This window comes from Culturomica sp., from assembly GCF_003524185.1.
In the GTDB taxonomy this organism is placed as follows: domain Bacteria; phylum Bacteroidota; class Bacteroidia; order Bacteroidales; family Marinifilaceae; genus Culturomica; species Culturomica massiliensis.
The window spans coordinates 1-57,671 of the sequence record NZ_DOED01000034.1 but is presented as its reverse complement, the minus strand read 5'-3'; the positions used below and the strand labels follow the sequence as shown (position 1 = coordinate 57,671).

Below are 57,671 nucleotides of genomic sequence, written 5' to 3'. Positions count from 1 at the left end.
TATTGTTTATCAGTTTGTTGTTTGGGGTGTGGACCTCTTTTCCACTCCTTTTTCTAGTGTGCCTATAGTTCGGTAAGGGCGGATGATATATTTTTGTCCGATGGAAAGGGAAGAGGGATAGAAGGGGTGCTGCAAACGTTATAAAGGATAAATAAACCAATTACAATAGATGATGAAAAGATTACAGATTTTGTTTGTATGTCTGCTGGCAACTTTCGGAATGAAGGCGGCAGAGTTGAAATCCCCGAATGGGAATTTAGTTTTGCATGCCGGGGTAAAGGACGGACGTCCGGTATATAGCCTCGATTATAAGCAGCGTCCGGTGGTGAAGGAAAGTTTTTTGGGATTGGAGCTGAAAAATGATAAGGATTTGATGAGCGGTTTTACCATTGCCGATACGGAAGTTTCGACTTTCGATGAAACCTGGCAACCGGTTTGGGGTGAGGTGAAGGATATCCGTAATCATTATAATGAATTGGCATTGACGTTGAAACAAGCCGGGACTGACCGGATGATGGTGATCCGTTTTCGTTTGTACGATGATGGGTTGGGATTTCGTTACGAATTTCCGCAACAGCCGGATTTGAATTATTTTGTAATTAAGGAGGAGCATACTCAGTTTGCTATGGCAGGAGACCATAAGGCATTCTGGATACCCGGCGATTATGATACGCAGGAATATAGTACGGTGACGTCCAGGTTGTCGGAGATCCGGGGTAAGATGAAGGAGGCTATTACTCCCAATGCTTCGCAAACACCGTTTTCCCCGACGGGAGTGCAGACGTCGTTGATGATGAAGAGTGACGACGGATTGTATATCAATATACATGAGGCGGCTTTGGTGGATTATTCTTGTATGCATCTGAATTTAGATGATAAGAATATGGTGTTCGAATCGTGGCTGACACCGGATGCTATCGGGGATAAAGGATATATGCAGGCTCCTTGTCAAACTCCCTGGCGTACGGTGATGGTCAGCGATGATGCGCGTGAGATTCTGGCTTCGAAGCTGATTCTGAATCTGAATGAGCCTTGTGCTTACGAGGATGTATCCTGGATTAAACCGGTGAAATATATCGGAGTGTGGTGGGAGATGATTACCGGTAAAAGTAGCTGGGCTTATGCCGATCTGCCTTCTGTAAAACTGGGAGAAACGGATTATTCTAAGGTACAGCCTAACGGAAAGCACGCGGCTAATACGGCACATGTGAAGAAGTATATCGATTTTGCTGCGGAACACGGATTCGATCAGGTACTGGTGGAAGGCTGGAATGTCGGTTGGGAAGACTGGTTCGGTAAAACGAAGGATTATGTGTTTGATTTTGTTACCCCTTATCCTGATTTTAATGTTAAGGAATTGAATGAGTATGCGGCCTCTAAAGGGGTGAAGCTAATGATGCACCACGAGACATCGGCTTCGGTGCGTAATTATGAGCGCCATATGGATACGGCTTATCAATTTATGGCGGACAACGGTTATAATGCCGTGAAGAGCGGTTATGTGGGAGATATTATCCCCCGAGGTGAATATCATTACGGACAATGGCTGGTAAATCATTATCTGTATGCTGTGAAGAAGGCTGCGGATTATAAGATTATGGTAAATGCCCACGAGGCTGTGCGTCCTACAGGTTTGAGCCGTACTTATCCGAATCTGATCGGTAACGAGTCGGCTCGCGGTACGGAATACGAGGCATTCGGCGGTAGTAATCCCGATCATACGACTATTTTGCCTTTTACCCGCTTGATGGGAGGTCCGATGGATTATACTCCCGGTATTTTTGAAATGCAGGTGAGCAAGGCAAATCCGGATAATCATTCTTTCGTACATTCGACTTTGGCCCGTCAGTTGGCTTTGTATGTGACGATGTACAGTCCGTTACAGATGGCTGCCGATATGATTGAGAATTACGAGCCTTTTATGGATGCATTCCAGTTTATCAAGGATGTAGCTGTCGATTGGGACGACAGTCGTTATCTGGAGGCGGAACCGGGTGATTATATTACAGTGGCCCGTAAGGCAAAGGGGACGAACAATTGGTTTGTGGGTTGTACGGCAGATGAGAACGGGCATGTTTCTAATCTGGATTTCAGTTACCTTGATCCGGATAAGAAGTATATTGCTACGGTTTATGCCGATGCCAAAGATGCACATTACGAGCATAATCCGCAAGCTTATACCATCCGGAAGGGGGTTGTGACGAATAGGTCGAAGCTGACCTTGAAAGCCGCTCCCGGCGGCGGATATGCCATCAGTATTATGGAGGTGACCGATCCGCAGGAGTTGAAAGGGCTGAAGAAGTTATAAAATCCGGTTTTAGAAAAATAATTAAAACAGGCTGTTTTCGGAAGGGAAACAGCCTGTTTTCGTATGGTGAAGAATTTTTCCGGGAATTTATTTTCCGATATCTTCAAGCCATTTTTTCAGTAAGGACGTCCAAGCCGGATAATATTCAAAATCGCTTCGCAATCCCCAACCGTGGCCACCGGTCGGAAAAATATACATAACGGCCGGAATATTATGTTTTTTCAAAGCTTGATAGTAAACAATACTGTTTTGTACGGATACTCCTTTGTCGTCGTCACTGTGTACCAGAAATGTTTTTGGTGTTTCTGCAGTGATTTGCAATTCGTTGGAATAATCCGTTATTTTTTCCGGAGCAGGCGTTTTTCCCAGAAGTGCTTTTTGTGAACCTTTGTGAGTCAGGCTTTCTTGCATGGAAATTACCGGATAAAACAGTATGGTAAAGTCGGGACGGCAACTGAAATGTTCCAGGCTGTCGGTGGCTTTGGTTTTGCCTTGATCGAAGTGAGTAGCTAACGTGGATGCTAAATGTCCTCCTGCAGAAAATCCGGCAATTCCCACTTTATCCGGATTTATTCCCCAGTTTTCAGCCCGGTTTCTTACCCAACGCATTGCTCTTTGTGCATCTGCCAGTGGAATACGGTCGTGCTGTGCCGGCATGCGGTATTGCAATATGATTGCCGTTATTCCTTGTTTGATCAGCCATTGGGCAAACATCCGGCCTTCATATTCCATTGAAAGGAATGAGTAACCTCCTCCGGGACAGATGATAACAGCGATTCCGTTTTGGATCTCTTTTTCCGGATGGTAAACATGCAATTTTGCGGTACTGTTGAATGTGATGTTACCGTTTGATTCTGTAATTTCTTGGTCGGCTAACCCGTTGTTTTCTTCCGGTCCGTCAGGCCAGAGTAGATATACTTCCGGCATTTCCTGTGCTTTAACGGCCAGAAAACATAAGTTCAGCAGGATCATGCAGATAAATAGTTTTATAGATTTCATGGTTGAAGGATGTTTGAGATTTTGTCAAATGTAATTATTTTTTGACAAAACGATCAAAGTTGGAAGTTATAATATTATGGGGCGTGAGGTTGCGGTGAGTGCTTTCAGTTTGTTTTCCGGATTATTTTTTTTCGATTCGTTTGATACCGAGTGTGACGATGGTGTAATTGAGGAGAACGATCCCGATCAGTCCGGCAAGGAAGTAGCGCCAGCCGAAAATGTCCAGGAGGATACCGGTTGCCCAACCGAGCAGGCTCGATCCGAGGTAGTAGGTAAGCAGGTAAATGGAGATGGTGACGGAGCGTTTCGACAGGTCGTAGTCGCTGACGATACGGTTGCAAAGGACGTGGACGACGAAGAAGTTGAAGGTGAATATGGCCAGGCCGATAGCTATTAAGAGGAAGTGAGCGACATAGAGTAAGAGTATGCTTCCGGCAGATATCAGCAGCATGGTTTTTAAGATGCAGAAAGGGGTACGCCGGCGTGTGAGGCGGACGGTGGCTATCGAACCGAACATTCCGAAGATGTACATCAGATAGATGTAGTGGATGCTGTATTCCGGAAGGTTGAACGGCTCTTTAATCAGGTAGAATCCCATGTAATTATAAAGGCTGACGAATACCCCCAGGATCAGTCCTCCGGTGAGGTAGAAGGGTACCAGGGATTTGGAGGTTATCAGTTGCAGGTTGGCGACGACTAAGGTGTGAAGGCTTTCTTTTTTAGGTGTGAAATGTGTGGATTTCGGACTGAAAATTAAAAAGAGCAGCGCAAAAACAGCACATAGCAGTCCGATACTAACGGAGGCTATTCTCCAATCGGATACGGCTCCGATCCAGGAGGCAATGAAGCGGCCTCCCATGCCTCCGAGGGCATTTCCGGCAATGTAGAGTGCCATAATTCTGGCTTTGTTCCGGTCGGATACTTCTTCTCCGATGTAGGCCATGGAAACAGAGGTTGCCCCTGCCAGCAGGAAGCCTTTGGCAGCGCTTAACAGGATCAGCAGCCAGAAGACAGGTGAGAAGGAAGCGGCTACGGAAAAAACGGATGAAGCTAGTAATCCGATGCTAATCAGTGTTTTTCGGGGAATGCGGTCGGCGATAAACATCGTCGCTATCAGTCCGAATACCATTCCAAGGGTGGAAAAAGAGACTGCCAGGCTACTTTGACTGGCACTTAGTGCGAATTCGCGTGCCAGGTCCGGTAAAAGGGGCTGGAAATAGTATAGCTGTGCAAAGCAAGAGAATCCGGAAAGAAAGACACAGGCTGAAATGATCGTGTCTTTACGATTTTCCTTATTTTCGAAAATAACTGCCTTATTCATTTCAAGTCCGTTGACTTATTTAATGTGTCGTAAACTATTTGTATACAATCACTTAAAGTGTTAAGATGTAGGATTGATTTCGAACAATTACTGATAACAGAAAAAGTCATACGAAGGTAGGCAGAAAGGGTGAAAATCGGAAGTAAAACGGTAAATATTCTACCGACGGTTGTGTGTGCTCATACCTATAAATGGTTAGTAATTTATATGGGAACAGGGCTGTTTTTTACCTATTTTGAGTGATTGTTATGTTTTTCGTTTATAAAGATATTTGTGCCGGATTAATAATGGCATAAATTTTAGAATACGTTGAGAGCATTTTTTTTGAAATTTTCCCTCTGTTTTGTTTTTTTATTATCAGCGGCATCGGCATTTTCGCAAGATCAAGCTTTGATTTCGGGTAAGATATTGTCTGCGGAAGGGGGTACCGTGGATTTTTCAACTGTTTATCTGAAAGGTAGCAGTTATGGAGGTGTTGCTAACGGAGAGGGAATTTATCACCTGAAAGCTCCTGCAGGTCGCTATACGCTTGTGGTATCTGCTGTCGGTTATAAGACGGAGGAAATACAGGTGCTGTTGGTTGCGGGCGAACGGCATAAGCAAAATGTAACGCTTATCCCGCAGGTGGAAGAACTGGAAGAAGCCGTGGTCGTTTCTAATGGGATAAGTCGTTTGAAGCGTTCGGCATTTAACGCGATAGCACTCGATACGAAGGCTTTGCAAAATTCGACACAGAATTTGAGTGAGGCCCTGGCACAAGCTCCGGGTATGAAAATCCGTGAATCGGGGGGTGTAGGTTCGGATATGCAGTTGATGATGGACGGATTCAGCGGTAAACATGTCAAGGTGTTTATTGACGGTGTCCCGCAGGAAGGTGTCGGGAGCTCGTTCGGTCTGAATAATATTCCGGTCAATTTTGCCGAGCGTATCGAGGTGTATAAGGGTGTCGTTCCAGTCGGTTTCGGAACAGATGCTATCGGCGGAGTGATCAATATTGTTACTAAAAGGAATCAGAAAAGCTGGTTTCTGGATGCCTCTTATTCTTACGGATCGTTTAATACGCATAAGTCATACGTCAATTTCGGACAGACATTCCGGAGCGGCTTTATATATGAAATCAATGCGTTCCAGAATTATTCCGATAACGATTATTATGTGGATACTCCGGTGAAGAATTTCGAGACCGGCGCAATCAATAAGAAAAAGATAGAGCATGTAAAACGCTTCCATGATAATTATCATAACGAGGCTGTTGCCGGAAAGATCGGTGTTGCGGGTAAGATCTGGGCAGATCGTTTGGTGTTCGGATTTACCTGGTCGAATATGTATAAGGATATACAAACGGGGGTACGGCAGGAAATTGTATTCGGCGGGAAATACCGTAAAGGTTATTCTCTGATGCCATCGCTGGAATACCGTAAGCGGGATTTGTTTACTAAAGGGCTGGATGTGGTTTTGACGGCCAATTACAATAAGAATGTAACTCATAATGTCGATACTTCTTCCTATGAGTTTAACTGGCGGGGAGAAATGCGTCCTCTCCGGATGCCCGGGGAACAGTCTTACCAGAATACCCGTTCGGATAATAATAACTGGAACGGGACTTTTACGGTCAATTACCGTCTCGGCAGGTCCCATGTATTTACTTTTAACCATGTGATTAATGATTTCCGGCGGTCGAACCGCTCTTTGCTGGGCAATAGTTCGGAGGCAAATGCTATCCCGAAGGAAACCCGTAAGAATATCAGTGGATTTTCTTATCGGCTGATGCCAAAGGAACATTGGAATATTTCTGTTTTCGGTAAATATTACGATCAATTTATTGCGGGTCCGATTGCTACTTCGTCCGCACAGGACAAGTATATACGGACAACAAATTCGATCGGAGCAATGGGTTACGGAGCAGCCGGTACGTACTTTATATTGAAGAGTCTGCAAGGGAAGTTGTCTTATGAAAAGGCTTACCGTTTACCTACCAATGAGGAGATGTTCGGGGATGAGGACCTCGAGACCGGAGATATTGCACTGAAACCTGAAAATAGTGATAATGTAAATTTGAATCTGAGTTATAATGAGTTGTTCGGTAAGCATTCTGTGTATGCCGAGGGCGGTTTGATTTATCGCAATACAAAGGATTACATCCAAAGGAATATATCCGGTTTGAGTGGCGGGAAGTACGGAGCTACTTATGTAAATCACGGCAAAGTGCTGACGAAAGGGTATACTGTTTCTTTTCGTTACGGTTTTGCGAACCGGATAAGTGCCGGAGGAAATTTCACGCAGATGGATGTTCGCGACAATGTGAAGACTGTCACCAGCGGGTCGAATCAGGCCAGCCTGACATATAAAGCCCGGATGCCTAATCTGCCTTACCGGTTTGCCAATTCGGACATCACTTTTTATTGGCCTGACCTGTTACGAAAAGGGAATAAACTGACGGTTACTTACGATAATTTATATATGCATCGTTTTCCGCTTTATTCGGAAGCTGTCGGCAATGAGTCTAAATTTATCGTACCGACACAATTTTCTCATAATCTGACAATTTCTTACGGTGTACAGGAGGGACGCTACAATTTTTCTTTCGAGTGCCGGAATTTTACGAATGAAAAGTTGTATGACAATTTTAGTTTGCAGAAGGCCGGCAGGGCATTTTACGGCAAGGTGAGGGTGTATCTTTCAGGGGGACGGTGAAAAAGGAAGGGACGAGGAAAGGAAGGTCGGCTTGGTAAGTTGTGGAATGTCCTGTGCTGTTATTTTGAATACGATGTTATAGTTTTAAAAACGATGTTTATATGAAAAAGAATTATTTTAACCGGAGTTTAGCCGTTATTTTGTGTTTGAGTTTAACAATATCCTGCGACGATCATGTATCGGGCGGGGATGACGGAGGTGATGGCGCATTGTCTGATTTTGTCATTGCTGCTTCTGTCGGGGATGCCAATTATTTGCTGATCAGCGATAAACTCGATGAGGGAAGTGTGTCGGCTAAAAATAACGGTTTGACCACAGAGAGCGGAACTCAATGGATTTTTTATCAGGACAAATATCTGTATCGTCTGGTATATAATCAGGGGAATGCAGGCGTAACTTCTTCGTATGTTCTGAATGAAAAAGGGAAAGCGGAAGAGCGTGACAATACGTATGAGATCAAACGGTTTACATCTTACGGTATTTATAAGAATTATATTATCACTTCTTCCACCGGTAATCTGGGTGAGAATATGTCCGATGGAAACGGTTTTCTGCCGAAGGGTTTTCTGTTGTCTTACCTGGATGTGGTCAATGAAACGTTTGCAACGAATCAAAGTGTCCTCATGGCAGAGAATTATTTGGGAAACGGCGAGTTTGTCACTTTGGCCGGTATTCTGCAAGCCGGTAATAAGATTTATTCTGCGGCGATTCCGATGGGATTGAGTAAGTACGGTGTAAAGGCGAATAACGGCGAGTATGTTAAGTATCCGGAGTTGGTGAAGACCGAATCGGGGGGAAGTGGCAGCGGTGCTTATGAGAAAGGTGAATTACAGTGGACACAGTATCCGGATGAAGCCTGGATTGCCATATATGCCGATGAGAGGTTCGAGAGTCCGAAATTAATCCGGACGGATAAGATCAGTTATGCCTGCGGACGTTACAAATCGCAATATTACCAAACGATTTGGGCAGCCGACAACGGTGATGTATATGTATTTTCACCGTCTTATGCCAAGACGATGACCGCCCAGGTACAAAAAACGGCTTTACCTGCCGGAGTGGTGCGTATTAAAGCCGGAACAGAGGAATTCGATCCGAATTACTACTGTAATCTCGAAGAACAAACCGAGGGTAGGTCATTTTTACGTTGCTGGCATATTACCGAAGATTATTTTCTGTTGCTGATGTATGACAGGCCTTTGACGGAGAGTGGGTTTACAGCCAATGAACTGGCTATTTACAAAGGAGAGTCCGGAAGGCTTACTTATGTAACAGGTATGCCTGCCAAGGATGTCATTTCCGGATTCGGTAATACACCGTTTTCTGAAAACGGTATTGCCTATATGCCTGTAACGACAATTGACGGAAGCCAGCCGGCCATTTACCGGATTGATCCGAAAACGGCTGTTGCAACAAAAGGACTTACCGTAGAATCGGAGAAGATCAGCGGGGTAGGCAAACTGACTTATTTCCGGAATTGACAATCAAATATGACCGGGGATGAGAAAGTTTTTTGCGAAAATGCATTTATGGTTATCGATACCTTTCGGTATTATCATAACGATTGTCTGCCTGACAGGTGCAATATTGGTATTTGAAACAGAAATCCTGGAGTTATGTTATCCTTCCCGTTATTTTGTCAGAGAAATCAAAGGTGAGCCGCTTTCGCCTGCTTTCCTGATTTATTCGGCACAGCAACAATTACCCGATTCTGTTAAAATAAACGGTATCCGGATTTCTTCTGATCCGAGACGGACCTATCAGTTGGTTTTGCCGGGAAAGAAAGCAGTCTGTTTTATCGATCCTTATACGGCAGAGGTAACCGGGATAGACGACGGACAGGGATTTTTCATGCAAACCATGCGCCTTCACCGCTGGTTGCTCGATTCTTATAAACGGGACGGCAGCTTTTCGCTGGGGAAAGCCGTGGTGGGATATGCAACATTGGTGTTTGTCGTTATTTTGGTGAGCGGACTTGCGGTTTGGTTTCCATGTAACAGGAAGATGCTGAAAAATCGGTTGAAAATAAAAACCAGGGCCGGTTGGCATCGTTTTTTTTATGATTTGCATGTGTCCGGGGGTTTTTATGCGGCATTGTTTTTGCTTGCCCTTGCTTTAACCGGGTTAACCTGGTCGTTCGGCTGGTATCGTGATGCTTTTTATGCAGTGTTCGGAGGCACTACCGGACGGACAGAGGTACATGTCCCGATTTCAGCCGGAGGACGAAGTACGGGACAAGAAGGGAAGACCGGAAGGGGGGTGGAAAAGAAGGACGGGGATAGAAGTTTTTCCGGCCGGGAAAGCCGTGTTGCTGTAAAAGAAACCGGATTATCCGCAGGAAAAAGAAAAGAGTCGCAAAAACCGGATTATATCTGCTGGGCGGAGGTGTTATCCGTTTTGCAAGAGCGGTATTCCTCTTTCAATTCCATTACAATTCAGGACGGTTCGGCAACTGTTGCTACCGCTGATTATGGAAATACGAGAGGAAGCGATCGTTATCTTTTTGATCCGGCAAGCGGACAAATCACAGATGTACAGTTGTATAAGGACCAGCCGAAATCCGGAAAGATAAGGGGATGGATTTATTCCGTACATACCGGTACCTGGGGTGGAATGACAACACGGATTTTGTCTTGTCTGGCTTCATTACTCGGAGCTGTTTTTGCAGTAACCGGTTATTATTTCCGGATAAAAAGAAAGATCAGAAACATGAAATGAGCCGGTCCGGATTTTACCGGATGTTCCGAAGCGGATAGAGCGGAATGGCAAGGGTGGCCGGCAAGTTGCGGCTGCCCTTGTTTTATATGTTGAATTCCGGGAAGATTGTGTCGTTTCCGGTCCGGAGTTTATTAAGGAATCCATTTGACAATGCCCGTAACCGGATGCTGTTTACGCCAGATTGTAAAGTCTGTATAATTGCGGATGCCGTCACGGATAACGGCCTGGTAATATTCGACACCTATGATTTTTTCCGTGTCCGGGGTTTCGTATTTTAACCGGAGTATGGCTTCCCTGGTTTCGGGAGTGAGGACGGCCGTGATACGTTCTGCCATTTTCTCAAAGTAGCCGTCGTATGCGGAGCCTTTCAGGATGTGGATCATGTCGATCTGCCATAGCTGTTTGTCAGAGTCCCGGTAGTAGGCGTGCCATTCGATGCATTTTTCTTCGGTGTCGAGCAGGTTGCCGTATTGAATTTGGACGATTCCGGGATTTTCTGCCAGGCGTGTCATGGCAGCGAAGCTATCGGATACGGTTAGCGGAGCGGAATAAATGTGAAAGTCTATGTCCCGGTGTTTCATGAGTAAGCCTGTTTTCAACGAACCGACGAGCCGGGGTTCGGCCCCGATCGATTGCCAGATTTCAATGAGTCTGGTATCCCGGATGATGTTGCGGGCTTTTTGTTGGTTTTGTTCGGCAATTTGAAGAATGTTTTCCATGGCAGTGTTTTTAATGGGGGGACAAAGATAGAAAATTTCCGATAGATTGACGATTGGAAGGTGGAGGTGTCTGAAGTGTAGGGATTTTTGATTTACGATTTACGATTTACGATTTACGATTTTTGATTGGGGGATGGAGGATTGATATGTATAGGGAGGTGAAAAGCGCGGTTTGGGGATTTTAAGCTTTAGACCGGCTGTAGGTTTAATTTTAGATTTTAAATTAGCAATATAAGTTGGTGTTTACAATTTTAGATTTACGGCTTTTGGTTGAATATTTGGGTAACCCGGAAAAGAGGCAAGGATGTGAATTGAATGCGGCGTTTGTTAAAGCTGTCAAATATTCATGAAAAATAGTCAGGAAAGCTGCCAGTGTGCTACCGGTGGGATATGGCATGTGATTTGTGTAGAATGTTTCCGGGCAGTCCAGCTATTCTGGGGAATAACCGATTTTAGTTTATTGTTTTGCCTCCGGTAAATTTATTCAAAGCAGGAGTGTTGGCTTGAAAAGACTTATTGTTTATAAACCGGCCTAATTCAGTTGGTTTTTAACTAAATTATAATAGGCTCCGCGTAATTTAATCAAATCATCGTGAGTTCCTTGTTCCACAATAGTTCCTTTATCCAAGAAAATAATATTATCGGCATTTTTTACCGTACTTAGCCTATGAGCAATAATAACTACTGTTCTCTTAGATAAAAAGGCAGTTAAATTACCAATGATTGTTTTTTCATTATTCGCATCTAACAAGGAAGTAGCCTCATCAAATAATACGATAGCAGGATTTTTGTAAACAGCACGCGCTATCCAGAGACGTTGTTTTTCTCCTCCGCTGAGATTGAGGCCTATTTCACCAATTTTGGTGTTGAATTTCATCGGTAAATTTTCAATGAAATCGTATAGATTAGCTATTTTTGCCGCATATATAAGCCGCTTGATATCAGGTTTCTCTTCATGTAAAGCTATGTTTTCGGCAATTGAGGCGCTGAAGATATAACCGTCTTGCATTACAATACCACATTGTTCTCTCCATGATTCCCGCCGGATATCATTTAAATTGTACCGATCGATCCTGATGGCTCCTTGCAACGGTTGGTAAAAACCCAGGATCAATTTTAACATGGTTGTTTTGCCTCCTCCACTGGGACCGACAATAGCGGTAGTTTTTCCCGCCGGGATATCAATACTTACATCTTTGAGTATATATGGATTCGATGTTCCTGGATATTTAAAATATACGTTTTCAAATCGGATACCATCGCTTATCTGATGATTTAGATGTATCATTTTCTCATCATCTTCATCTTTTTTACTATATATATCAAATACCCGTTCATAAGACAATTTAATGTCCTGAATAATTTTAGTGTAGGACATCATATCGCTTATAGGGGCAGAAAGCTGTCCTAAAACAAAACTTATCATCATCATTGTACCCATTGTCATTTGATCCTGGATCACATAATATGCTGATAAGGCTGTCAGTACGATATCCCTTAGACGTCCGATAATTGAAACGCCCTCAGATGAGTAAAAGCTCCAGTATAATATTTTTAGCTTCAGTTTATTCAGTTTGGATTCAATGATATTCCACGCTTTGATCCGGGAATGGTAAGCATTGTTGATCTTGATCTCGGACATTCCCATAATCAACTCATATACAGAATTCCGTCTTTGTGAATCTATTGAGAAGAAAGAATAGTCCAAACTTTTTCTTTTTTTCAGGAACAGCAATGAGTAAACGATAGAAAGGGTACTAAAAAGAATGAATAATAAAAATATCTTACTGTTGTAGATCATCAGGATGACTGAAAAAACGATGAGGTTTGCAAATGAAAAGACAATATCGACAATATTGTCTGTTATAAATCCGTTAATCCTTCCGAGGTCGGACAATCGTTGTATCAAATCCGACCGGAACGTTGTATCAAAAAAATTGATCGGAAGCCTGACAACTTTGTTGAAGTATTTTTGGACAAAGTCAATGTTGATTTTAAAATTTATTTTTGCCGAAAGAAGATTGGTTATTGTGTTTGATAACATAAACCCGATGAAGAAGACGAATTGAGCCAATAACATCAGCCAAACGAAATTTATATCCTTTGCCATAATACCGTCATCTATCGTTTTCTGTAACAGAATCGGCATGGCCCAATTGGTTCCAAGCACGATAAAAGTCAGTAAGATCACCCATATGAATTTTTTCTTATGAATGCTGGCCACCGATTTTATATCAGTAAAAATCTCTTTATTCCGGTTCCGGAGATTAATTTCAGGATTGATAGTAAGAAAATCGTCTTTAGGTACCAGGAGTACCCCGAATCCTCTGTTATTATCCATCCATTTTTCAATAAAAGCCTTTTCAGACAATTCCACCCGGCCGTAATCCGGATCTATTATTTTGTAGAAATAATGACCTCGTTTATATTTTATTTTTTCAAGGATAACAAAATGACCTTCTTTAAGATAAAGGATGGCTTGAAGGGGGATTCTTCGGGCTTCTGCCGGGTTTACGCTAAAAGATGAAGCATAGCATCCCAAGCTTTCTCCCATATTGACGATATCCCTGATGGATACGCCGGCCTTCGTTAATTCACAATGCTGTATGATCGTGTCTATATTGTACAATTTGCCATAATAAGCACACAGCATTTGTATACAGGTCGGTCCGCATATATTGGATGAGCGTTGGCGGAAAAATGGTATTTTTCTCATTTATTCCTATTTCTTCTTCGCCCAACGGGGTTTCTGTTCTTTACACCTTCCGGAATTGTAGGCTTGGTTGCAGTAATTTTTTTCGTTAAAGCATTTTTTTTCATTCTGACTGCTGTTGCAAGTCGCATTCCCATTATAACATCGGCTGTTGATAGAAGTTCCGGCAGAATAGTTCTCCTGTGGTTTTGACAATAACAGAATATCTTGTCCGTCTTGCATTTGTTCGCTTTCTAAGGAATTTAGAAAGTCTTTTACGATTTTTATTTTATTCATTGTATGTATTGTTTAAATATCTATTGTAAAAATGATTAAATATGATTCGGTCTTTGTCGGATTCAGTGAAAGCTAATCCGCAAAAATTATCGGGATTTTCGACCGAATTTTGTGCACATCCTCCTCCACATAGTGGTAATATACGGCATGATTTACATATCTCTTTGTTCATTTTAGCATGTTTCCGTTTTTCAAGTTTTTGCTGATCCCAGGCTATTGTCCCATCGGATAGTAATATGCCATATCGATTTTCTGCCGAGAAATTCCGTGCGGTACATTTATAGACATCCCCATTGTAATTCACAACTACTGTCCCTTGTTTATCTCCGTAGCATGGGTAACGCATGTCATTCATATGATATGAATCGTTAGTTTGATCGAATTCGCTTTTAAATGACTCTATGATATCTGCGATCAATGTTTTATTTCCCTCATCATGGTCTATATCCTGCCATACCCGGTGAAAACTGATCCTGAGGTATTTTCTGTCTGTTTCCGGAATATCATTTATATCTGCTAATATATTTTTGACGGATAATATATTATGCAATGTATAGTTTATTCTTAGCAGGACGTGTATTTTATGTTTCAATAGTATTTTACTATTGAATATGATTGTATCATATGAGTCACTGTTATTTTTTTCATGCCTGATTTTATTATGCTTTTCCCGGTCTCCGTCGAGAGTGATCTGAAAGCTTTTGGAGTCTTCGATACTGCTCAGATGATTGATTATTTCCTCATTCAGTAAGTATCCATTTGAAGTAAATCCAAGGTGGTAATTCTTTTTTTGATAACAGCATTGTTCCCTGGTATAGTCGATCAGTTCTTTGATGGCAGGATATTGGAGAAGAGGTTCTCCTCCGAAGAATGCCAGATCTATAAATTCGATTTGCTCATTTTCTGTTTGTCGCCTGATCAATCGTTTGATCCGTTCCAGAATATCGGAATTGATTTTTGAATTGACGACATGATTTTCATAACAATACCAGCATTTAAAATTGCAATCCATCGTCGGATTAACAATTATTTTGCATTCATGCTGTGCGTTGTCTATCTTTTCACTCAGGCTTTTCAGTTCTGCGAATTCGTCTCGGTCGGTTGCTATAATTGCATCAGCTTCTACTAATGTACGATAAAATTCTTCCGATGTATTTTTCAATTCTTCGATATCTTTATCCAACAGTGCCCGGAGTTTTTTTCTGAACACTATGAATCGGTCGCTCAACCCATTGTACAATACGTTTAATTTAGCATCGGTTTTTAATATCGAATTATACTTACTGAATTTGTAATCGGTCATTTTTTATCGGTAGAATGTGAGTAATGGCTTAATAGATAGAAATGAAATTCCTGATAAATCTTTCTTTTAATAAAGGGTTTATGCAAAAATATCTACATAAACCCTGAGAATCTCAACTAAATTGAGCCTCCCGTTGCAGGGGTTGGTGTCGGTGTCGGTGCCGGTGTCGGGACATTAACTGTCGTACATTTTTTACCATTAATCGTATAATCACAAACACCATTGGAACACCGCCTGTCATTAATAGAACCAATACAAGCGGTTGTTCCATTAACACATCTGCTTGCGTTAGTTCCTATTGCTCCTGATTGATTTTCATAGGAACCGCTTATGAGCATTGTATCCTGATTTGCTTTCAGTTGCTCGCTTTCCAATGAATTCAGAAAGTCTTCCACAATTTTCAATTTATGGTTCATAATATAAAATATAATATTTTCCCTACTCTTTATGCTTTTCGGGTTCCGCTTTTTCATTTTATCCGATCTAAAATATTACTATCTTTTCGTTCATATATATTTCTTACTTTTTTATTTCCGAATGTATATGTATAATTTATCGAAACAGACGGATAAAATTGTTTGGTCAGCTTATAGCTATACCCTGATTCCGCATAATTGCTGCTGAGTTGCATTTTATTATTAAACATCGTCTCTGCATTAATTGAAAGCGAACTATTTTTAAATGTCTTTTGTATGCTGGCTTCTATCGAATGATGGGCAGGTATGGTTACTGTATTCCTGGATTTACTCGAAAATTTATATACAACTACTGCTAGCCAACTCTGATCCTTTGACAAGAAAATATTGTTGCTCATCCGGAAGTTGTAACTCCAATTTTTATTATCTATTCTGATTCCTTTATAACTTCCTTTATCATAAGTATAATTTGCACCGAGGTCACTACTAAGCATCCAACGATTGTTGAAAAAATATTTTTGAATGATAAATGCGAAGTCTATATCATCACAATTGCCGTAATTCGCTTGTGTATGTACGATATTGCCGTCTTTGTCCGGGATGACAAAATCGCTCCAGCAGTCGGTATCGTGCATATAGTCGACAACGAAACTGTAATCATCGAAGAAATTATAGGAAAACATGAAATCAAAATTACGCGAAGCGAGTAAATCCGGATTCCCCTGAGAGTATTCATTGGCTGACAAAAAATATTTGAAAGAGGTCAGGTTGTTAAGTGAGGGGTAAGATACCGACGAGCTTAGATCTAATGAGAACTCATGCTCATCGTTTGGTGTAAATAACAGAGAAACAGACGGAAGAATATGGAAATAGTCTTTAATTATGCGGTTACTCCACCTTGTGTCGATACCGTTTACCCATCGGTATTGTGTTCTTATTCCTAATGAGGTTTCGAACATATCTGACCATACCCGCTCGTAAGTGATATAAAAAGCTCCGGTAAACTCTTTGTGAAGAAACGAATAGCTACCCACAGGCTCAGGTCCGTATTTTGTACCGCTTGTCTGTTCATAAGCTAGTTTGTTGTTCATGTGGTAATAATATAAATTGGCTCCGCTTTTCAATGTGTTGTCGTCATTGAACTTTTTGTGGAGATCGGTTGTCAACCCGCTGTAGTCTACTTTTACGGAAGTATATTGTGTCGCATTGATTTCTTTGCCGGATGGGTCGTTTTGGCGATATTCTCCGGTTATTTCACGGGTATTGGTTTTGTTGTTGTAATGCCCGTAATATAGATTGGTGTTCCATTTACTTCCGTTGTTATCCATTTTCAGGTTATAACTCACGTTTGCGCTTAGGTGCGGTCTGAATGGATTGTCGTTTTTGATCTTTGTCTTAAAAATAGAATCCGGTGTAATGTTTTCTGTCCTGTAGTAAACTGTCTTGCTATGGAAGGTATTTTCGTCTTCAGAACCGAAAGCGGATACCTGGAATCCCCATGTCTGCCGGTCAGTAGGCAAGTATTCCAGATTAAAGCTTGCACTTAAGGTCTTTTTGGTAATTTTAATTGGAGAAACGATATCCCAGACTTTATTTTCGGCAGCCAGAATATGTTTATAGTCGTTTTTTAACCGCATTTTGAAATTATTTCCGGAAACACTACCCATAATACGTATTTTTTTTCCTGAATAGTAGATAAATGTTCCGATATTCTGTGTATTATAATAGCTTTGTTTATCGCTCAGACTGACTACTGCTTTCAATCCTTCGTCCATTTCTTTTTTTAACACGACATTGATTATTCCGCCTTTGCTGCCGCCGTATTCTGCTCCTGGAACAGCGATTATTTCGATACGATCGATATTGCGGGCTGGTATAAGGTTAAGCGGCATGTTTGCCGGCCGGCCGTTAATTTGAATGGTTGCCGGCTCGTTTCTGTGTAATATCTTGACGGTGCCGTTAGTGGCAGTGTTCAAAATAGGAATAAAACGAAGAAAACCCTGTGCATTGGTTCCTTTGGCAAAGGGCGATACAGATACGTTGTCCATTACGAACTTACCCAGCTCTTTTTTGATTTTCGGCGGTTGCGCGGTCACAATAACGTCGTCCAATTCCATATTCGACGGTTCGAGTTTTACTGTTAACAAGCTGTCCTTCAGTTGACTTATGACTATATCTTTCTGCCAGGTAGCGAATCCCACATACGAAATCCGGATTGTTATGCTGTCGGGACAGTCCAAGGCACGAAACCCTCCTTTCATGTCTGTGATAAGGATGTTGTAATACATGCTGTCTGTAATCACAATCGTAGCTTCCGACAAAGGTTTGTCCGAGAGATCGGTAACACGTCCTATTAAAATCTGCGATTTTACGGATTGCAGCGATAGAGTCAATATAAAAATCAAATATAAATATTTCATTGTTGATTTGTTTTTAATATAACGAATGCGGCCCCTGCGATTCCATATAGAAAACTCTTTTCAGTTTCGCTTAAAACGGAGGTGTGAAGCAGTATGCTTGCTGTTTTCAATGCCGTTTCTTGCTTCCAATAGGCCAGGGCATCTCTAAATACCGTTTCTTGCGTTTTTCTATACATAGCATGGAATATATACATCAGTAATGGATATCCTTTATAAATACCTATTTCCGATACTTTAGCCAAAACAGCTTCCCGGCAAGCCGCCGACTTTCTCAGTGTATTGTAATGGAAATCTTTTGAGGAATTTTCTGTTTTTTCATTTATAGCTATCATAAGGTAGGCCGAGATACATTCGGAAAGATAATCTGTTTTATCACTGTCTGACAGAACTTGAGATACGAGATGCAGAGAATCTGAAATACAAAAATTTTTGTCACGGGCTAAAATCAGAAAATAGGTAATCTCGAATAATGTGAACCGGGGAATCCGATCTTTGTACCGAAAGATATAAGCATTTATATATCTTAACAATATGTCGATAGTATCATTTAAAGTTTTATTGTTTTTTCTTTCCATAAAAGGGAAAGAAATTCCCAACGCACCGCCCGGGATGGCAAAATCCTGTTTTTGGATTTTATCATACAAAACATTACATAACAGCTTATCTGATTCTTTGAATTGTTCATCGATATCAAAAGCATGGAAATGACGGTTCAGATAATTCAGTCCCCAGGCTAAGCCAGATAGCCCCGTTTCGAAATCGAATTGCTCAAGTTTACTATTTTCCAGCAATTCGTCGAGTAATTTTTTTACCTTAGGTAATTCGTCTTTAGCGTATATACTAGCATATTCAGCCATATACATTATTTCTCCTAAGCCACCTACTCCAAAACCAATCGTTGAGGAATTATTTTTAATCAAATAATCATAAACCGATTTCAAAACTTTTCGGATACCGTCTTCCTCGTTTATTTTTATAGAGGGGATATCGGTATTTTCAGGATCGATGTATTTTTGGTTGATTTGCTTGAAAAAATCAAAGTTTTTTGTAAAAATAGCTTGATAATAGGACCGTAAATTGACGATATCGTCTTTTACTTTTATCAGTTCTGCATATGCCGTCATGTAGGCTTCGGGATTCAAAGCCATTAATTTTGCGTGAACATATCGTTTATAATCTTCCGGCAATACTGTTTCAGAAATAATCAGTTTATTAAAAAATAAATGCGGCCAATACATGGTATAAGGCGTTTGAGTGCCTGTTCTGAAGATATGCCCGGTAATCGTATTTTTAATCAATATACATCGTCCGCCTTCTAACCAGACTTTCAGACTAAGATAAGCTTCGTCTGCCCCGTAATATTTGAGCATCGATAAGCCTTTCAGGTAATTCCAATAGCGACTGGACATGGCATAAGCCGCTCCTAAAATGCAAGGGATTTCTTCTATATCCTTTTCTTGATATGGAATTTCTTCGGTTATCCATTCCGGCTGTAATATTTTTGAAAAATCGTTCCCATATAAAAATAGTTTAGCACCACATCCGATAAGATTATTTATAGGTTCACCTGATTTATCAATTGCCTTACAAGCAAGACAGTATAATGCTCGATCCTCCTTCTCTAAATAAGAGACAAGGATATCACACCAATTCTCTTTATAAAATCTCATGTGAGCATCGAGAAGAATAAAAAACGGCGTTTTGATTAAAGATACCCCTATTTCTCTGCTTTTGGCAACACCCATTCTCTGTGGGTTAACGATATATTGTGTATTATATATAGTAGCTACTCTTTCGTAATCATACCCATCACTGGAACAATCGTTTATCAATATTATTTCGATATACTCCCTATTTGTTTCCCTTATGCTTTTTACAGTATTTTCAACTTCATCACCTTCATTTAAAAATGGAATTATAACTGTTAGTGGGGAGTACATAGTTAGTGGGGAGTGCATATGGTTATCATAATTTGTATCGTGATGATATTTAAAAATGAAAATATTTTTCTAAAATTCACATTTTGTATATTAATAATACAAATATATAATTTATATCTTAATATACAAATATCAGATTTTAAATTTAAAATAATAATTAAAATGAAACGAAATCGGATTTATAAGGACAGGCGAAATCAAGGAAATTTAAAGAAGAACGCCATTTGTTATATTAAGCGCATAAGGGATATTCCAGAAAGAGGAGGGATTATTTTTCTTTTTGAAAGCTTTTACAAAGCACGAGATTTGGGAAAAGAAAACGTGCGAAAAAAAGAAAATCGCAATAAAAGCTCAGTTTATCACGATTTTCTTGCTCAAAAATTTGCAAGAGACTTAGAATTCAGCCTCTTTTCGGTATTTATTTGGTTTCCTCGGCGGGAACTTCTTCGGCAACCGGTATTTGCTGATTTTTTTCCTGTTCTTTTCCTTTCAGATAGGTCGGGAGATCCAGGCCTGCCATGTTAAACAGGTCGTTCAACGGTGGAACGGATTTCATCATGCCGGAAATAAAGTTGGCTGTGGATGTGTTACCATTTCCAGTGTTGTTACCATCCCATACCGTAATTTTATCGATTTTAATGTTTTTAACAGCTTCAACCTGGGTTTTAACCAGTTCGGGCAGTTTGTCGGTGATCAGCAAGAGGATCGCTTTGTCGGGATCGCCGTTTGCTGCTTGTACGATACGGTCGTAACCCGATGCTTGCTTGGTCAGGATTTCAAGTAAACCTCTTGCCTGAGCATCCATCTTAGCATAGATTGCATCGGCTTCACCTTTGGCCAGTCGGCGGATACGTTCTGCTTCTGCTTCTGCATCGATGATGGCTTTTTCTTTTTCAATCTGTGCCGGAACGACGATGTTGGCCGTTTGGGTCGCTTTTTCACGTTCGGCACGGGCTGTTTCGGCTTCTTTTTCTGCAAGGTAGGCTTCTTCCAGGGCTTTTGCCGATTGTACTTTTTCGGCGGCGATGGCTTTACGTGCGGCTTCGGCTTCTCTTTCGCGACGGGTGGCATCGGAGTCGGCGATGAGGATTTTGGCATTGTTTTCCCCCTCTACGGCTGAAGCATTGGCTTCTGAAGTACGGACACGGGTGTCGCGTACGGTTTCGGCGATGCGGATGTCTTTGTCCCGGTCGGCTTCGGCTTTACCGATTTCCCCGAATCGGTTTTGTTCGGCTACGCTTTTTTTTGCGTCGTTGATGGCTTTGGCTGCAGCTTCTTTTCCTAAAGCTTCAATGTATCCGGACTCATCGCGGAGGTCGGTGACGTTCACATTGATCAGTTTCAAACCGATTTTACGGAGTTCGGCTTCTACGTTCGCACTGACATTGGCCAGAAATTTGTCCCGGTCGGAATTGATTTCTTCGATGTCCATTGTTGCAATGACCAGACGTAATTGTCCGAATAAGATGTCTTTAGCTAAATCCTGAATATTTTCAAGTCGTTGTCCGAGTAAGCGTTCGGCGGCATTGGTCATGCTTTCGGATTCGGTAGATATACCTACGGTAAAACGACAGGGGACGTCGACACGGATATTTTGTTTACTCAAAGCGTTGGTCAGGTTGCATTCGATGGAAATCGGAGTAAGGTCCAGGAAAGCGTAGCTTTGGAATACAGGCCAGATAAAAGCAGCACCACCGTGTATACAACGGGCGGAGCTGGTTGCTCCGGCTTTGTTTTTTCCTGTTCTTCCGTAAACGACAAGGATTTTATCGGAAGGACACCGTTTGTAACGGGACAGAATAGCGGCGAAGGTGACGAATAGTACGGCGACGATCGCAATGATGGGATAAAGGGTTGTTTCCATTTACTGTAATTTAATGATTGTTTGGATTTAAATTTTTTCGACGAGCAGGGTTTCTGCGTTTAATACTTCTATTACCCGGATCGGGCTTCCCGTAGGGAGTTCTTCTCCATCGGTGAGCGCATCGTATTCCCGGATAGCCCCTTGTATGGATATTTGTATTTTCCCTTCACCGGAACGTTTTGCCGGGATTTTAAGATATACATTGCCCCGGCATCCGAGGGCGTTGTCGATATTGATGTTTCCGGATTGTTCCATGCGGCTCATCAGGTAGAAAATATACATAACGGCTGCAACAAGTAAAAGTCCGACGAGGATAGCTATAAACAACAGGAACCAGGTCGGGGTGATAACTTCGTAAAAGGCAATGGCCGTCCAACTGAATCCGAGGAAGAAGTTGATAAAGTTACGGAATGTAAAGAGCTGGAAAGGGAAATCCCCGTCCGTACCGGTACTGCCGTCAAAGTCGGCACCTGATCCGGCATCCGAATCCATACCTATAAAGGTAAGGACGGTTTGGATGATAAAGATCAGACTCGTTGTGATGCTGATACACCACAGGCTTTTTAAAAATAAGTCAAGAGACATCCACCATTCTTGCATGATATTTAGTATTTAAGGTTAGTTGTATTCAGACGCTTTACAAAGGTGTCATTTTTCCTGAATAATTTACGCTTGTTACAGTTTTTTTTTATTCGTCGAGCCAGTTATCGATGATTTGCCGGCCGTGGCGGGTAATGATGGATTCGGGATGAAATTGCAGTCCGTGAATCGGAAGGCTTGCATGGTAGAAGGACATGATGTGTCCTTCTTCGTCCAGAGAACTGATTTTAAGGCAGGCCGGTAACCCGGCGGGGTCGATGACCCAGGAATGATAGCGACCGATTGGCGTACCGGGGGGTATCTGTCGGAATAAAGGATCACCGGGGTCTGTGATGTTGAGCGGACTGCTATGGCCGTGCCGGGGAGACGTGAGCTGTTGTAAGCGGGCTCCGAAATTTTCGGCAATAGCCTGATGACCAAGGCATATTCCCAATATCGGGTGGGTGTGTTTGCACTGGTCGATGAGTGCCGGCATATCTCCGGCTTCTTCCGGTATGCCCGGTCCGGGAGACAAAAGGATTTTATCGAAACGACGGGGGTGGCAATGGGCAATCCGGTCGTTGGAAATGATTTCGAACCGGCAACGACCGTTTTGCCGGAGGAGTTGGACCAGGTTATATACGAAGGAGTCGTGGTTGTCGATGACTAAAATGTGCTGCATATCGATCGGGATTGCCGGGACAAAAATAGTTTAAAATTGCCGGAAGGAAAATATCTGAAGAAGATAAAAGGCGTTGTTGTTGGAAAATCGGTGCTGATGGCTTTATTTTGTCTTTATGATTCCAGCGATTGAAGTAAAACAGTTGATGAATGAGGCCGGCAAAGCCGGATGTCCTTTTTTGTTCGGAGTAGATTATGAACAAGAAGAAGGCTTTTTCTATCGTATGCCTATTGCACAACAGGAAGTGTTGTGGCAAATCGGAGGGGTGACGAATGCTGCTTATCCGGTTGTTCTTCCGGACCGGGATTTTTCTTTTTCCCGGAAGCCGTTGACTTATGAAGCGTATGAACAAAAGTTCGGGATTATCCGTCAGGGCTTGTTACGGGGGGATTCATTTCTTGCCAATTTGACCGTGAGAACGGAGGTGACGACGGATTTAAGTTTAGCGGATATTTTTCGGTATAGCCGGGCTCGTTACCGGTTGTGGGTGCCGGGGCGGTTTGTGTGTTTTTCTCCGGAAACTTTCGTGCGGATACAGGAAGGGCGGATTGCTTCTTATCCGATGAAGGGAACGATCGATGCATCGATACCGGATGCAGAGCGGGTGATACTGGAAGATTATAAGGAGACGTCGGAGCATTATACGATTGTCGACCTGATACGTAATGATTTGAGTATGGTTGCCACGGATGTACAAGTGGAGCGTTTTCGTTATATAGACCGGCTTGAAACGACGAACGGGGCTATTCTACAGGTGAGTTCGGAGATTGCCGGAAGGTTGCCGGAAGATTATCCGGCGTATTTGGGAGATATTTTGTTCCGTATGCTTCCGGCAGGTTCGATTTCCGGTGCCCCTAAAGAGGCTACGGTAAAAATGATCGGGAAGGCGGAGAAGGAAAAACGCGGATTTTATACGGGTGTGTTCGGTTATTTTGATGGTCGTGATCTGGATTCGGCCGTGTTGATCCGGTTTATCGAAGAGCGGGAGGGGAGGCGTTATTTCCATAGTGGAGGCGGAATCACTGTAAACAGCCGTTGTGAGGATGAATACCGGGAGGTTTTACAAAAGGTATATCTACCGTTTTAGCCGGTTTGAGGATGTTATGAGAGAGTCTATGCAATTTATAGAAACAATTAAAATTTCGGAAGGGTATCCCTGTCATTTGGAGTTTCATATCCGGCGGATGCAGGAAACACTGCAATCTATGGGTATGCCTATGCCGGAATTGCAGGCAGGATTGTTTTTACCGCCTGCCGGTTTACGGAATGGAGTGGTGAAGTGTCGGGTTGTGTATGATCCGGCAGGCATATGTGGAGTGGAATTTGCGGCTTATCGTCCCCGGGTTATCCGTGCGCTGAAGGTGGTGGATGATGATGACATCGTGTATCCTTACAAGTCTGCCGATCGTTCGATGCTTATGAAGCTGTACGAGAAACGGGGCGATTGCGATGATGTGCTGATTGTAAAGGACGGATTTCTGACGGATACGAGTTATAGTAATGTGGTGTTGAGCCGTAGAGGTGAATTTTATACGCCGGACACTTATCTGCTGAACGGGACGAAACGCCGTTTCTTATTGCAACAGGGTTTAATCCGGGCATGTCCGGTCCGTGTTGCCGATCTTTATACTTATGACCGTGTTTATCTGATCAACGCTATGCTGGATCTGGAGGATGAGGTGGCTATCCCGGTGGACCGGATTGTCAAATAGGTTTCAATTAATTATCTGAAGGATGCCGGCTTTTATGCCGGAGCTTTTGTTTTTACGCAGGAAGGCGGATTTGTTGCGTTGTGATTCAGGTTGTAGTTTTCTTTTTTGCCGGATGTTATAAAGTTTGTTTTAACTGTTGCCGCAGTTGGAATGATTTTGACAGTCTATTTTCAGGTTGTTGTGAAATGTAATAAAATAGAAATAAAAACGAGACGGTAATGTAATGTTTATGGGTAATCTTTGCGACGAATAAAAAACGTAACGATGTATAAAAAGCAAGATTACTTAAAATTGACTGTTTTACTTTTCTTTTGGGCCGCTCTTTCTTTTCAGGCAGCGGCAGGTGTTCTCCGGGGAACGATTATCGATAAACAAACGAAGGAACCTTTGATTGGGGCTACGGTACAGGTAGTTGGGACTACATTCGGAACTGCCGCCGATCTGGATGGAAAATATGTATTGAATCTGGAAAGCGGGACTTATCGGTTACAGGTGCGGTATATGGGCTATCGGGATGTGGTACGGGAGCAGGTAAGGGTTGGTGCAGATACGGAATTGAATTTTGAAATGGAGGCAGTAGCAGAGGCTTTGGAGGAAGTATCGGTGAAAGCACGTAAAAATATGGAGAACGAACGGATGTTACAGATGGAACGTCGGCAGTCGATGGTGGCTATCGAAAATATCGGAGCGAAGGAAATGAGTCTGAAAGGGGCATCGAATGTGGAAGAAGGGGTGAAGAAGATAACCGGGATTTCGATTGCAAGTGCCGGACAATTGATTGTGCGGGGATTGGGGGACCGGTATAGTACGACGACGTTGAACGGATTGCCGATTGCTTCACCGAATCCGGATAATAAGTTGATACCGCTGGATTTGTTCCCGGCAGCAACGGTAAAAAATATCACTGTAAGTAAGGTGTATGAAGCCGGTTCTTTTGCCGATTATTCGGGAGCACATATCGATATCGGAACAAAGGAGAATACGGGTGGGGATTTTTTTACGCTCGGCTTTAATACCGGAGGGAAGTTCAATACGTTGGGCAAAACTTTTTATTACAGCGATAAAAAGGGTACGCTTTTTACAACTCCTAATCTGGAGGATAAGAGTGTGCTTTCTATGGGGAAGACAGAATTCAGGGAATATGCCCGTAAGAAGGATCTTTTCGGGACGACGTTTGCTGTCCGTGATAAAAAAGCATTGCCGGATTTCGGAGGTTCTGCCGGATTGGGAAAAAGCTGGGATGTCGGAAACCAGCGGCTTAGTTTACTGGCTTCATTCGGGATCAGCAACAGCCGGCAGATGTTGGATAACGGGTATGTGCGGACGTTGAACGCCGAGGGATATAATCTGGATGAGTTCAGTTACGATAGTTATACTTCAGACCTGAAGATTGCCGGGCTGGCAAATCTGGGTTATACTTTCCGTCAGACGGACCGGATCAGTTATACGTTTTTTTATGCCCGTAATGCGATCGATACGTATATGCAACGGGAAGGTACGGATGCCGAGGGTGATCATATCGCGACCAGCAACAGTATTTTCCGGGCATATAGTTTGTTGAATAATCAGTTGGCAGGACATCATGAGTTCGGTAAGCGGTGGACCTTGAATTGGAGTGGGTCGTATGGGATTACGAATAGTGATGAGCCGGACCGGAGACAGGTGGTGTTTTTTAAGGATAGGAATACGGGAAAGCTGACATTATATAAGCAAAATCAAACGACGTCCCGTTATTTCAGTGAATTGGACGAGAATGAGGGTGTAGGTGATGTGCGGGCGGCTTATCGTTTCGGGGAAAGTAATTTTATCCGTTTCGGAGGGGTATATAAGAGCAAGAAACGGGATTTCCAGTGTATGAATTTTTATTACGATGTGTATAATCTTTCTCCTGCAGTGGAAAATATGTACGATACTGACGGCTATCTGAACCAGGAGAATATAGCTAACGGATTGATTACGGTTAATCTGGATGCACAGCCCCGTTATACTTACTATGCTAAAAATGATATCGGAGCGGCTTTTGCAGAGGTGGAGTATTTACCGCTTTCGGTTTTGATGATTAGTTTCGGGCTCCGTTATGAGCAATCGCAGCAATGGGTACGTTATTGGAATGACGGAGGCAGGGAGTTTAAAGCCAGATTGAACAAAGGGGATTTTTTCCCGGCATTGAATATAAAATACGATATTAACAAGAGCAGTAGCCTGCGTTTTTCCGTGTCGCGTACCGTTACCCGTCCTTCGTTTATCGAGATGTCGCCTTTCCTCTATCAGGAATCGTACGGAAGTGCTTATGTGCGTGGTAATGAAAATCTGAAAAATGCGTACAATTATAATGTGGATTTACGTTATGATTTGTTCCCGCAGGGGCGGGGGGATATGTTTTCCGTGACCGGTTATTTTAAAAGGCTGGATTCGCCTATCGAGCGTACACAGGAGGCTGCCGGAGGATCGGTTTATCATTCTTTCCGCAATGCGGAGGATGGGATTGCTGCCGGGATAGAGGTCGAATTCCGGAAAGAACTTATCAAAGATGTCCGTTTGGGTGCTAATGCTTCTTTTATGTATACGAATGTCAAGTTACCGGATGAAGGAGTTTATACGGAGAGCGAGCGGGCTTTACAAGGAGCTTCCCCTTTTCTGATCAATGCGGATTTAAGTTATATCCCCCGTTTTAATGAGGAGAGCGATATGACGTTGGCATTGGTTTATAATGTTCAGGGGCCCCGGATTCATTCGGTAGGGATTTATAAAACCGGGGATATCAAGCAGGAAACTCTTCATACACTCGATTTTGTAGCGAGTTATGCTATCAATAAGCATTTTAGCCTGAAGGCACAGGTGAAGGATTTGCTGAATAGTGAGATCCGCTTTATGCAAAAGATACCCGCAACCGGCAACCGTGAGTTGGTAGAATCTTTCCGCCCGGGAAGCAGTGCAGAAATCGGTTTTTCATATAAGTTTTAGATACGAATGAAGTTGTTTAACCACAACCTATAGAATGTGTAATATTAATTGAATCAGACATTAACAATTTAATTTTGAATAGTATGAAAATGAATTATTGGAAATTTGCAGTATTGGCCATGGCAGTTGTGGCTCTTTCATTTACTTCCTGTAGTGACGATGGTAACGGTGGCGGTGGAGACGGAGATGAGGTTACACTGAAAGGAGACGTTACGTCTACGGTTACGTTGACGGCTAATAATACGTATTATCTGGATGGAGAATATATCGTTAAAGACGGCGGTGTATTACGGATTGAGGCCGGGACGAAAATCATCGCCAAGAGTGAAGATCAGACGATCGATTTTATTCTGGTGGAACAGGGCGGTAAGATCATGGCCGAAGGAACAGCTGAAAAACCGATTATCATGACATCGGAAACCGAAGAGCCGGGAGCATGGGGAGGTTTGCACATTTGCGGTAGAGCTCCGATCAATGCCGGAAATCAGAAGTCTGAGGTCGGCGATGCACCTTACGGAGGAAATATCGTTAACGATAATTCCGGTATTCTCCGCTATGTACGTATTGAATATGCCGGGTATAAGTTTACCGCAGAAAAAGAGTGTAACGGTTTCACTTTTTATGGTGTTGGTAACGGTACTACTTTGGAATATTTACAGGCATATAAAGGTACGGATGACGGTTTCGAGTGGTTCGGCGGTACTGTGAATGCCAAATATCTGGTGTCGTACAGCAATAGTGACGATGCTTTCGACTGGACACAGGGATGGGTAGGAAAAGGACAATTTTTTGTTGCTTATCAGGCTCCGCAATCCGAATTCCCGTTGGGTTGTGACTGTTTGATCGAGGCCGATAACTGGGATAAGGGTTTCGGTGCAACTCCGATTGCTTGTCCGGTATTGGCCAATATGACTTTGATCGGTGCCGATAGTGAGATTTCAGAAGGTAGCGATATTGCCACCCAAAACCGGGGTATCCGTTTGCGTGCCGGTACACAGGCTAAGCTTTACAATACGATTGTAACCGGAAAGACCCGTAATCTGACAACGGAGACGACGGAGACGGAAGGTTTTCTGGCAGACGGGACATCGGTGTTGAAATACATTACAATGGCCGGAGATATCAATTGTAAGGAGGGAATTTATTCTTCAGCCTTGTTTACGGCAGCTGCAAATCATAATACGATCAATGCAACCCCGGCTTTTACCAATAAGTATATCGGTGTAATTGACGGAGGCGAGGATATGTCGGCTATCGATCCGTTTTTTACAAAGGCCCAGTATCAGGGGGCAGTGAAAGCAGGTAACGATTGGACGGCAGGTTGGACGAAAAAATAATGACGGCTATGTCGGCCCATAGGGCGAAATAGTATATTTATCCTGAGTTGTGGAGGGCCTGTCTGGTTTCCAGACAGGCCCTATTCCTTTTAGTTTTGTTTTACGGACGTTTTTTATTTGAAGGCATCGAGGGCTTCGGTAGGTTTGCCCGATTCGTCGAAGGCTCCCAATTGATAACCGTTCCAGCTATTGTGAGCTTCCGGTTCCCAATATAAAACACCGAGAGCGTTGTCAAAGCCCTGAACACGGGTGATCAGATCGGTGAGGAAAAGTTTGGCGGTAGCGGCCTGTTCCCAAGGCATACCTGTTTCGCAAATCATGACTTCACTGCCATAACGTTCGGTCATGTCTTTGATGTTGTCGACGCAAGCGTCAACGAACGTTTGCCATTTGTCGGCGGAGGGATATAAGGACATGCCGATGACGTCCCATTTCCCGCCGTTGGTTTTCAGGCCGTCGAAGAGCCAGCGATAGAGGTTGTTGTTGTCGCCGCCTTGCAAGTGTACGATGACTTTGGCATTCGGAAATATTGCTTTTGTTGCATCATACCCGGCATTGTTGAGGGCGGCATATTGTGCCATGTTTTTATCGGCTTGTCCGTCGGGCCATAACATGCCGTTGCCCGTTTCGTTCCCGACCTGTACCCACTCCGGAGTGATACCCTGATTTTTCAGGGCCGTAAGAATTTCAGTCGTATGATCGGCGACCGCTGTTTTCAGTTCATCGAAAGAGAGATTTTCCCAGGCTGCCGGTTTGGTTTGACTTCCCGGATCTGCCCATACGTCGCTGTAATGGAAGTCGATCATGAGGCGCATCCCCAGATTATGTGCCCGATAGGCTTTCACCAGTAAGTCGGCTTTGTTACACCAGCCGTCGGCCGGATCGACCCATACCCGCAGACGGACGGTGTTCATGCCGAGGTCGCGTAATAAACGCATACATTCCATTTCCCGGCCTTGGGCGTTGTAGAATTTGACGTTTGCTTTTTCCATCTGGGTGATCCAACTTACATCGGCTCCTTTGGCGAATCCGCTCATGTCGGGAGGTACGGGAGGCGTACCGGGTTTGTTGTCGTCGTCACTGCACGCAGTCAGTGAGTTGAAGAGGAGCAGGGATATAAATAAATAATGCAGTTTCATGTTTTGATTATTTTAAGTGTTTTTGCAGATTACACGGATTCCGCTGATAATTTTATCCGTGTAATCCGCGTTTTTATTGTTTTATCATTTCGTAGGTGGCGTTGATTAAATTTACGGTCAATGTATAAATCCCGACTCCGGCAGCGTCGTCGGTGATACCTTCGCCTTTGTAATATAACAGGCCTTCGCCTCCGCCGAAGTAATCATTCCAGTTTTCGGGTTCGATATAAATTTTGAATCCCCATGGAGATACGGTGGTCACTTCGATTGTACCTGAATATACGCCGTCAGCGGTTTTGTCCAAAGTTACGGTGAAATCCCATACATCGTTCAAGCCGGAGATGTAAATCCGGTTTTCCAGTTTTTTCATGGTATAGGTCAGATTTGCCAGGTCGACTGTGATCAGGTAAACTCCTTCTTCGGGGGCAGTGATATTACCTTCGCCGTTTTTTATCAACGTACCTTCTGTTTCGCCCATGGTGTAATAGTTATTCCAGTCGTCGGCTGTGGTGTACATTTTGAATCCCCAGAGGGAGTTGACATATACTATTCCGCTGTATATGCCGTCGTTGCCGCGTGCAATTTTAACATTGAAGTTCCAATCCGGGCCTGTCGTTCCGTCGTCGATTCCTGCCAGATAGAGGAACGGGAATATTTCCTCTTCGGGGTCGTCGCCTTCTCCTGCTGTCAGAGTATATGTTCCTGTTTTAGGATCGCTGAAATCAAGGGTCAATGTCCATGTACCGGCGGTCGGGATAGTGATGTCGCCCGCCGTTGCGGTCAGGGCAATCTGATTGCCGTTTACGGTAAAGGCGATAGGGGTGTCGATGGCGGCTGCGTCGTCCGTTTGGGTGGAAACATTGTATTTTTTTCCGGTACCTGAAATCTGTATGACAGAATTGTCGGTTGTTGTCGTAACGGTTGCTTTCCATTGATTTTTGGAGGTGACATAGCTCATTTCAACATCGACAGCGCCGGAAATGTCGAGGACCGGAATATGGGTGGCTGTCCATTCTTTACCGGATGTGCTGACTGTCGTGTAGAAACAGCCGCTTTGGCCGGGATACCAGCAGTTCCACATGGATTCGTCGTTTGTCAGTTTGAAAGCCATCCCATCAACGCCTACATTACCCCAAAGGGTACCGTCACCTTCCTGCAGAAAAAAGTTCAGCCAGGAGGTGGCACTTACAAATCCGGCATATTCTCCGTCGGATTCGGGTGAGTAGAGTGTGCCCAGCACTTTTTCTTTTTTGGCGTCCAGCATTTTGATCAGCGACATATCGATTTTATAAGGAGTGATGTTTACGCTGACAATATTGCTGTATACGGGATCTGTGTTGGTCCCCAGAGTTACTTTGAGACGAAAGTAGAGCGGGGATGATTCATCAGCTTCCAAACCGGCATTTTTAGCCAGGGTATTGAGTTCTGTTCCCGTAAAACTGTGAGATTCTTTGTCTGCGACTGTTTCTGTCGGCGTCGTAAATGCTGCGTCAGCCGCAGACTGTAAACTTATATGCGGGAGGGAAGAGGGTACATTCATGCCCGGGGTGTTGGTGTACAGTTCACTGTTATTCCAGGCAAAAGAGAGGGCAATTGCTTCGGCGTTTTCCTGTGTTAGCCTGACATCGGTCGCCGTAGCGATCAGTTTAGAAGGTTCCAGTCCCGACAAGATGATCTTGTCACCGTCTTTTTCACAGGAAACGGCAGTGCAGCATATAGCGAGCAGGGCTATCAGTCCTTTTATCGTTTTCATATCTGTTCAGATTAATCGATTAATATTTTTCGTTATAAAGATTCGGGTTAGCGGATAGTTCACTGGCCGGAATCGGATAGGTGTTGTATTTGTCGTTTACTCCTTTACCGTCTTTTACTCCGCCTTTCCATTGCCATAGGTATGAGTTATCCGTGAAACGTCCGTAACGGATCAGGTCGGTGCGGCGTACACATTCCCAATAGAGTTCGCGTGCCCGTTCGTCGAGTATGAAGTTGAGGGTAAGATCGCCGGTTCCGATATTTCCGGATGTGTTTCCATAGGCCCGCTCCCGTAATAAGTTAATGTATCCGACCGCTTCACCGGCAGAACCGCCGGTTCCGCCGCGTAGTACGGCTTCTGCAAACATCAGGTAAACATCAGCCAGGCGGAACACGGGGAAGTCGGTAGATACCCCCAATGCTCCCGTGTTGGAAGCCGCTTCTCCGGCATCAGTCAGGTTGGTCCATTTTTCTGCAAAATATCCTTTGCTTTGGTCGTCGATGATGTCGACACTTATGGATTGGCCTTCGGTGAAGAACATACCGCGCTTGTCACCTTCGGGGAATAAGAGGGGGAGTTCCTGGCGAACCCGGAATGAACCCCAGCCGCTTGTGACACCGTAGTCGGCGGGATTCTGGAATTCGGAGGTGCTGCTTACGGCTCCGCAGATAATGTAGGTTGTAGCTCCCCAGGAGGTGGTACGGTTGGCGTCTACTGCGAATGAAAAAATGATTTCATGGGTACGCAGGTTGTTGTCAGCATTAAACAGTTTGGCATATTCCGATTCGAGGTGATATCCGTTTTGCATGACACGCCGGCAGTAGGTAATGCAATCGGTGTAACGGGCCGTTCCGCTGTATACTTCGGCATTCAGGTAGAGACGTGCCAGCAGGGTCTGGGCAGCCGCCTGAGAAGCCCGGGCGTATTCGCATTCGTTTACCGGAAGCAGTTCGTTTTCGATGGTTGTCAATTCGGTTTCGATGAAATCGAATATCTGTGCAGAGGTATACCGGGGAGGAATGTAAGAGCCTACCGGGTTCGCTTCTGTTACGAAAGGGATGTTGCGGTATAAATCCATGGCATGGTAGTATGACAGTGCCCGCAGAAAACGGGCCTCTGCACGGTAATGACGGATGTCTGCCTGTTCACTTTCGCTGAATCCGGCAATCTGGCTGTCACCGGCATTCCGCAGAAATTCGTTGCAGAGGGCGATGGTGTAATAAATGCGGTAGTAGGTGTCGGATACCCAGGGGTCGTTTACGTCCCAGGACAGATAAGTCAGTCCTTTTACGTTATCCCCTTCGAGCCAGGTGGATGCGATTTCTTCCGTGCCGCATTCCTGCATGTTGAAGTAGCAACGCATGTAGTCGTACCCGCTATTGCTCGACAGATCCGGGTTACCGCCGCCTTGTTCCTGGCCGGCAATGACATAGGATGCATACAATTTTGCAAGTACCGATTTGTAGTTTGCGGCAGTGGTGTAGATGTTGCCGGAGGTGGTTTCCTTGTGTGGGAGTTGGTCGAGGTCGCCGACACAGGAAGTTGCCAGGAGGGATATTCCTGTTATGATAAATATGTAGAATATTTTTTTCATTACTTCGATATTTTAAAGTTAGAAATCCAGACCGAGGCCAAGTGAGAATATGCGGGGACGGGGATAGAATGAGGAGTCCATCCCATTGGGAACTTCTGGGTCTACACCCGAGTAATTCGTGACGGTAAATACATTTTGTACCATTGCGGATGCATTCAGGTTGAAGCAATTCCATATTTTACCGAAGTTGTAGGTCAACGTGATGTTGTCCATTTTCAGGAACGAAGCGTTTTCTACGTAATAGTCCGAGAGGAATTGACGTTCCCGGAATCCGGTTTTCAGATAGCTGGACGACAGGTTGTTTAGCTGGTAGTCGTTATAGGACATGGTGTTCCATGCTCCGGTGTTCATAGCCATTCCGTTGTAAACGTAGTTACCGATATTGGCCCGGAAGCTCATTCCGAGGTTCCATTTTTTATATCGCAAGGAGGTGCTGAAACCGAGAATCCAATCGGGCGACGGTGATTTGTAACGATACAGGTCGTCGGAATTGATTTCGCCGTCATCGTTGAGGTCGGCATACGCACCTTCAATCGGTTTGCCTTTTTCGTCGTATAATTGATGGTATAGGTAAAACATATAGGGTTCGTAGCTTTCACTCAATACCTGAAAATAATAACTGTCGATGGTCGGTCCCACGGAAGTATTCGTGATGGCTGTGCCTTTTACGAGCGACAGGTTTTGGATTTTCATTCTTTGCCAGGTTGCATTGAAAGACATATCCCAGGTTATGTTTTTGGTATCGATAGGGGTTACATTCAGTCCGAATTCGAGTCCGTGACTGTCGACATTCCCGACGTTTGTCAGGATTGTTTTATCGAAATTGGTTCCTGCGGGAGAAGGGACCGTCGCCAGCAAATCTTTTGTTTTCCGGGTGTAAAAATCCACACTTCCGGAAAGACGGTTGTTGAAGAAACCGAAATCGATGCCGGCATTCCAGGCGGTTGTCGTTTCCCATTTCAGGTCTGATGCATAGGCTTCCGGACGATAGGTAGGATAGAATGCATTTCCGAACTGGTATTCGGCCCCGCTCTGACTACCGGTATATACGGGGAGGTAGTTGTAGTTGCCGATGCCGTCCTGTTGTCCGGTGACACCATAGCTACCCCGTAGTTTCAGGTTACTCAATGTTTCCCAGTTTTCGAGAAAAGATTCTTCGGAGATACGCCATGCCAGGGCGAGGGATGGGAAGGTTCCCCAGCGGTTGTCTTTGTTGAAACGGGAGGTCCCGTCGCGGCGTATGGTTGCCGTCAACATGTAACGGGTGTCGTAAGTCAGGTTCAGACGGCCGTAATAGGATAATAGTACGTGTCGTTGATCGCTGGCTGCAATGCTTTTTTGTTCGATTCCGGCGACATTTAATTCCGAATATTTTTCGCTGGAGCTTTTCCATGCCTGGTAGTCGTATCCGGCGGTCGCATCGACAGTGAATTCACCGAATGTTTTGTTATAGTTCAGGTAAGTGGTCAACAGGCGGTTGGTGTTTATTTGCGGACCGTAGGTGAAATCCCGTCCTCCGGTGGTGGCATATTCGGCAGCCTCTTCCGGAACATAGATTTTTCCTTTGCCTTCGGCGTAGTCATAGCCGACGGTAGCGTGGAATTTCAGTTCCGGCAGAAAATGGAGTTTGTAATCGACATCGGCATTTCCGATGACCCGTTTTATGTCACTGGTTGATTTGTATTGTCTGAGCAGCCCCAGCGGGTTGCGTACACCTCGGGTTACCGGGGTTCCGGTGTTGTCGATCGCTTCGGTATATCCGCCGAAAGCATCGTTACCGGAATGTACGGGGAGGGTCGGGTTATAAGTTGACGCTGCCCATATTGCTCCGCCGTTTGCAAAACGGTTTTTATTGAGGGAACCTTTTATGTTGACGTTGAATTTTAAATAGTTGTTGAAAAAGCCCGGGGAGACAGAAATGTTTCCGGTGATGCGTTCTGCGTTGTCCGTACGTAAGATTCCGTCCTGGTTGTAATATCCCAAAGAAACACGGTAAGGTATGTTTTTCAATTTACCCGAAAAGCTTAAATTATTATCGGTTCCGAAGGCAACGTTGTAAATTTCGTCGTTCCAATCGGTGTTTGCCGTACCGAGCAGGGCTTTTTGGGCATCGGTCCCGTTCGAATTGACGATATTGATGAATTCCCCACGGGAGAGCATATCGGCTGTTTGGGTGCGTACTTGTAACGAATTGGTTGTATTGAAACTGATTTTCAGTTTGCTGTCGGCTCCTTTTTTGGTCGTAATGATGATAACACCGTTAGAGGCCCGGGAGCCATAGATAGCTGTTGAAGAAGCATCTTTCAATACGGTCATGCTTTCGATGTCATTGGGGTTGATAAGGCTCAAAAAGTTACTGTTGTTACCGCTGATACCGCCGATTTCCAGGGGTACTCCGTCAAGGACGATCAACGGATCGTTGCTTGCGTTTAAGGAAGCTCCGCCCCGGATACGAATGGTGCTTCCGGCAGTCGGAGAACCGCTGTTGGACATGATCTGTACTCCTGCGATTTTGCCGTTGATGAGTTGCTCCGGGGAACTGATCATTCCTTCGTTGAAGTCTTTGCTGCTGACGTTGGCTACCGCTCCTGTCAGGTCGCCTTTCCGGGAGGTTCCGTATCCGATGACTACTACGTCGTCGAGTGTCATCGTTTGCGGTTTCATTTGCAACCAGATGTTGTTGTTTGCCGGAATGGGCATTTTTACCGTTTCATATCCGATGAAAGAGAATTGCAGCTCGTTGTTTCCGGCAGGAACGCTGAGGGTAAAATTCCCGTCGAAATCCGTAGTACCCCCTGAGGTGGTTCCTACGATAAGGATGGCTACTCCAGGCATCGGTTGCTTGTTTTCGTCAAGTACCTTACCTGTGACAGTCCTGCTTGCCTGTTGGGCAAAGACAGGATATGTGCTGCAAAGATTATACAGACACAGTATCAGGCATATTGCCGCTGTACGTAGTGATAAAGTTTTGCTATGCATGTTTTTGTGTATTAGGTTGTGTATTTAGATTATTGGATTGAAATTGTCGTTTGAGCCGGTTCTAATCCCGGGGCTTCTGCACTGATACTGATCGATGCCGGTGCATCAGCCGTGCGTATCAGTGCGGTAGCAATTCCGGCTTCCGCCCGGATATTCGTCGGGCTGCAAAGTTGTGCTCCTTTTATGTGAAAAGTAATTTTGTCTGCGGAATGGTGTACGGGATTCCCATCGGCATCACATACGGTGGCATAGATGAACAGGACATCGTTGCGTGCCGGAGCTATACCGCTTTCATCGACTTTTAATGTTAATTTAGCAGCTTTTGCAGGTGTCGTTACGCTGTATTCGGCAACGGCTTGTCCGTTTTTGTAACCTATGGCTTTCACTGTGCCCGGTTTCTGGCAGGCAATGTTGAAGGTGAAAGGAGGATGGGACAGCCGGGTCGAAAAATTGTCGTTGTCCGGACGACGACGTTCCGTCAGTTTGCCGTCGGCATAGAGTTCTACTTCTTCGCAATTGCTGAATACCTTTACCTGCCGGCTTACACCGGGTTGCCAGTAGGAGGCGATAAATACCGTTTCGGGTGTATCACGCTGGCTACGGAAAAAGTAGTAGGAAAATTTAGGCAGGCGGGTAATATCCATGATTCCGGAATATTCCAGGTCGTCGGCATACCCGCGGTTGTAATCGAACATGGCCCAGTAGCCGTCGGCAAAGGCGTGGGTTGTCAGGTTGTCGTTGTGTGCTTCCTGTATATTGAGGGCTTGTTGCAATAGTCTTTTTTCTCCGGATTGCCGGGGTTGGCGGGAGTTGCGTTCCTCTTCCAGCAGATCGTTCCAGGTATTCTGATGAAATCCTGCATTTTGTGCGTAATATTCCCAGTCACCGTATTCGGAAACGATGAGCGGTTGTGACAGATGGGCACTGTGGCGGTGTTGTCTGGCTTCGATGTAAATGTCGTAAGCCTCTTTCATCCATCCGGCTGTGTAGCAATCGTCATATGGGAATTCTTCTCTGGCGATACGGTTGGCTGCTTCGGTGAAGTTTTGCGGCATCTGAGTTTCATTAATGGAGAGTTCCCAGCCCAGTATGCAAGGGTGGTTACGGTCGCGGCGGATTAATTCCCGGGAAGATTGCAAAGCATGTGCGGTGAAAAGAGAGTCGCCGAAGTATTGCCATCCGAGGATGGCGTCGAGTACCATAATGCCCAGTTCGTCACAGGCGTCCAGAAAGGCGGGAGACTGTGGATAATGGCTTGAGCGTACGTAATCGAATCCGGCATCTTTGATTTTCTGTGCATCCCGGCGCTGTGCTTCGTCTGAAAGGGCGTAGCCTATATAAGGGTATTCCTGGTGACGGTTGACACCCCGCAAGAATCTTTTTTTGCCGTTCAGCCACAAGCCTTCCGGCGTAATTTTCAAATCACGGATACCGAAACGTACTTCTTCCCGGTCGGTTGTCCGGCCGTTGTTACTGACAGAGGTAATCAGGGTATAAAGGTTCGGGCTTTCAGGGCTCCATAGTTCCGGATTTTCTATTGAGCAATGTGTCGTAAGTGTCGTATCTGTTCCGGGAGCTATTATTGTCCGGTTTTGTTCGCGGAGAATTGTTTTACCTGTAGCATTGCGGATTTCATAATCGATGACGGCATTTGCTTTTTCGGTAGCGCAATTGTCCACATTGACCCGGATGTTTATACCGGCTTTTCGTGAAGAGATGTTCGATGCATGTACAAAAATGCCGCCTTCCTGCCGAGCTATGGGATCGGTGATATGCAACGAATCTTTAACGATCAGCCATACGTTGCGATAGATTCCGCCATAAGTGCAAAAGTCGAGCAGATGTAACGGTTTGGGGCCTGTTACGGCATTATCGCGGTTGTCAAGGCGTACGACGAGTAAGTTTTCTCCGGATTTGTTCAAAGCGTTATCGAGGGACACCGTGAAGGGAAGGTAGCCGCCGGTATGTGTTCCCAGGTGTTTGCCGTTGAGCCATATATCGGCAATGTTCATGGCGGCCTCGAAACGAAGTGAGAGCAATTTTTCTTTTACTTTTTCCGGTGTCTCGAATTTTTTGGCATAATAGCAGATACCTTGCCATTGATCGTTTACGGTCATCGGTTCGATGCGGGGGGTGTGCGGTAAGGTGACGCTCTTCATACTATCGGGCGGGAGTGATTCCGGGGTTACTGCCGAACGGGTGAATAACCAATTGTCGTTAAATGGAACGGCATTCGGTGTTTCCATTCTTTCTCCCGGGCTGCAAGCTCCCAGACATACACAAAATGCGATGAGTGCGAATAATTTCATATTTCGGATTTTAAGTTGATATCCTTTTGTTTTTATTTAGATTTCCTTTGTCGTTTTGCACACAGGGACTGTATTTTTATTTTCCCAACGAGATTTTTTGAATGACGACATCCCCTTTTTTCAAAACAAATCGCACGGAAGTGATTTCTTCTGCCCGAATGCCCGGCCTGTCGGACCGGATGCCTCCCCGGAAAGAAATACCGGGATAGAGTTCCTTTACCGGACGAATTTCTGTCGTTTTGAAGTCAGATAATGCAATTGTTGTTTTTCCGTTTTGCAGGGTTGTCTCTGCACACCAGAGGAAACCGTCCCGGTCGAGTAGTTCTAAACATGCTTCTGCCGGTTTTTCTGTGATGATTGCTTCTATTGTCATTTGATTCAACGGACGGGGAGCAAAGAGGGCGTCTGTAACTAAGGCTGCTTCGCCCCGGTAATCGGTTGTTTCTGTTTTCATGCCGATACCTTCCGGCAGGTAGGCGAACCGGATTCCGGGTTGCCATACCAATTCCACGGATTCCGGTTTGTTTTGTGCATCCAGCAGTATGGCTGGCGTGCTGGAAGTTATAATATTGCTGTGATAATCGTTTTTACAATAGTCGTTCCAGGCTCCCGGTTTTACGTCGCAATTGCCCGGAAAAATCCGGTTTCCTTTGCCGGTGTATACGCCGATGCGATAGCGGAAAATACCATGACGAAGGAAAGATGACGGAAGTTTGGCCGTATAGGTAAAACCGGATTGTTGTTGCATGACGGTTTTAAATGATTCGCCGTACCACATTGTGCCGTAGAGTACGACACTGTCTATTTTTGCAGGGGAAACAATATCGGCCGTGACGGTTGCCGGGGTGCTTGCGTTCCATTCGGCCGCCGGAGTATGAAATACGGCTGTTTCTTTTACATCATCCTCGATTACCGGGTATGGCGTATCGTTTGTGATGTTTTGCAGTTTGCCCTCCTTTTGTAATAAATAGATACCCGGACGTATGTCGAATTGTGTGTGTATATCCGGCAGGCAAATCTGCATTTGGCGGGTATTCGATTGAGCTAATGCAATTTTGCGGTTCAGAGAGTTGTGCCGGCTATAGGGATCGGTTGTTTCGGTGATGTCCGGGTAAATTTCGATTCGCCAGTTGCCGTCTGTTTGTTTATCTAAAAAATAGGCTCCGCTGCCGTTATATTTTACGATGGGTGAACTGCCGTGACCGGCGATATGGCGTAATCGTTCGGGAGCAACCGGGAGGTCTTCGGTTGTATTTGAATAACAAAACAGAGTGTCGCGGTTCAATACAGAAAGGTCGTCGATATAGCTGACGTTGAAGTCGGCAAAGCGGTTGTTTTCCGGGTAATCGCCGAAATTTTTTCCCCGGGGTAAGCTGCGGAAGACTTCTGCGGCAATACGCAGGGAGATCGCTTTTGCCGGTGTATATACCAGGTTTATCCAATGGGTTTGGTAATCTGTGTTGTAAGCGGCCATTGCCAGCGGATCATAAGCGAATTGGGTTGCCCATTGGAAACCGGCTTCCCGGAAGGAACGTGCCATTGCCGGATAGATGTAGGAGCCGTCGATGTCCGCGGCATCAAATTCGTAGATGAAACGGGCCTTTCCACGAGTGTCATAAGGCAGGTTGTAATGGGAGACGGTCGGCAGAAAGTTTTCGTGACGTTTTTTTCCGCCTACCAGTCCGGAAGGATACCATTGTCCGGAGACACCGTCGATCCGGGCGGTAGTTACAGCTTGCGACCGTTCCGGATTTTGTGTGATATTGTATACGATGGGCTTGCGGCAACCGGCGGTGCGTACGGCTTTTGCCAGTCTGTCGATATAGGCTGTTACTGTTTTATCCGGTACGTTGGCTGTATGATCCGGTTCGTTATTCAATTCTACGGCTACTATTGCCGGATCGTTTTTATAGGAATAACCTGTATAAGGGTTCTGATGGTTCATCAGAGCTTTCAGGTAACGTTCCTGGGCTGCGATACTTTTTTCGTCTACGGTAGCCTGTTGCTTGGTTACTTGATTGGAAAAGCCGGGCAAGGTTTTATCGTCTTCTTCCGGCCATCCGTTTCCCCAGAATGCGATAGCCGTCACTAACGTTTGCACTCCGTACTGAGCAAATCGGGCGATGGTGTAATCCAGCAGGTCGAGGTGATCGTTTTCCAGTAGATTACCTTCTCCGTCACTGATTTCCACATCCCATACATGTATCCGGAAAGCGTTGATTCCCAGTCGGGTCATGTGATATATATCCCGGTCGATAGCTGTTTTACGGTCTGTATCCAATATACCGTGACTCCGGTAGCCGTGGGCAAAAGGCATGCAATAGTTGAAGCCGAAAAAGGCGGCTTCTTTTCCTTGCGGGTCACGCAGGATTCCTTGCGTATCTATTTTGTAATTTTGTCCGGCTACAGCCAGTTGTAATACGCATAAAATGGGTATGATCAGTTTTTTTAACATGATATGATATTATTTAGCCGTTTATCCAATGACATCACCAAGAATGTCCGATAACGTTTGCAATTTTAGATAATCCTTTTTAGTCTTTCTGTCACATATTGAACAAAGACTAACACAAATTAGACACTATTCGCAAACGTTTGATTATTAAATATTTTCAAACGGGCAAAAATATAAAAACAGAAGGTAATGAAAAGGTTTTTGCGTTATTTTGAAGTCCGTTGATTTTTCTTTCAGCCCAAGGTTTGTGTGGATATATATTTTGTGGGATACTTGTGTTTTGCCTGGTATTCCGGATAAAATGAAGGAAGTCACGGCTTGTTTTTGAAAGTAGTTTATTGATGTAATATATGTTTCAGGGAATCTGTAGAAAAATTGTATTTCAGGATATTTTTTATAAATTTGAGATTGTATGAGAAAATACGGTAGGCCGATCGACTTATTAAATTTTACGTTTAATTTTTAATCTGCTTAATTGGAGTTTCTCATGACGTTTAAATATTTCGGCTAATTATGAGGGAGTACTTATTTGTATTTCAAATTAATTTAAAATTATGTTATTAACTACGACACCTGTTATCGAAGGAAAACGAATAATTAATTATTATGGTATTGTGACCGGTGAAACCATTATCGGCGCGAATGTATTCCGGGATCTGTTTGCCAGTATCCGGGATATTGTCGGCGGACGGTCGAAGGCTTATGAAGAAGTGCTGCAACAGGCAAAAGATATAGCTTTGAAGGAGATGGGAGAGCAGGCTGCCCGTTTGGGGGCGAATGCCGTGATCGGTGTAGATCTGGATTATGAAACCATCAATGGAAGCATGCTGATGGTGACCGCCAGCGGAACAGCTGTTTCCTGTCAGGATCTATAATCTTATATTTATCGGTTTGTCCGGAGGTATAAGATGTTTCTCTACGTTATCTGTAAAGTTTGAAAAATGATTTCGACCGGATAAGGTGAAGCCGGTCGAAATTTTGTGTTGCAGTCTATTTACAACTTGCCTTACAGGTGTGTACCTGCTTTTCCGTTATTTGACTTTCCTGTGGATGAAGCTGCCGTCAATCCAGAATGTAACTTCCCTGGATTTGAATTTTAATAGGATGTAATTGGGATCGGTCGGGCCTCCCGGGAAATGACTGATAAACCAGTCTTGCCAAAGTTCTTTTTTTATGGCTTCGTCTGTGATGATTTCAATTTCTCCTGTCAGGGCTACGCTGTTTCCGTTTTCGTAAAAGCATAATCCCGCTTTGGGATTTAAAGAGAAATCTTTGGTTTTCGCTGAATTTTTCCCTGTCGCCACCCAGACTACCGAAATGCCTTCGGCTTTGATTTTACTCATGGGAACCGGTCTGGGGTATCCTTCCTGGTTTACTGATGTAAGTACTACTATTTCACTGTTTTGTAATATAACCGAAGCTTTTTCGTTTAATGTCTCCATTGAATATGTGTTTATAGATTTATGGGAACAAATATATGATCGAAAAATTGAATCGTATTGTATAAAAACGACTTTATTGTTCTATATAAAGTAAAGCCGTTTCGCTTTCCGGGGGTAATGATAAGAACGAGAGCGGGGTATTGCCGGACATCTTTTTTATCTCTCTCGAAAGGTGGGGAACATCGTAGTAGCCGGTTTCAATTGCGATGGATAATAAATTGTCGAAAGTCGTTTTACGTAAAATGTCGACGGCATTCCTGAATTTTACGATTCTGCTGTATTCTTTAGGGGTATATCCGGTATATGTTTTGAATTTTCGTTCAAAATGACGTTGAGATAAACAGATGTTATCAACCAAGGTGTGGATTGAAAGTTTTCCTTTAAATGTATTTATTTGGTTGATTGCGTATGAAATCGGTTTATCGGGAACCGGCTTATATTCGTATAGCGCTTGTATAAGTCTGGTTTCGATTAAGCTTATTTGTTTTATAGTGATTTGTTGTTCGGATAATTGCTGTGTCCATGAATCGTTGAAGAAAGTGTTGATATCTCCGGCATAAAGCCTTTGATCGGTGAGTTCGTGTAGAGGCAGTTCCAAAAAGCGGAATATTCCGTAAGGCCGGAAGCGGATTCCGAGCATATGAACGGTTTTTGTATAAGTAATCAATTCAGAATACCCTGTCATCGGTCCTATGAAGTAGGTATGAAAAGGCCGCATTGTCAGGTTGCCGTTTAGGGTCTGTGGAGAATCTCCCAAAGTGAAGATAAAATCCGTACATCCGTCCGGAAGTATGTTGATACGTGTCCCTTGTTCTGGATTACCTTTGAATTCCCAGTATTTGTCGATGTAGGGAGAGAGTAAAGTGCAAGGCCGGTGTTCAGTGTACATGTCTTTATTTTTCTGTAAAATTGTATTTATGCGAATTTTGCTGAAATAGAAGAATATTGATTTTTTCAGTTTTCAGTAGGTTTGTCGTGCTTACTTGTGTTATTTTGTCTGGTAAATTCTTTGGGGCTGACACCGTATTCTTCTTTGAAGCAGCGGGTAAAATAGGAGGCGTTGGAGAATCCGACCAGGTACATGATTTCGGAAACGCTTAGTTTGTCCTGGCGTAAGAACATGGCGGCTTTTTTGAGGCGGATGCTCCGGATGTACTCGACGACACTCATCCCTGTCAATTGTTTGATTTTCCGGTATACCTGCTTGTCGTTTATGCCGCTTTTCTGACAGAGGGTGGTTACGTTCAGATCCGGATCGGAAAGGGATTCCTCGATAATATGGGTGATTTGTTTTAAAAATTGCTCGTCAGGGGAAATGAGTTCTGTGACTTGAGGGGTAATGATCTCTTTTTGGCGTGTTTTTTCGGCGATTTTCCGGGATTTGGTGATTAATTTTTCACTTAAGCGGTAAAGGTAGTTCAGGTCGAACGGTTTTGTGATAAAAGCGTCGGCGTATTCGTACGACTGTAATTCTGTCTGACTGTCGTTGCGGGCTGTGAGGATGATGACTGGGATAAATGCCGTGTTGACATTGTTTCTTAAGCTACGGCAGAGGTATTCGCCGTCGGCTTCCGGCATCATCAGATCGGTAATGATCAGTTGGGGCATGGATTTCCGGGCGATGTCCACACCCTCCTTCCCGTTGCTTGCCGTCAGGAAGCAGAAATGCTCCGATAGATTTGATGTGATGAATTCCCGGATTTCGGTATTGTCTTCTACAACCAGGACAATCGGTTTCTCTGCCGGTGTACCAATCCGATTGCCGGGGAGTCCGTCTTTGGTAAAAGCGATTGTTTTGGAGGTTGTCAAAGTGATGGTTACACAAGTTCCTTTATTTTCTTCCGATCGGATGCCGATCGTTCCTCCGTGTTGTTCTACAATTTTCCGGGCGATATCCAGGCCGATACCGCTACCTTCTTTGTTCAGGTGCTGCGAAGACTGCGATATAAAATAGCGGTCAAATACTTTCGGTAAATCGTTTGCCGGGATTCCGCAACCGTCGTCTTCTATTGAAATTGAAGCGGTATAAAATTGTTCGTCTTCTTGAACCGTAGTTACGGATAGCCGGATATGGCCCTGTGGAGAAACGAATTTGGAAGCATTCGATAATAAATTGGTCAATACCGATTCCATTTTTACCCGGTCGATGGAGAAGGTGTGCGGGATATTATCGGCAGTAAATTCGGCATTGATTCCTTTCTCCCGGAATGTGGTTTCAAATTGTGTGAATATTTCCCGGATAAATTCAGGCAGGGTTGTTTCCGATAATATCAATTCCTCGTCTTTGTTTTCGCCTTCTTTGTAATCAAGCATTTGATTGATGAGTGTATGTATCTTATCTGCGTTTTTGCGGACAATCTGCATTTGTCGCTTTTGTTCGTTGTCGGTTTCGTGCACGATTAACTGACTGATGTAACCGATAATCAGACTCAAAGGTGTCTTGAATTCATGGGATACATTGGCAAAGAAATCAAGTTTCATGCGTGTTAATTTCATCGTTTTTTCCCGTTTCACCCGTTCGATTTCCTGTCGGTGGCGTTTGTGGGTGCGGTAGATGATCCCGATGACAATGCCTGCCAGCAGCAGAATGTAAACGAGTAAAGCAATCGTTGTACGATACCAGGGCGGAAGTATTGTGATTTCGACGGATGCAGTATTGTCCATGAATGTTCCGTCGCTGTCAATATTGCCTACCTCGAACGTATACTGTCCGGGAGGTACGTTGATATAGGTGGCCCGGTTGGAGATCCCCGGTATTTCCCGCCATATATTGTCGTATCCTTTCAGACGGTAGGCATATCGTAGAAAAGCTTTGCGGTAAAGGAATGCCGAAAATTCTACGGAAAAGGAGTTTTGCCGGTAAGGTAAACGAAGTGTTTTCCTTTCAAATAATTCTTTTTGAGTTTGATCGTTGTCCGTGGAATATCCGGTAATTTGTAAACTCGGTACGGTTTCTGCTTTTAAAAGGGAGTCGGGATAAAATTCGATTACTCCGTTGGACGCTCCCAGGTACATTCGGTTTTCGGGGGCGTAATAGGTGGCACAGGAAAAGTAGGATTGTCCCAGATATACTGCATTGAGATTTCGGCGGGTGCGATTATAACAAGCAATTCCAATGTTGGTACCGAACCAGAGGTTATCGTTTTGAATTGTGATAAAACGTACCGGATCGGTAATTTTTTCCGGTTCTATTGTCCGGATTTGTTCATAAGGCTTTTTCAGGTAATTGAGTCCATTGTCCGCACCGATCCATATTTCTCCTTTATCGTCTATGGCAAGGGATTTGATAAAATTGCTGCTCAAACCGTCGGCCGGGTGCGTATAGATATTGACCTTTTGTTCAATTGTCGAAATCCGGTTGATGCCTGAGTTGTCTGTACCGGCCCATATTGCCCCGTCCGGATGCAAGGCAAGTGAATTGATAATATTTCCCGATATGGACCGGGTAGCGGTATAGCTACCGAAATGATTTTCCGCATATATGATGTCTGCGGTTGTTGACAACTGTTTTTTATCAACAACAAAGATTCCGCCTTCATAAGTTCCCAGCCATAGTTTTCCGGCTTTATCTTCGACGATGCAGTACATCCAGTTTGAGTTATAGGCTTCGTTTTTGTCCCGGATGATATAGCGGTGGATTTGTCCGCCGGCATAATCGTAGCAGTTGAGTCCGCCGTCTGTAGCTATCCAGAGCGATTGCGGGTCTTCATACAAATAGCGTACTTTGTTGTGAGACAATCCGTTTTTACCGGCTTTAAACCATTCGTATTTTCCGGTGGCCCGGTGCCAGCGGATAAGTCCGTTTGATCCTCCCAGCCATAGATTGCCGTGATTGTCCCGGTGTATGGTAAAGAGCAGGTTTTCTTCGTTACTGCCTGTAATTTCCCGGATGGAATAACTATTGTAGCTGTTGCGGGCTTGTTTTATGGATATGCCGTTGTCTGTTCCGAACCAAAGGTTGGATTCACGGTCCTTGAAAATGGTCCATACAACATCGTTTTGCAATGAATATGGGTTATCGGTACTTTTTCTTTTATAGGTAAAATCAGTCGTCCCCGGAGATTTAATATACAGTCCGTTGTCCGTCCCGATCCAAAGCGATCCGTTTTCGTCGTATAGCAGAGATTTGATCGGTGTATTGGGGAGAAACAAGGTTGATTTGCCCGTTGTCATATCCGTCCGGATTAAACCTTGTTCTGTACCCAGCCATAGGTGCCCCGGATATTCCTTGTCTCCGATCAGTGAAAGCAGCAAGTTATCTTTTAAATTTTCAGAAAAAGGCAAGGGTATCGGATTGAATTTCCCGTCTTCCCGGTAACGGCAGATGTAATTATGAGTGCCGGCATAGAGGACGGAGTCATCGGCAAGGTATCCGCAGGGGACATATTCGCCGGGGAAATAGTGAAGACTGTCTTGCCGGGAATAACGGACGATGCCTTTTTCAGTGAAGTTCAGTAAGCCTTGATTTGTACCTATCCATAAACGTTTGTTTGCATCATGAAGAATAAATTTTACGGAATAATTTTGCGTATTGAGGAGTTGCCGGATTTTGCCGGTACGGATATCGTATAGGTTGAGCCCTCTGTCTGTTCCGATGTATATCGTATCTCCGTCAGCCATCAGACAATTGATCCGGGAATGAGAAAGAGAGGTGGTATCGCCTGCCGTGTGGGTATAAGTAGTAAATCTGTAACCGTCATAGCGGGTTAGGCCTCCTTTTGTTCCGATCCAGATATAGCCTTGCGGATCCTGGGCAAAACAATATATGACCGGATCGGCCAGGCCTTGATCCGGAGTTACGGATTCGAAGTCGTCGGCATAAGGATTACCTACGCAAATATATGTCGAACAGACTGATAATAGTAGAAATAATAATTTTCTCAACATAAGTCGTTCCGCAAAAATAAAGGTTATTTTTTAAAACATAGTTCTTTGTTTTGTTTTTCACATTTATTGTCTATATTTCGCTATCATTTTCTGATGGAATTCGATAAATAAGATGGATTTATTTACTAATAACTGAAGTTATGAAATATAAGGTGGGTCATAGTCAAAAGAAAAGCCGGTTTGAGGTTGAAATACAGGGAAGTACAGCTTATCTGGAGTATGTTATTGCCGACGGCGTGATGGATATTCTGCATACGGTTGTGCCGATGGAACTGGAAGGTAAGGGAGTCGGCTCGGCATTGGTAAAACAAGCATTGGAATATGCACGGGAAAGTCATCTGAATGTAGTGCCTTCTTGTCCTTTTGCAGAAACATTCATGATTCGGCATAAAGAATATGAAGATTTATTACTTTCTTAAGTTTCTGCTTTATTCTTCAATAAGTGTAGCCCGGCATTTTTTTAATAGAAGCGCCGGGGAATATGATAGTTTGGCCTTTCTTAAACCGGGTATACCTAAATCTTCTTCCCGGTTTATATAAGTAAACTGTTCTGGGATTCTGGAAGCAAATTCCTGATTCATTACGGTGTAAGCCCCGTCAAAATTTGTATCAGCCTTTTCTATGTGTACACAGAATGTGTCGTAATTGACCGGGGCTCCGTAAGTAAAAGCTACGATTTCATTATCTACCCATAAGGCTCCCCCTAGAAGGGCCAGTGTCTCAAAGTGTTCCATGGCAAATTTCATGGCTTGTTGTTCGTATTGCAAATTGGGATCGTCCTGGCAATCGTGTTCTTCACACCATTTTGCAGCCAGGTCCAGGCAATGAGGAACAATGGCCGGAGTCAGCGGTAAATATTGATAATCGTATTTTTTACGGAAACGGTTTGCATGATTGCGTTTCGGTTGGTAGTCTTTTCCTCTGAGTGTGACTAAGTTTTCACGGATGTAAAGATAGTCGGCATGATCCCGCGGGCAATGGAATTTGAATTTTTGTTCAAAATATTTTTCAAGCTCATTTTGAAGATAAGGAGAGGAACCGAAAAACATCAGAGGCTGTTTGTTGTTTTGGGCTTCTGTATGTAGTATTTCTAACGTTTCAGCCGTATTTCCTTCTCCGAAAGGTAATGTATAAATCGAATTGCCGTCGTGATAGCGGAAGCGTATAACCAGTTGTTTACCGATCAATGTATAACTGCTTTCGTTGAGAAAATGCCAACAGCACAGGTTGCAAATGGATAAGTTGTTGTCACGGTATTCGCCGGGTAGGGTGTAGGTGGTGATTAGCTCTCTGATTTCCGGTGTGATGGGTTGAAACGTAAGCATAGCCGTATATTTATTTTTAATTTACGATTTATATTTTTCTCTTCCAGAGAAGGAATTGTAAATGTAATCTAAAATCGTCAATCTACAATTTAAAACCTGGGTATATGGTTTTGTTGCTTAAACGTTTATACTTGCACTAAGGTTTTGATGGAAAGGATAGATTTTAGTTTACCGATGCAGCGGTCGTAAAAGGGGACTTTTTTCCGGGAGTTGCTTTTGTATTTTAGGAGTGTTGCATAAATCCGTATCCCGGCCGATTGTGTCCAGGAGCGGAAAACGGGATTCGGACGATAGGAAGGCAGATAGGAAAGCAGGGTTTCCGGATCGAAACGATCAGACCGGATTCCTGCTCCGGCACGTGTTGCATCGAACGCATTGCATTCCTGCTCGATGTGTACAGGAACCATGAGTACCGGTTTTTGTAAATAAAGGGCCTCGCAGACTGATTCGAATCCGGCTGTGGTGGCAAATGCTTTACATCCGGCCATATAGTCGATAAACAGATTGTCGTCGATTCGGTGAAGGGTAAGGCCGGGTGCGATCTCCTGGGTTTCGGGAGCATTTTTCCGGTCCCAGAAAAAATGGAGAGGATAATGCGGATAGCGCCGGTGCCATTCGGCAATTTCTTCCACGTAGCCGTTATTGAGCAGATAGCCGTGAATGTAATTACCTCGTGTCGGTTTTCGGGATAGAACTTCTTCCCGTAGTAATGGCGGTACGATAATGATTCGTTTTTTAGGGTCTTCGGGGAAATTATAGAATGAGAGTGCGAGTTTGAGTGAAGAGCCGATGGCAGTTAAGCGGGTGAAAAAGCGGAGAGAGGCGAGTTGAATCCATGGTTTGCGGGGAAATACAAAGTCTTTATGAAGAAAAAGGTATTGATGACCAATGCAAACCATTGGAGTTTCAGGATGTCTGAACAGGTATGTCAGTCCTGTCATTAATTCATAAAAATTAATGACCATATCCGGTTGCAGCTCCTTGATTTTTCGGTCTATGAAACCGATACTTTGCCTGAAAGCAGGTAGTTTTTTCAGATTGAAAGCCACACTTTTCAACAGTGGTGAACGTTTGTTCAGTGGTGTCGGTAAAAAATTCGGACTTTCGAAACTGTATACAGGCGCTTTTACTTTGGTTGTGAAGAAGGAAGGTATTTCACGGCGGCTGCTTTTGCCGACAAGTATTGCAATGACCTCGTCACCTTGCTGTCTTAAGATTTGTTCTAATGTTATCGCTTGGGTAAAGTGTCCCCGGCCTTCTCCCTGAATTGTGAAAATAAAACGCATGAATCGGATATTGAATGTTGGCTCTATACGGCTATTTTTAATGTTTTTTCCTGCATTTTTTCATCTTTATTGTAATCGTATACTTCCCAACGACCGTCCGGATACTCGACGAGTGCACTGAGTGATTCTACCCAGTCACCCGAATTCAGGTAATGTACTTTTTCGTACCAGGTATCGGCGGGTTGATGGATGTGCCCGCAGATGATACCGTCAAAGTGGCGGTTTGCTGCAATCTGTACCAGTTCTTTTTCAAAATCTGAAATGTAGGATACGGCTGATTTTACTTTGTGTTTGATACGTTGGGAGAAGGAGTAGTAAGGCTTACCATGCCGGCGGCGATAGTTATTCAGTATTTTATTCAACCACAGCAGGAATGAGTAACCGTAATCACCGAGTTTCGCCAGCCAGATCATATGGGATGTGATGGTATCGAAGATATCACCGTGTGTAACATAATAGCGTTTCCCCTTAGATACATGGACATAGTCGCTGACAATAGAGATGTTGGGGAGTATTAACGGTACTAATTTGTCAAGGAAGTCATCGTGGTTTCCCCTTACATAAATAACCTGTGTCCGATGGTTTTCCATCATTTTCATGATGACTTTGATCAGATCGGTATAACTTTTTTTCCAACGGCCGAAAGGATTCTTTTGTAGTTTCCAACCGTCGATAATATCTCCGTTCAGGATAAGTTTATCGCAATCAACACTTTTTAAAAAACGAGTAAGTTCGTCTACTTTTGAATGTTCAGAACCCAAATGTACATCCGAGATAACTACTGTTGAAACTTTTAATCTGTCGTTCATAGTTCTTTTTTTACTTATACAAAATAAATCCGTTTTTATGAAGAATGCGTTAAAAATGAGAGACATATATGTTACGATTGACTGAGGCTTTATTTTGATTTACGGTTTTGCTGGCCTGCAGATTTTGCTGATTCCGCGGATTTGATTTTAGATTTTAATAGACCATATACGCTGGTCTTTAGAAGATTTTGATTTACGATTGGATGCCGGAACCGATGATTTGTTTTTTTATTTTTGAAATAAAAAATAAACAAGCTTAATTTACATACGTATATTTTAAAAAGTGGTTTTCGCCTTGCGTCTGCTTTTATGAACGTTGTTTTCTATTTAAAAAAGTTGAAATTATGGAAGATTTGACATTAACAACTCCTTCGATATTGTTCTCGGCCATATCCTTGATTATGCTGGCCTATACAAACCGCTTTCTGGCCTATGCCTCGGTGATCCGTAATTTGAAAAATGAGCATGAAAATAATCCGACACCTATCACTCAAAGACAGATCGATAATTTGAGAAAAAGGCTCTATATTACCCGTTCTATGCAAATTTTCGGAGTGATGAGTTTATTACTTTGTGTCGTGTGTACGCTTTTTATTTACGTTGGCTGGCAAATGGCTGCCGTCTATATTTTCGGAGTGGCATTATTGCTTTTGGTTATTTCACTCGGATTATCGGTGAAAGAATTGCTTATCTCTGTCAAAGCACTGGAGTTTCATTTGGACCGGGTAGATCCGGAGAAAAAAGAAAAATAATACAATGGACAGAGTCGGAAATTGAAATATTGAATCTACAGTTGAGGCTTGGATGGATATCTCTGATTGGAATATCTGTTTTGTGCATTTGTCTAATAATGAGACAATAAGTGTCTATTTCTTTTACAAGTTTAAAGGATTATGTGTATGTAATATTCTTATATACAGCAGTTTATTAAAATGGCATGTGTTTTGTTAATTTATGTATACAAATGATTCGGATGTATGAGATTGTTCACGATTATTACCCGGCAATTGTCGCGAAACAGGTTGTATATTTTTATAAACCTGATGGGATTAAGCGTTGCGATAGCAATTGGTCTCCTTGTCTATAGCTTTGTTGTAAAAGAAGTACAGACGGATGAATTCCATCGGAATGGTGAGAATATTTATCGTATATTGGGCAAGGAAAAATCTGACGATACCTATAGCAGCGAGCATTGTGGGTTGCTGGCTCCCTCGGTTTTGAGACAAATCAGCGGGATTGAGGATTTTGTTCGTATTTGGCCGCAATCAATGGAAATAAAGACGGAAGGGATGGCCGATTTTAATGCAGTAGAAACATGTTTTCATGCTGATTCTACTTTTTTCAGTGTTTTTACTTTTCCGTTGGTGCATGGGGTATTTTCTCAAAATCTGCCTTTTCGATGGGCTGTGATTTCGGAAAGAGCGGCCCAAAAATACTTTAAGGATACGGATCCTGTCGGACAAAATGTTTATGTCCGTTCGGATATGTGGTTTCCCAAGCCTATTCCTTACCAGGTGGTCGCTGTTATGCGGAATATTCCTGCCTGGTCGACATTACAAACGGATATTGTATTGGATTATCGTTATACGGAACAATTTACGGACTGGAACAATAATTTTTTGTCTCTTACTTATGTACAGTTAAGTCCGAAAAATTCCGTTCAGACGATAGAAGAGGATATTAAAAAATTTTATGCTGTCGTCCAGCCGGAAACAGAATACCAATTCAAGCTTCAATCCCTCGGTAGTGTTTATTACCACGGAGAGAATGTTGAATACAGCAGTGATTATAAAGCACCTCAGGGTTCACTGTTTCTTACCCGTTTGCTTGTCGGGATTACCTTGCTCATATTTTTTCTTTCGTCTTGTAATTACGTCATGATCAAAGTCGTACAGAGCCAACATAATTTGAGAATGTTTGCCATTCAACGTTGTTATGGTGCTGATAATAAGAGTGTATGGATTCATTTTCTGGTAGAGACAACGGTGTATTTCGTGCTTTCGGGAATTATCGGAATTTGTTTAGCCAGGTGGCTTTTTCCGGCTTTTCAGGAAGTAATTACACCGGGATTTCACTATCCTTTCCCGTTCAGTGTCGCAAGTGTTTTTTGCTTTATTGGCATATTATGTGTATTTATTGTTTTTATTAGCGTTTCTTTGAGTTATTATTTTCTGAATAGGTTAAATACCGGTGGAATAAAAGAATCTGTTGATAAGAAAGTTTCCGTATTTGATTTGCGGAAGGTTTTGGCTTTTGTTTCCGTTGCCATATTTTCTTTATTGTTTGTTACGGCTACGATTGTCAATCGACAAATCGGTTTTCTTAAAAACAAAGATTTAGGCTACAGTGTCGAAAATGTATTGAGTGTCTCCGGTAGTAATGAAGTTATCAAAGCTACGTTATCGGGTAATCCGGATATTTTGTCCGTAACCTCGGGGAGCACTCCCTTGCCTATGGAAGAGCCTTCTTTTTTAAAATTGACCTGTCAGTTTGATAACGGACTTATGCCGGAAAAAGCCGAAATTATCAGTGGAGATGCTGATTATTTAAGTACTTACCGGATACAGTTGCTGGAAGGTAAAAACTTCGATCCGGCAACAGATCCGCAAAATACAGGGGTTATTCCTTTGCTTGTCAATCAGCAATTTGTTCGAAAATCCGGACTGAAACAGGCTGTTGGTACCCTATTCAGGGGCAGGACTTTTGACGATGAGCCGTTTTCAAATTTTAAAATCATCGGTATTGTTAAAGATTTTTATGCTCATCCCTTGTATAAAGAGATTGATCCTTTAGTGATCAGTTATAGTAAAGGCTCTTATAGCCATGGATTTATGAACAATGATATAACGACAATTTGTTATATGCCGTTGAAAAAAACGGAAGTGTTCCAATTTTTGCATGAAAATAATCTTACCTGCTATTATGTGTACGATTATGCACGACTTTATGGGAAAGAAGAAGCTTTTATGCGTTTGATCAATATCGTAGCCGTGATCGCTATATTTATCGGGGGGCTCGGTATATTTGCCTTTTCCGTGTTTTTTGTCGCCAGCCGCAAGAAGGAGGTGGCTCTGCGGAAGATCAACGGTGGTACGGAATGGGCTATTCAAAGACAACTTAACCGGGATTTTGTGGTGTTGACATTGTGGGCTTGCCTTTTTAGTATTCCGTTAGGGTATTATCTCATCAGCTCCTGGTTGGAAAAATTCGCTTGCCGGATTGAACTGAATTGGTATTTTTTCATCCTGGTAGCACTCTGCTGTTTGACCTTTGTCTGTCTTGTCGTTACCTGGCAAATCCGAAAAATAGTAACCCTAAATCCCGTAGAGTGTTTGAAGGAGTTGTAAAATTGCTTTATAAAGGCCGGTTGGCGTACATGTCATTGAAGTTAACAGGTTGTTTTTCAATTTCATCGTTTTCCTCGGACAGTTCGGCACCGGTTTGGAGGTCTTCCTGTGCTCCTTCCATGTCGCCTTTCAATTCTTTTGCCCGGCCTCTGGCGGTGTAGGCTCGTCCGAAATCAGGTTTGTTTTCAATCGCTTCGTCAAAATGCCGGATTGTTTCGTCGATCAGATGCCGGTCCAGCAAAATACGTCCGGTTTCCAGATAGGCCTGTTCGTGGAAAGGATTTAATTCCACGACAGTGGCATAATCTTGTAAAGCAGCTTCTGTATTTCCAAGTGCTTCATAGATCGCAGCTCTTTGCAGGTAAGTACTTTCTTCTTCGGATGAAATGGAAATGGCTGTATTTGTGTCGTTTAAGGCGTTTTCATATTCTTTGAGTTCCATCCAAATGGAAGAACGTAATAGAAATAATTCCATGAAGTCACTTTTGATACCGGCTGCTTTATTCAGATCATCAATTGCTTCTTGCTGTTGTTGCATCATTTGCCGGGCTTTTGCCATGAAAAAATAAGCTCTGAATTCTGCCGGGTTTTTGCTAAGTACATATTCGCAGTCAGCGATAACGGCTTCCGGTTGTTGTTCCCGGAGATATAGCTGGGCCCGGTTTAAGAATGTATCTGTGTGTTCCGGATCAATTTTTACCATCCGGGTGTATATATCGATGGCTTCTGTCGTATCGTTTTCCTGAATATAAACCAGTGCCAGGTAATTCAAGGTTTCAAATTCTTCCCGGATGGCAAGGGCTTCGTTAAAACAACGGATGGCATAGCCTGTTTTACCGATTTTCATCGCTTTTAATCCATCATATTTGAGAATATCGAAATTCCGTTCTTGGTTTTTGTCCTGAGCCTCTTCCGGTTGTTCTGCCTCACGACCGAAAAGTGATTTGAAAATACCCATTATTGTTCACTATTTTGTTTATTTTCAGAGTCGAAAAAAGGAATCGGATTATCGGAATGAATTGCATGAAAACCGCTAAACCTTTTGTACACTCATTTATATAAACGGCAAAATAACAAAAAGCTGATTAAAAAAGCAAGTGTATATGAAGGAAGTCGTTGCCCGATTTGTTATCTTTATCCCCGGTGAATTTTAAATTAAACGTTGATATATGAAAAGAATGTTAATTATGGCGGGACTTGTTATGGTATTAGGAGCCTGTAACAGCCCCGGAAAAGATGCTAAGTCATCGGAAAATCCTTTTTTTGCGGAGTATACGACTCCGTTCGGAGTCCCTCCTTTTGATAAGATTAAAATAGAGCATTATAAACCGGCTTTTCTGAAAGGAATGGAAGAACAGAAGCAGGAAATTGATGCTTTATTGAATCAGCGTTCAATGCCTGATTTTGAAAATACCATTGTAGCTTTGGATCAGAGTGGACGCTTGTTAAGTAAAGTCAGTTCTGTATTTTATGGTTTAAATAGTGCCAATACTTCGGAAGAAATGCAGGCATTGAGTAAAGAGTTGGCTCCGCTGTTGTCGAAGCACCGGGACGATATTAAACTGAATCCGCGCTTGTTTGCTCGGGTAAAAGAGGTGTATGAACGTCAGAAAGATTTCAATTTGGATAAAGAACAGACGGCTTTATTGGAAGATACGTATAAAAGTTTTGTGCGTGGCGGGGCTAATCTTTCTCCGGAAAAACAAGAGAGGCTGAGAGCATTGAACAGTGAAATTTCATTGTTGCAACTGACGTTCGGGCAGAATATGCTGAAAGAGACGAATGCCTTTCAATTGGTTATCGACAATCAGGAAGATTTGGCCGGTTTACCGGCTTCTCTGATTGCAACTGCTGCTGATGCAGCGAAGGTGGCAGGCTTGGAAGGAAAGTGGGTGTTTACTTTGCACAATCCCAGCATTATGCCTTTTTTGCAATTTTCAGAACGGAGACCGTTGAGGGAGAAAATTTTCAAGGCTTATATAAATCGGGGAAATAACAACAATGAATCTGATAATAAAGAAGTTGTAAAGAAATTAGTAAGTCTTCGTCTGGAAAAAGCGAAATTGATGGGGTATGACGATTACGCTGCTTTTGTATTGGAGGACCGGATGGCTAAAAATGAGGCGAATGTTTACCGTTTGCTGAATCAGGTTTGGGAACCGGCTTTGCGTAAAGCGAAGGAAGAGGCCGGCGATTTGAAAGTTGCAATGAAAAAAGAGGGGGTAAAAGACGAGCTGCAAGGTTGGGACTGGCGTTATTACAATGAGAAGGTCATGAAGGAAAAGTTTGATATCGATGAAAATCAGCTTCGGCCTTATCTTAAATTGGAAAATGTACGGGAAGGGATGTTTTATGTTGCCAATAAACTGTACGGTATTACTTTTACGGAATTGAAAGATATGCCTAAACCGCATGAGGAAGCTATTGCTTTCGAATGTAAAGATACCGACGGTACGCATCTGGGCGTTTTGTATATGGATTACTTTCCGCGTGCCAGTAAGCGGGGCGGAGCCTGGTGTGGTACATATCGTTCCCAGACTTATAAAGATTCCGTGCGTGTTGCACCGGTTGTGACGATTGTTTGTAATTTCACAAAACCTTCGGGAGGCCAACCGGCTTTGTTAAGTCCTGATGAAGCTTCGACGATGTTTCATGAGTTCGGTCATGCCTTACATAACCTGTTTAAAGATGTTCATTATTACGGAGTTTCGGGTGTACCGCGTGATTTCGTGGAATTACCTTCTCAGATAATGGAACATTGGGCATTTGAGCCGGAGGTGTTGAATGTATATGCTAAACATTATCAGACCGGAGAAATGATGCCGAAGGAATTGATCGGGAAACTTGAAAAGAGTGGGAAGTACGGACAAGGGTTTGCAACGGCAGAATATGTTCAGGCTTCTGTTCTGGATATGGATTATCATGTATTGAAGGAGATGCCGGCAGATTTTGATGTAGAAAAATTTGAAGCCGCCAGCATGAAACGCTTGGGTGCATTGAGTCAGATTCCGCCCCGTTACCGGACCACTTATTTCAATCATACGATGGGAGGTGGCTATACGGCTGGTTATTATAGCTATATGTGGGCAGAAGTTCTGGATGCAGATGCTTATCAGGCTTTTGTCGAGACTGGCAATATCTTTGATCCGGAGACAGCCGCTAAGTTCAGAAAATATGTCCTTACACCCGGTGGTATTGACGATGCGATGGTTATGTATACCAATTTCCGTGGAGCAGAACCGGGTGTAGAGCCTTTGCTGAAGAACAGAGGATTGAAGTAAAGGAGAAGAACAATCGATTTGCGGTTTTGATTGAATTCTGTAGCACCCGGGGACGGGGATAAAGTGCTATTTGACTTTTATAGCACTTTATCCCCGTCCC

At 43.5% G+C, this 57,671-nt stretch carries 38 protein-coding genes; 13 read left to right on the top strand and 25 right to left on the bottom strand.

Annotated features, from left to right (window positions below; translation table 11 throughout):
* Window positions 1-220: 220 nt before the first annotated feature.
* Window positions 221-2,308, top strand: a complete 2,088-nt coding sequence (locus tag DD657_RS12310; RefSeq protein WP_392389386.1) for a glycoside hydrolase family 97 protein — start codon at window positions 221-223, stop codon at window positions 2,306-2,308.
* Between the two features lie 87 nt (window positions 2,309-2,395).
* Here DD657_RS12310 and DD657_RS12305 read toward each other — a convergent pair whose 3' ends face one another.
* Complete coding sequence (locus DD657_RS12305) at window positions 2,396-3,307, bottom strand: alpha/beta hydrolase (RefSeq protein WP_068690952.1); 912 nt, start codon at window positions 3,305-3,307, stop codon at window positions 2,396-2,398.
* Window positions 3,308-3,428: 121 nt separating this feature from the next.
* Entirely contained in the window at window positions 3,429-4,628 is a 1,200-nt protein-coding gene (locus DD657_RS12300; protein ID WP_021989198.1) for an MFS transporter, read from the bottom strand.
* A gap of 309 nt (window positions 4,629-4,937) precedes the next feature.
* Between DD657_RS12300 and DD657_RS12295 the strand changes: the two genes are divergently transcribed.
* The 3 genes from DD657_RS12295 to DD657_RS12285 all read left to right on the top strand — a co-directional run bounded on the left by DD657_RS12295 (window position 4,938) and on the right by DD657_RS12285 (window position 10,040).
* Complete coding sequence (locus tag DD657_RS12295) at window positions 4,938-7,322, top strand: TonB-dependent receptor (protein WP_287050057.1); 2,385 nt, start codon at window positions 4,938-4,940, stop codon at window positions 7,320-7,322.
* 101 nt (window positions 7,323-7,423) lie between these two features.
* A complete protein-coding gene (locus DD657_RS12290) occupies window positions 7,424-8,803 on the top strand; it encodes a DUF4374 domain-containing protein (protein ID WP_287050055.1) in 1,380 nt (459 codons plus the stop codon).
* Between the two features lie 19 nt (window positions 8,804-8,822).
* The gene (locus tag DD657_RS12285; RefSeq protein WP_287050053.1) at window positions 8,823-10,040 is read left to right on the top strand and encodes a PepSY-associated TM helix domain-containing protein; all 1,218 of its coding nucleotides are present in this window, start codon (window positions 8,823-8,825) and stop codon (window positions 10,038-10,040) included.
* 131 nt (window positions 10,041-10,171) lie between these two features.
* Here the strand turns inward: DD657_RS12285 and DD657_RS12280 are convergent, their stop codons facing one another.
* The 10 genes from DD657_RS12280 to DD657_RS12235 form a co-directional block, all read right to left on the bottom strand.
* On the bottom strand, window positions 10,172-10,759 hold the full coding sequence (locus DD657_RS12280; RefSeq protein ID WP_021989194.1) for a hypothetical protein: 588 nt from the start codon (window positions 10,757-10,759) through the stop codon (window positions 10,172-10,174).
* 532 nt (window positions 10,760-11,291) lie between these two features.
* Window positions 11,292-13,475, bottom strand: a complete 2,184-nt coding sequence (locus tag DD657_RS12275) for a peptidase domain-containing ABC transporter (protein WP_287050051.1) — start codon at window positions 13,473-13,475, stop codon at window positions 11,292-11,294.
* A 6-nt stretch (window positions 13,476-13,481) separates the two neighbouring features.
* A complete protein-coding gene (locus DD657_RS12270) occupies window positions 13,482-13,748 on the bottom strand; it encodes a hypothetical protein (protein WP_068690943.1) in 267 nt (88 codons plus the stop codon).
* Window positions 13,741-15,051, bottom strand: coding sequence for a radical SAM/SPASM domain-containing protein (locus DD657_RS12265; RefSeq protein WP_287050050.1), 1,311 nt, complete (start codon window positions 15,049-15,051; stop codon window positions 13,741-13,743). Before DD657_RS12265 ends, DD657_RS12270 begins: the two co-directional genes overlap by 8 nt.
* Window positions 15,052-15,167: 116 nt before the next feature.
* Window positions 15,168-15,467, bottom strand: a complete 300-nt coding sequence (locus DD657_RS12260) for a hypothetical protein (RefSeq protein WP_148453317.1) — start codon at window positions 15,465-15,467, stop codon at window positions 15,168-15,170.
* A 53-nt stretch (window positions 15,468-15,520) separates the two neighbouring features.
* Window positions 15,521-17,887 carry an outer membrane beta-barrel family protein gene (locus DD657_RS12255; protein ID WP_287050048.1) on the bottom strand — a complete coding sequence of 789 codons (2,367 nt, stop codon included), beginning with the start codon at window positions 17,885-17,887 and terminating at the stop codon, window positions 15,521-15,523.
* A complete protein-coding gene (locus tag DD657_RS12250) occupies window positions 17,884-19,827 on the bottom strand; it encodes a glycosyltransferase (protein ID WP_287050047.1) in 1,944 nt (647 codons plus the stop codon). The genes DD657_RS12255 and DD657_RS12250 overlap by 4 nt, the downstream gene beginning before the upstream one ends.
* A gap of 418 nt (window positions 19,828-20,245) precedes the next feature.
* The gene (locus DD657_RS12245) at window positions 20,246-21,691 is read right to left on the bottom strand and encodes a flotillin family protein (RefSeq protein WP_021989192.1); all 1,446 of its coding nucleotides are present in this window, start codon (window positions 21,689-21,691) and stop codon (window positions 20,246-20,248) included.
* Window positions 21,692-21,718: 27 nt separating this feature from the next.
* Window positions 21,719-22,291 carry an NfeD family protein gene (locus DD657_RS12240; protein ID WP_021989191.1) on the bottom strand — a complete coding sequence of 191 codons (573 nt, stop codon included), beginning with the start codon at window positions 22,289-22,291 and terminating at the stop codon, window positions 21,719-21,721.
* 88 nt (window positions 22,292-22,379) lie between these two features.
* Entirely contained in the window at window positions 22,380-22,952 is a 573-nt protein-coding gene (locus tag DD657_RS12235; protein WP_068690934.1) for an anthranilate synthase component II, read from the bottom strand.
* 115 nt (window positions 22,953-23,067) lie between these two features.
* Here DD657_RS12235 and DD657_RS12230 point away from each other — a divergent pair, with 115 nt between their 5' ends.
* The 4 genes from DD657_RS12230 (at window position 23,068) to DD657_RS12215 (ending at window position 28,965) form a co-directional block, all read left to right on the top strand.
* Entirely contained in the window at window positions 23,068-24,039 is a 972-nt protein-coding gene (locus tag DD657_RS12230) for an aminodeoxychorismate synthase component I (protein WP_068690933.1), read from the top strand.
* Window positions 24,040-24,067: 28 nt separating this feature from the next.
* Window positions 24,068-24,664, top strand: coding sequence for an aminotransferase class IV (locus DD657_RS12225; protein ID WP_161945875.1), 597 nt, complete (start codon window positions 24,068-24,070; stop codon window positions 24,662-24,664).
* Window positions 24,665-24,928: 264 nt separating this feature from the next.
* Window positions 24,929-27,628 carry a TonB-dependent receptor gene (locus DD657_RS12220; RefSeq protein WP_287050041.1) on the top strand — a complete coding sequence of 900 codons (2,700 nt, stop codon included), beginning with the start codon at window positions 24,929-24,931 and terminating at the stop codon, window positions 27,626-27,628.
* An 83-nt stretch (window positions 27,629-27,711) separates the two neighbouring features.
* The gene (locus tag DD657_RS12215) at window positions 27,712-28,965 is read left to right on the top strand and encodes a beta-helix domain-containing protein (protein ID WP_021989186.1); all 1,254 of its coding nucleotides are present in this window, start codon (window positions 27,712-27,714) and stop codon (window positions 28,963-28,965) included.
* 113 nt (window positions 28,966-29,078) lie between these two features.
* Here DD657_RS12215 and DD657_RS12210 read toward each other — a convergent pair whose 3' ends face one another.
* The 6 genes from DD657_RS12210 to DD657_RS12185 form a co-directional block, all read right to left on the bottom strand.
* Window positions 29,079-30,104 (bottom strand): glycoside hydrolase family 53 protein, encoded by a 1,026-nt coding sequence (locus DD657_RS12210; protein WP_287050040.1) that lies wholly within the window; start codon window positions 30,102-30,104, stop codon window positions 29,079-29,081.
* Window positions 30,105-30,177: 73 nt separating this feature from the next.
* Window positions 30,178-31,857, bottom strand: coding sequence for a DUF5114 domain-containing protein (locus tag DD657_RS12205; protein WP_287050038.1), 1,680 nt, complete (start codon window positions 31,855-31,857; stop codon window positions 30,178-30,180).
* Between the two features lie 19 nt (window positions 31,858-31,876).
* The gene (locus tag DD657_RS12200) at window positions 31,877-33,451 is read right to left on the bottom strand and encodes a RagB/SusD family nutrient uptake outer membrane protein (RefSeq protein ID WP_287050037.1); all 1,575 of its coding nucleotides are present in this window, start codon (window positions 33,449-33,451) and stop codon (window positions 31,877-31,879) included.
* An 18-nt stretch (window positions 33,452-33,469) separates the two neighbouring features.
* A complete protein-coding gene (locus DD657_RS12195; RefSeq protein WP_287050036.1) occupies window positions 33,470-36,430 on the bottom strand; it encodes a SusC/RagA family TonB-linked outer membrane protein in 2,961 nt (986 codons plus the stop codon).
* 29 nt (window positions 36,431-36,459) lie between these two features.
* The gene (locus tag DD657_RS12190; protein ID WP_287050034.1) at window positions 36,460-38,739 is read right to left on the bottom strand and encodes a glycoside hydrolase family 2 protein; all 2,280 of its coding nucleotides are present in this window, start codon (window positions 38,737-38,739) and stop codon (window positions 36,460-36,462) included.
* Window positions 38,740-38,815: 76 nt separating this feature from the next.
* Window positions 38,816-41,194 (bottom strand): glycoside hydrolase 5 family protein, encoded by a 2,379-nt coding sequence (locus tag DD657_RS12185; protein WP_287050032.1) that lies wholly within the window; start codon window positions 41,192-41,194, stop codon window positions 38,816-38,818.
* Between the two features lie 554 nt (window positions 41,195-41,748).
* Here DD657_RS12185 and DD657_RS12180 point away from each other — a divergent pair.
* Window positions 41,749-42,069, top strand: a complete 321-nt coding sequence (locus DD657_RS12180) for a YbjQ family protein (RefSeq protein ID WP_021989179.1) — start codon at window positions 41,749-41,751, stop codon at window positions 42,067-42,069.
* Window positions 42,070-42,225: 156 nt separating this feature from the next.
* On the opposite strand, the gene DD657_RS12175 is transcribed toward DD657_RS12180, so the two are convergent.
* From DD657_RS12175 to DD657_RS12165, 3 genes are all read right to left on the bottom strand, one after another.
* Window positions 42,226-42,636, bottom strand: a complete 411-nt coding sequence (locus tag DD657_RS12175; RefSeq protein ID WP_021989178.1) for a pyridoxamine 5'-phosphate oxidase family protein — start codon at window positions 42,634-42,636, stop codon at window positions 42,226-42,228.
* A gap of 73 nt (window positions 42,637-42,709) precedes the next feature.
* Window positions 42,710-43,525 (bottom strand): helix-turn-helix transcriptional regulator, encoded by an 816-nt coding sequence (locus DD657_RS12170; RefSeq protein ID WP_021989177.1) that lies wholly within the window; start codon window positions 43,523-43,525, stop codon window positions 42,710-42,712.
* A 65-nt stretch (window positions 43,526-43,590) separates the two neighbouring features.
* Window positions 43,591-47,523, bottom strand: a complete 3,933-nt coding sequence (locus tag DD657_RS12165; protein WP_287050031.1) for a hybrid sensor histidine kinase/response regulator transcription factor — start codon at window positions 47,521-47,523, stop codon at window positions 43,591-43,593.
* Between the two features lie 140 nt (window positions 47,524-47,663).
* Between DD657_RS12165 and DD657_RS12160 the strand changes: the two genes are divergently transcribed.
* Complete coding sequence (locus tag DD657_RS12160; protein ID WP_021989174.1) at window positions 47,664-47,942, top strand: GNAT family N-acetyltransferase; 279 nt, start codon at window positions 47,664-47,666, stop codon at window positions 47,940-47,942.
* Between the two features lie 9 nt (window positions 47,943-47,951).
* On the opposite strand, the gene DD657_RS12155 is transcribed toward DD657_RS12160, so the two are convergent.
* The 3 genes from DD657_RS12155 to DD657_RS12145 form a co-directional block, all read right to left on the bottom strand.
* On the bottom strand, window positions 47,952-48,848 hold the full coding sequence (locus DD657_RS12155; RefSeq protein ID WP_287050030.1) for a DUF2156 domain-containing protein: 897 nt from the start codon (window positions 48,846-48,848) through the stop codon (window positions 47,952-47,954).
* A 125-nt stretch (window positions 48,849-48,973) separates the two neighbouring features.
* On the bottom strand, window positions 48,974-50,134 hold the full coding sequence (locus tag DD657_RS12150) for a glycosyltransferase family protein (RefSeq protein WP_287050029.1): 1,161 nt from the start codon (window positions 50,132-50,134) through the stop codon (window positions 48,974-48,976).
* 23 nt (window positions 50,135-50,157) lie between these two features.
* Window positions 50,158-50,943, bottom strand: coding sequence for a UDP-2,3-diacylglucosamine diphosphatase (locus tag DD657_RS12145; RefSeq protein ID WP_068690912.1), 786 nt, complete (start codon window positions 50,941-50,943; stop codon window positions 50,158-50,160).
* A 344-nt stretch (window positions 50,944-51,287) separates the two neighbouring features.
* On the opposite strand from DD657_RS12145, the gene DD657_RS12140 reads away from it, so the two are divergent.
* Both DD657_RS12140 and DD657_RS12135 read left to right on the top strand, forming a co-directional pair.
* Window positions 51,288-51,695, top strand: a complete 408-nt coding sequence (locus DD657_RS12140) for a DUF2721 domain-containing protein (protein WP_021989170.1) — start codon at window positions 51,288-51,290, stop codon at window positions 51,693-51,695.
* Window positions 51,696-51,920: 225 nt separating this feature from the next.
* Window positions 51,921-54,290 (top strand): ABC transporter permease, encoded by a 2,370-nt coding sequence (locus tag DD657_RS12135; RefSeq protein ID WP_287050028.1) that lies wholly within the window; start codon window positions 51,921-51,923, stop codon window positions 54,288-54,290.
* Window positions 54,291-54,297: 7 nt separating this feature from the next.
* On the opposite strand, the gene DD657_RS12130 is transcribed toward DD657_RS12135, so the two are convergent.
* Complete coding sequence (locus DD657_RS12130) at window positions 54,298-55,248, bottom strand: tetratricopeptide repeat protein (protein ID WP_287050027.1); 951 nt, start codon at window positions 55,246-55,248, stop codon at window positions 54,298-54,300.
* Window positions 55,249-55,459: 211 nt separating this feature from the next.
* Here DD657_RS12130 and DD657_RS12125 point away from each other — a divergent pair, with 211 nt between their 5' ends.
* Window positions 55,460-57,571, top strand: a complete 2,112-nt coding sequence (locus DD657_RS12125) for a M3 family metallopeptidase (protein ID WP_287050026.1) — start codon at window positions 55,460-55,462, stop codon at window positions 57,569-57,571.
* Window positions 57,572-57,671: the final 100 nt, after the last annotated feature.

What these genes read in the sequence shown, in the direction of transcription:
- DD657_RS12310 (WP_392389386.1), top strand. Translation starts at nt 221, where the DNA reads ATGAAGGCGGCAGAGTTGAAATCCCCGAATGGGAATTTAGTTTTGCAT.
- DD657_RS12305 (WP_068690952.1), bottom strand. Translation starts at nt 3,307, where the DNA reads ATGAAATCTATAAAACTATTTATCTGCATGATCCTGCTGAACTTATGT.
- DD657_RS12300 (WP_021989198.1), bottom strand. Translation starts at nt 4,628, where the DNA reads ATGAATAAGGCAGTTATTTTCGAAAATAAGGAAAATCGTAAAGACACG.
- DD657_RS12290 (WP_287050055.1), top strand. Translation starts at nt 7,424, where the DNA reads ATGAAAAAGAATTATTTTAACCGGAGTTTAGCCGTTATTTTGTGTTTG.
- DD657_RS12285 (WP_287050053.1), top strand. Translation starts at nt 8,823, where the DNA reads ATGAGAAAGTTTTTTGCGAAAATGCATTTATGGTTATCGATACCTTTC.
- DD657_RS12280 (WP_021989194.1), bottom strand. Translation starts at nt 10,759, where the DNA reads ATGGAAAACATTCTTCAAATTGCCGAACAAAACCAACAAAAAGCCCGC.
- DD657_RS12275 (WP_287050051.1), bottom strand. Translation starts at nt 13,475, where the DNA reads ATGAGAAAAATACCATTTTTCCGCCAACGCTCATCCAATATATGCGGA.
- DD657_RS12270 (WP_068690943.1), bottom strand. Translation starts at nt 13,748, where the DNA reads ATGAATAAAATAAAAATCGTAAAAGACTTTCTAAATTCCTTAGAAAGC.
- DD657_RS12265 (WP_287050050.1), bottom strand. Translation starts at nt 15,051, where the DNA reads ATGACCGATTACAAATTCAGTAAGTATAATTCGATATTAAAAACCGAT.
- DD657_RS12260 (WP_148453317.1), bottom strand. Translation starts at nt 15,467, where the DNA reads ATGAACCATAAATTGAAAATTGTGGAAGACTTTCTGAATTCATTGGAA.
- DD657_RS12255 (WP_287050048.1), bottom strand. Translation starts at nt 17,887, where the DNA reads ATGAAATATTTATATTTGATTTTTATATTGACTCTATCGCTGCAATCC.
- DD657_RS12250 (WP_287050047.1), bottom strand. Translation starts at nt 19,827, where the DNA reads ATGTACTCCCCACTAACAGTTATAATTCCATTTTTAAATGAAGGTGAT.
- DD657_RS12245 (WP_021989192.1), bottom strand. Translation starts at nt 21,691, where the DNA reads ATGGAAACAACCCTTTATCCCATCATTGCGATCGTCGCCGTACTATTC.
- DD657_RS12240 (WP_021989191.1), bottom strand. Translation starts at nt 22,291, where the DNA reads ATGCAAGAATGGTGGATGTCTCTTGACTTATTTTTAAAAAGCCTGTGG.
- DD657_RS12235 (WP_068690934.1), bottom strand. Translation starts at nt 22,952, where the DNA reads ATGCAGCACATTTTAGTCATCGACAACCACGACTCCTTCGTATATAAC.
- DD657_RS12230 (WP_068690933.1), top strand. Translation starts at nt 23,068, where the DNA reads ATGATTCCAGCGATTGAAGTAAAACAGTTGATGAATGAGGCCGGCAAA.
- DD657_RS12225 (WP_161945875.1), top strand. Translation starts at nt 24,068, where the DNA reads ATGCAATTTATAGAAACAATTAAAATTTCGGAAGGGTATCCCTGTCAT.
- DD657_RS12220 (WP_287050041.1), top strand. Translation starts at nt 24,929, where the DNA reads ATGTATAAAAAGCAAGATTACTTAAAATTGACTGTTTTACTTTTCTTT.
- DD657_RS12215 (WP_021989186.1), top strand. Translation starts at nt 27,712, where the DNA reads ATGAAAATGAATTATTGGAAATTTGCAGTATTGGCCATGGCAGTTGTG.
- DD657_RS12210 (WP_287050040.1), bottom strand. Translation starts at nt 30,104, where the DNA reads ATGAAACTGCATTATTTATTTATATCCCTGCTCCTCTTCAACTCACTG.
- DD657_RS12205 (WP_287050038.1), bottom strand. Translation starts at nt 31,857, where the DNA reads ATGAAAACGATAAAAGGACTGATAGCCCTGCTCGCTATATGCTGCACT.
- DD657_RS12200 (WP_287050037.1), bottom strand. Translation starts at nt 33,451, where the DNA reads ATGAAAAAAATATTCTACATATTTATCATAACAGGAATATCCCTCCTG.
- DD657_RS12195 (WP_287050036.1), bottom strand. Translation starts at nt 36,430, where the DNA reads ATGCATAGCAAAACTTTATCACTACGTACAGCGGCAATATGCCTGATA.
- DD657_RS12190 (WP_287050034.1), bottom strand. Translation starts at nt 38,739, where the DNA reads ATGAAATTATTCGCACTCATCGCATTTTGTGTATGTCTGGGAGCTTGC.
- DD657_RS12185 (WP_287050032.1), bottom strand. Translation starts at nt 41,194, where the DNA reads ATGTTAAAAAAACTGATCATACCCATTTTATGCGTATTACAACTGGCT.
- DD657_RS12180 (WP_021989179.1), top strand. Translation starts at nt 41,749, where the DNA reads ATGTTATTAACTACGACACCTGTTATCGAAGGAAAACGAATAATTAAT.
- DD657_RS12175 (WP_021989178.1), bottom strand. Translation starts at nt 42,636, where the DNA reads ATGGAGACATTAAACGAAAAAGCTTCGGTTATATTACAAAACAGTGAA.
- DD657_RS12170 (WP_021989177.1), bottom strand. Translation starts at nt 43,525, where the DNA reads ATGTACACTGAACACCGGCCTTGCACTTTACTCTCTCCCTACATCGAC.
- DD657_RS12165 (WP_287050031.1), bottom strand. Translation starts at nt 47,523, where the DNA reads ATGTTGAGAAAATTATTATTTCTACTATTATCAGTCTGTTCGACATAT.
- DD657_RS12160 (WP_021989174.1), top strand. Translation starts at nt 47,664, where the DNA reads ATGAAATATAAGGTGGGTCATAGTCAAAAGAAAAGCCGGTTTGAGGTT.
- DD657_RS12155 (WP_287050030.1), bottom strand. Translation starts at nt 48,848, where the DNA reads ATGCTTACGTTTCAACCCATCACACCGGAAATCAGAGAGCTAATCACC.
- DD657_RS12150 (WP_287050029.1), bottom strand. Translation starts at nt 50,134, where the DNA reads ATGCGTTTTATTTTCACAATTCAGGGAGAAGGCCGGGGACACTTTACC.
- DD657_RS12145 (WP_068690912.1), bottom strand. Translation starts at nt 50,943, where the DNA reads ATGAACGACAGATTAAAAGTTTCAACAGTAGTTATCTCGGATGTACAT.
- DD657_RS12140 (WP_021989170.1), top strand. Translation starts at nt 51,288, where the DNA reads ATGGAAGATTTGACATTAACAACTCCTTCGATATTGTTCTCGGCCATA.
- DD657_RS12135 (WP_287050028.1), top strand. Translation starts at nt 51,921, where the DNA reads ATGAGATTGTTCACGATTATTACCCGGCAATTGTCGCGAAACAGGTTG.
- DD657_RS12130 (WP_287050027.1), bottom strand. Translation starts at nt 55,248, where the DNA reads ATGGGTATTTTCAAATCACTTTTCGGTCGTGAGGCAGAACAACCGGAA.
- DD657_RS12125 (WP_287050026.1), top strand. Translation starts at nt 55,460, where the DNA reads ATGAAAAGAATGTTAATTATGGCGGGACTTGTTATGGTATTAGGAGCC.